The 56,607-nt window shown below is 73.4% G+C and carries 51 protein-coding genes (2 of these 51 running past the window's edge); 22 read left to right on the top strand and 29 right to left on the bottom strand.

Annotation, left to right across the window (positions count from 1 at the left end):
* The 3 genes in view from AAH991_RS10105 to AAH991_RS10095 are tightly spaced (at most 10 nt apart) and all read left to right on the top strand, a layout consistent with a single transcriptional unit that may run on beyond the window.
* Nucleotides 1-624, top strand: the 3' portion of a protein-coding gene (locus tag AAH991_RS10105) for an ABC transporter permease (protein WP_346225503.1). Its footprint begins 648 nt before the window's first position; only the last 624 of its 1,272 coding nucleotides appear in the window; its start codon lies beyond the left edge, outside the window; the stop codon is at nt 622-624.
* Entirely contained in the window at nt 621-1,010 is a 390-nt protein-coding gene (locus AAH991_RS10100) for a cytidine deaminase (RefSeq protein ID WP_346225502.1), read from the top strand. Before AAH991_RS10105 ends, AAH991_RS10100 begins: the two co-directional genes overlap by 4 nt.
* A 10-nt stretch (nt 1,011-1,020) precedes the next feature.
* The gene (locus AAH991_RS10095; RefSeq protein WP_346225501.1) at nt 1,021-2,307 is read left to right on the top strand and encodes a thymidine phosphorylase; all 1,287 of its coding nucleotides are present in this window, start codon (nt 1,021-1,023) and stop codon (nt 2,305-2,307) included.
* On the opposite strand, the gene AAH991_RS10090 is transcribed toward AAH991_RS10095, so the two are convergent.
* Nucleotides 2,297-3,301, bottom strand: coding sequence for an ArsR/SmtB family transcription factor (locus tag AAH991_RS10090; RefSeq protein ID WP_346225500.1), 1,005 nt, complete (start codon nt 3,299-3,301; stop codon nt 2,297-2,299). The two genes, AAH991_RS10095 and AAH991_RS10090, sit on opposite strands and share 11 nt — an antisense overlap.
* Nucleotides 3,302-3,359: 58 nt before the next feature.
* On the opposite strand from AAH991_RS10090, the gene AAH991_RS10085 reads away from it, so the two are divergent.
* On the top strand, nt 3,360-4,562 hold the full coding sequence (locus tag AAH991_RS10085) for an MFS transporter (protein WP_346225499.1): 1,203 nt from the start codon (nt 3,360-3,362) through the stop codon (nt 4,560-4,562).
* A 72-nt stretch (nt 4,563-4,634) separates the two neighbouring features.
* Entirely contained in the window at nt 4,635-5,453 is an 819-nt protein-coding gene (locus AAH991_RS10080) for a VOC family protein (protein WP_346225498.1), read from the top strand.
* Nucleotides 5,454-5,485: 32 nt separating this feature from the next.
* Here AAH991_RS10080 and AAH991_RS10075 read toward each other — a convergent pair whose 3' ends face one another.
* Nucleotides 5,486-5,944 (bottom strand): MarR family winged helix-turn-helix transcriptional regulator, encoded by a 459-nt coding sequence (locus AAH991_RS10075; RefSeq protein ID WP_346225497.1) that lies wholly within the window; start codon nt 5,942-5,944, stop codon nt 5,486-5,488.
* 103 nt (nt 5,945-6,047) lie between these two features.
* Here AAH991_RS10075 and AAH991_RS10070 point away from each other — a divergent pair, with 103 nt between their 5' ends.
* Nucleotides 6,048-7,466, top strand: a complete 1,419-nt coding sequence (locus AAH991_RS10070) for an MFS transporter (protein WP_346225496.1) — start codon at nt 6,048-6,050, stop codon at nt 7,464-7,466.
* Between the two features lie 103 nt (nt 7,467-7,569).
* On the opposite strand, the gene AAH991_RS10065 is transcribed toward AAH991_RS10070, so the two are convergent.
* Nucleotides 7,570-9,657, bottom strand: coding sequence for a hypothetical protein (locus AAH991_RS10065; RefSeq protein ID WP_346225495.1), 2,088 nt, complete (start codon nt 9,655-9,657; stop codon nt 7,570-7,572).
* 155 nt (nt 9,658-9,812) lie between these two features.
* On the opposite strand from AAH991_RS10065, the gene AAH991_RS10060 reads away from it, so the two are divergent.
* The 4 genes from AAH991_RS10060 (at nt 9,813) to AAH991_RS10045 (ending at nt 14,131) form a co-directional block, all read left to right on the top strand.
* Nucleotides 9,813-10,166: a cupin domain-containing protein gene (locus AAH991_RS10060; RefSeq protein ID WP_346225494.1), complete on the top strand. Its 354-nt coding sequence runs from the start codon at nt 9,813-9,815 to the stop codon at nt 10,164-10,166.
* 82 nt (nt 10,167-10,248) lie between these two features.
* Nucleotides 10,249-11,337 carry an adenosine deaminase gene (locus AAH991_RS10055; protein ID WP_346225493.1) on the top strand — a complete coding sequence of 363 codons (1,089 nt, stop codon included), beginning with the start codon at nt 10,249-10,251 and terminating at the stop codon, nt 11,335-11,337.
* Nucleotides 11,334-11,915, top strand: coding sequence for a PH domain-containing protein (locus AAH991_RS10050; protein ID WP_346225492.1), 582 nt, complete (start codon nt 11,334-11,336; stop codon nt 11,913-11,915). The genes AAH991_RS10055 and AAH991_RS10050 overlap by 4 nt, the downstream gene beginning before the upstream one ends.
* Before the next feature lie 74 nt (nt 11,916-11,989).
* Nucleotides 11,990-14,131 carry a sensor histidine kinase gene (locus tag AAH991_RS10045; protein ID WP_346225491.1) on the top strand — a complete coding sequence of 714 codons (2,142 nt, stop codon included), beginning with the start codon at nt 11,990-11,992 and terminating at the stop codon, nt 14,129-14,131.
* 46 nt (nt 14,132-14,177) lie between these two features.
* Here the strand turns inward: AAH991_RS10045 and AAH991_RS10040 are convergent, their stop codons facing one another.
* On the bottom strand, nt 14,178-14,786 hold the full coding sequence (locus tag AAH991_RS10040) for a response regulator transcription factor (protein WP_346225490.1): 609 nt from the start codon (nt 14,784-14,786) through the stop codon (nt 14,178-14,180).
* 98 nt (nt 14,787-14,884) lie between these two features.
* On the opposite strand from AAH991_RS10040, the gene AAH991_RS10035 reads away from it, so the two are divergent.
* Genes AAH991_RS10035 through AAH991_RS10025 form a run of 3 tightly spaced genes read left to right on the top strand, consistent with a single transcriptional unit; the run spans nt 14,885 to nt 19,534 of the window.
* A complete protein-coding gene (locus AAH991_RS10035; protein WP_346225489.1) occupies nt 14,885-15,619 on the top strand; it encodes an ABC transporter ATP-binding protein in 735 nt (244 codons plus the stop codon).
* Nucleotides 15,616-18,033: an FtsX-like permease family protein gene (locus AAH991_RS10030; protein ID WP_346225488.1), complete on the top strand. Its 2,418-nt coding sequence runs from the start codon at nt 15,616-15,618 to the stop codon at nt 18,031-18,033. The genes AAH991_RS10035 and AAH991_RS10030 overlap by 4 nt, the downstream gene beginning before the upstream one ends.
* Nucleotides 18,034-18,067: 34 nt before the next feature.
* Entirely contained in the window at nt 18,068-19,534 is a 1,467-nt protein-coding gene (locus AAH991_RS10025) for an alpha/beta hydrolase (RefSeq protein WP_346225487.1), read from the top strand.
* A 3-nt stretch (nt 19,535-19,537) separates the two neighbouring features.
* Here AAH991_RS10025 and AAH991_RS10020 read toward each other — a convergent pair whose 3' ends face one another.
* Genes AAH991_RS10020 through AAH991_RS10010 form a run of 3 tightly spaced genes read right to left on the bottom strand, consistent with a single transcriptional unit; the run spans nt 19,538 to nt 22,484 of the window.
* Complete coding sequence (locus tag AAH991_RS10020; protein WP_346225486.1) at nt 19,538-21,172, bottom strand: phospho-sugar mutase; 1,635 nt, start codon at nt 21,170-21,172, stop codon at nt 19,538-19,540.
* 9 nt (nt 21,173-21,181) lie between these two features.
* Entirely contained in the window at nt 21,182-21,979 is a 798-nt protein-coding gene (locus AAH991_RS10015; RefSeq protein ID WP_428833966.1) for a purine-nucleoside phosphorylase, read from the bottom strand.
* Nucleotides 21,980-22,031: 52 nt separating this feature from the next.
* A complete protein-coding gene (locus tag AAH991_RS10010) occupies nt 22,032-22,484 on the bottom strand; it encodes a gamma-glutamylcyclotransferase family protein (RefSeq protein ID WP_169985433.1) in 453 nt (150 codons plus the stop codon).
* 139 nt (nt 22,485-22,623) lie between these two features.
* On the opposite strand from AAH991_RS10010, the gene AAH991_RS10005 reads away from it, so the two are divergent.
* Nucleotides 22,624-24,018: an NAD(P)H-quinone dehydrogenase gene (locus tag AAH991_RS10005; RefSeq protein WP_346225484.1), complete on the top strand. Its 1,395-nt coding sequence runs from the start codon at nt 22,624-22,626 to the stop codon at nt 24,016-24,018.
* Nucleotides 24,019-24,024: 6 nt separating this feature from the next.
* Here the strand turns inward: AAH991_RS10005 and AAH991_RS10000 are convergent, their stop codons facing one another.
* A complete protein-coding gene (locus AAH991_RS10000) occupies nt 24,025-25,194 on the bottom strand; it encodes an MFS transporter (protein WP_346225483.1) in 1,170 nt (389 codons plus the stop codon).
* A 46-nt stretch (nt 25,195-25,240) separates the two neighbouring features.
* Here AAH991_RS10000 and AAH991_RS09995 point away from each other — a divergent pair, with 46 nt between their 5' ends.
* Nucleotides 25,241-26,269 carry an ROK family transcriptional regulator gene (locus AAH991_RS09995; RefSeq protein ID WP_346225482.1) on the top strand — a complete coding sequence of 343 codons (1,029 nt, stop codon included), beginning with the start codon at nt 25,241-25,243 and terminating at the stop codon, nt 26,267-26,269.
* Nucleotides 26,270-26,341: 72 nt separating this feature from the next.
* Here the strand turns inward: AAH991_RS09995 and AAH991_RS09990 are convergent, their stop codons facing one another.
* The 3 genes from AAH991_RS09990 to AAH991_RS09980 all read right to left on the bottom strand — a co-directional run bounded on the left by AAH991_RS09990 (nt 26,342) and on the right by AAH991_RS09980 (nt 31,448).
* Entirely contained in the window at nt 26,342-27,562 is a 1,221-nt protein-coding gene (locus AAH991_RS09990; RefSeq protein ID WP_346225481.1) for a pentapeptide repeat-containing protein, read from the bottom strand.
* Between the two features lie 556 nt (nt 27,563-28,118).
* Complete coding sequence (locus AAH991_RS09985) at nt 28,119-29,504, bottom strand: hypothetical protein (RefSeq protein WP_346225646.1); 1,386 nt, start codon at nt 29,502-29,504, stop codon at nt 28,119-28,121.
* Between the two features lie 177 nt (nt 29,505-29,681).
* On the bottom strand, nt 29,682-31,448 hold the full coding sequence (locus AAH991_RS09980) for an acetyl/propionyl/methylcrotonyl-CoA carboxylase subunit alpha (protein WP_346225480.1): 1,767 nt from the start codon (nt 31,446-31,448) through the stop codon (nt 29,682-29,684).
* Nucleotides 31,449-31,645: 197 nt separating this feature from the next.
* On the opposite strand from AAH991_RS09980, the gene AAH991_RS09975 reads away from it, so the two are divergent.
* Nucleotides 31,646-32,800, top strand: coding sequence for a S8 family serine peptidase (locus AAH991_RS09975; RefSeq protein ID WP_346225479.1), 1,155 nt, complete (start codon nt 31,646-31,648; stop codon nt 32,798-32,800).
* A gap of 118 nt (nt 32,801-32,918) precedes the next feature.
* Nucleotides 32,919-35,183: a serine/threonine protein kinase gene (locus AAH991_RS09970; RefSeq protein WP_346225478.1), complete on the top strand. Its 2,265-nt coding sequence runs from the start codon at nt 32,919-32,921 to the stop codon at nt 35,181-35,183.
* Between the two features lie 317 nt (nt 35,184-35,500).
* On the opposite strand, the gene AAH991_RS09965 is transcribed toward AAH991_RS09970, so the two are convergent.
* The 3 genes from AAH991_RS09965 to eccCa form a co-directional block, all read right to left on the bottom strand.
* Nucleotides 35,501-36,625 (bottom strand): transglycosylase SLT domain-containing protein, encoded by a 1,125-nt coding sequence (locus tag AAH991_RS09965; RefSeq protein ID WP_346225477.1) that lies wholly within the window; start codon nt 36,623-36,625, stop codon nt 35,501-35,503.
* Between the two features lie 67 nt (nt 36,626-36,692).
* A complete protein-coding gene (locus AAH991_RS09960) occupies nt 36,693-36,998 on the bottom strand; it encodes a hypothetical protein (RefSeq protein WP_346225476.1) in 306 nt (101 codons plus the stop codon).
* A 21-nt stretch (nt 36,999-37,019) separates the two neighbouring features.
* A complete protein-coding gene (gene eccCa, locus AAH991_RS09955; protein WP_346225475.1) occupies nt 37,020-41,003 on the bottom strand; it encodes a type VII secretion protein EccCa in 3,984 nt (1,327 codons plus the stop codon).
* A 73-nt stretch (nt 41,004-41,076) separates the two neighbouring features.
* Here eccCa and eccD point away from each other — a divergent pair, with 73 nt between their 5' ends.
* Entirely contained in the window at nt 41,077-42,540 is a 1,464-nt protein-coding gene (gene eccD, locus AAH991_RS09950) for a type VII secretion integral membrane protein EccD (protein WP_346225474.1), read from the top strand.
* Nucleotides 42,541-42,570: 30 nt separating this feature from the next.
* Here the strand turns inward: eccD and AAH991_RS09945 are convergent, their stop codons facing one another.
* The 6 genes from AAH991_RS09945 to AAH991_RS09920 all read right to left on the bottom strand — a co-directional run bounded on the left by AAH991_RS09945 (nt 42,571) and on the right by AAH991_RS09920 (nt 46,124).
* Nucleotides 42,571-43,350 (bottom strand): SGNH/GDSL hydrolase family protein, encoded by a 780-nt coding sequence (locus AAH991_RS09945; RefSeq protein WP_346225473.1) that lies wholly within the window; start codon nt 43,348-43,350, stop codon nt 42,571-42,573.
* Nucleotides 43,337-44,002, bottom strand: coding sequence for a PadR family transcriptional regulator (locus AAH991_RS09940; RefSeq protein WP_346225472.1), 666 nt, complete (start codon nt 44,000-44,002; stop codon nt 43,337-43,339). The genes AAH991_RS09945 and AAH991_RS09940 overlap by 14 nt, the downstream gene beginning before the upstream one ends.
* 77 nt (nt 44,003-44,079) lie before the next feature.
* Nucleotides 44,080-44,457, bottom strand: coding sequence for a YbaB/EbfC family nucleoid-associated protein (locus tag AAH991_RS09935; protein WP_346225645.1), 378 nt, complete (start codon nt 44,455-44,457; stop codon nt 44,080-44,082).
* A gap of 11 nt (nt 44,458-44,468) precedes the next feature.
* Nucleotides 44,469-44,870, bottom strand: coding sequence for a YbaB/EbfC family nucleoid-associated protein (locus AAH991_RS09930; protein ID WP_346225471.1), 402 nt, complete (start codon nt 44,868-44,870; stop codon nt 44,469-44,471).
* Nucleotides 44,867-45,739 (bottom strand): hypothetical protein, encoded by an 873-nt coding sequence (locus AAH991_RS09925; protein ID WP_346225470.1) that lies wholly within the window; start codon nt 45,737-45,739, stop codon nt 44,867-44,869. Before AAH991_RS09925 ends, AAH991_RS09930 begins: the two co-directional genes overlap by 4 nt.
* 10 nt (nt 45,740-45,749) lie before the next feature.
* On the bottom strand, nt 45,750-46,124 hold the full coding sequence (locus tag AAH991_RS09920; protein ID WP_346225469.1) for a hypothetical protein: 375 nt from the start codon (nt 46,122-46,124) through the stop codon (nt 45,750-45,752).
* Between the two features lie 347 nt (nt 46,125-46,471).
* On the opposite strand from AAH991_RS09920, the gene AAH991_RS09915 reads away from it, so the two are divergent.
* Nucleotides 46,472-46,912: a YbaB/EbfC family nucleoid-associated protein gene (locus tag AAH991_RS09915; RefSeq protein ID WP_346225468.1), complete on the top strand. Its 441-nt coding sequence runs from the start codon at nt 46,472-46,474 to the stop codon at nt 46,910-46,912.
* Between the two features lie 17 nt (nt 46,913-46,929).
* On the opposite strand, the gene AAH991_RS09910 is transcribed toward AAH991_RS09915, so the two are convergent.
* The 9 genes from AAH991_RS09910 to AAH991_RS09870 form a co-directional block, all read right to left on the bottom strand.
* A complete protein-coding gene (locus AAH991_RS09910) occupies nt 46,930-48,339 on the bottom strand; it encodes a PepSY-associated TM helix domain-containing protein (RefSeq protein ID WP_346225467.1) in 1,410 nt (469 codons plus the stop codon).
* A 154-nt stretch (nt 48,340-48,493) separates the two neighbouring features.
* On the bottom strand, nt 48,494-49,021 hold the full coding sequence (locus tag AAH991_RS09905; RefSeq protein ID WP_346225466.1) for a hypothetical protein: 528 nt from the start codon (nt 49,019-49,021) through the stop codon (nt 48,494-48,496).
* A 159-nt stretch (nt 49,022-49,180) separates the two neighbouring features.
* On the bottom strand, nt 49,181-49,594 hold the full coding sequence (locus AAH991_RS09900; RefSeq protein WP_346225465.1) for a hypothetical protein: 414 nt from the start codon (nt 49,592-49,594) through the stop codon (nt 49,181-49,183).
* 165 nt (nt 49,595-49,759) lie between these two features.
* Nucleotides 49,760-51,202, bottom strand: a complete 1,443-nt coding sequence (locus tag AAH991_RS09895; RefSeq protein WP_346225464.1) for a WXG100 family type VII secretion target — start codon at nt 51,200-51,202, stop codon at nt 49,760-49,762.
* Nucleotides 51,203-51,230: 28 nt separating this feature from the next.
* Nucleotides 51,231-51,644: a hypothetical protein gene (locus AAH991_RS09890; RefSeq protein ID WP_346225463.1), complete on the bottom strand. Its 414-nt coding sequence runs from the start codon at nt 51,642-51,644 to the stop codon at nt 51,231-51,233.
* A gap of 15 nt (nt 51,645-51,659) precedes the next feature.
* Complete coding sequence (locus AAH991_RS09885) at nt 51,660-53,096, bottom strand: WXG100 family type VII secretion target (RefSeq protein WP_346225462.1); 1,437 nt, start codon at nt 53,094-53,096, stop codon at nt 51,660-51,662.
* Nucleotides 53,097-53,124: 28 nt separating this feature from the next.
* Nucleotides 53,125-53,487 carry a hypothetical protein gene (locus AAH991_RS09880; RefSeq protein WP_346225461.1) on the bottom strand — a complete coding sequence of 121 codons (363 nt, stop codon included), beginning with the start codon at nt 53,485-53,487 and terminating at the stop codon, nt 53,125-53,127.
* A gap of 78 nt (nt 53,488-53,565) precedes the next feature.
* The gene (locus AAH991_RS09875) at nt 53,566-53,868 is read right to left on the bottom strand and encodes a WXG100 family type VII secretion target (RefSeq protein WP_142569316.1); all 303 of its coding nucleotides are present in this window, start codon (nt 53,866-53,868) and stop codon (nt 53,566-53,568) included.
* 36 nt (nt 53,869-53,904) lie between these two features.
* Nucleotides 53,905-54,255 (bottom strand): WXG100 family type VII secretion target, encoded by a 351-nt coding sequence (locus AAH991_RS09870; protein WP_346225460.1) that lies wholly within the window; start codon nt 54,253-54,255, stop codon nt 53,905-53,907.
* 234 nt (nt 54,256-54,489) lie between these two features.
* Between AAH991_RS09870 and AAH991_RS09865 the strand changes: the two genes are divergently transcribed.
* The 3 genes in view from AAH991_RS09865 to AAH991_RS09855 are tightly spaced (at most 3 nt apart) and all read left to right on the top strand, a layout consistent with a single transcriptional unit that may run on beyond the window.
* A complete protein-coding gene (locus AAH991_RS09865; protein WP_346225459.1) occupies nt 54,490-55,608 on the top strand; it encodes a hypothetical protein in 1,119 nt (372 codons plus the stop codon).
* A gap of 3 nt (nt 55,609-55,611) precedes the next feature.
* Entirely contained in the window at nt 55,612-56,397 is a 786-nt protein-coding gene (locus AAH991_RS09860) for a hypothetical protein (protein WP_346225458.1), read from the top strand.
* A protein-coding gene (locus AAH991_RS09855; RefSeq protein WP_346225457.1) for a UCP033725 family protein crosses the window boundary here: on the top strand, nt 56,397-56,607 show its start. Its footprint extends 1,052 nt past the window's final position; only the first 211 of its 1,263 coding nucleotides appear in the window; its start codon is at nt 56,397-56,399; its stop codon lies beyond the right edge, outside the window. Before AAH991_RS09860 ends, AAH991_RS09855 begins: the two co-directional genes overlap by 1 nt.

Below are 56,607 nucleotides of genomic sequence, written 5' to 3'. Positions count from 1 at the left end.
ACGATCCTGGCGATCCTGCTGATCCCGCTGTCGTTCTACATCCTGTGGCGCACGCCGTTCGGCCTGCGCCTGCGGGCGTGCGGCGAGCGTCCGGTCGCGGCGGAGTCGCTGGGTGTCAACGTCTACCTGTACAAGTGGGCCGCCGTGATCGTCTCCGGCGTGCTCGCCGGGCTCGGCGGCGCGTTCCTGTCGATCGTGGCGGCGGGCATCTACCGGGACGGGCAGACGGGCGGCCGCGGGTACATCGGCCTGGCCGCCATGATCTTCGGCAACTGGCGTCCGGGCGGGCTCGCCGGAGGCGCGGCGCTGTTCGGCTACACCGACGCCCTCCAGCTCCGTCAGGGCGGCATCTCGGTGCACGCGCTGCTGCTGGTCGTCGCGCTGCTGCTCGCCGCCGTGGCGGTCTACCAGCTCGTACGGCAGCGGCGCGGGGTCGCGGCCCTGCTCACCGGGGTCGTGGCGATCGCGGTGTACGTGGTGTTCGCGGCGACGGACACCGTGCCGGAGCAGTTCACGTCGTTCACCCCCCACCTGACCACGCTCCTGGTGCTGTCGCTGGCCTCGCAGCGGCTGCGCATGCCGGCGGCGGACGGCGTCCCGTATCGAAGGGGGCAGGCGAAATGAGCATCGACTGGGAGGCGCTGCGGGTCGCGGCCCGCGAGGCCATGACCCACGCGTACGCGCCGTACTCGAAGTTTCCCGTGGGCGCGGCGGCGCTCGTCGACGACGGCCGGGTCGTGACCGGCTGCAACGTGGAGAACGCGTCGTACGGCGTGGGGCTGTGCGCCGAGTGCGGGCTCGTCTCGGCGCTGTACGCGAGCGGCGGCGGCCGGCTGGTGGCCTTCACCTGTGTGGACGGCCACGGCGAGCTGCTGATGCCGTGCGGCCGCTGCCGCCAGCTGCTGTTCGAGCACGGCGGGCGGGACCTGCTGGTGGAGACGCCTGACGGGCCGATGCGGATGGCCGATTTCCTGCCGTTCGCCTTCGGCCCCGAGGATCTGTCGCGATAAAGGGGGAAGTGTGGGGTTCGACGCGATCGAGGTCATCATCGCCAAGCGCGACCGCGGTGAGCTGTCGACCGCCCAGATCGACTGGGTGATCGACGCGTACACGCGGGGCGAGGTGGCCGACGAGCAGATGTCGGCGCTGCTGATGGCGATCCTGCTCAACGGCATGAACCGCAGGGAGATCGCGGACTGGACCCAGGCCATGATCAGGTCGGGGGAGCGGATGGACTGGTCTTCCCTGGACCGGCCCACCGCCGACAAGCACTCCACCGGAGGGGTCGGCGACAAGATCACCCTGCCGCTGGCCCCGCTCGTCGCCGCCTGCGGCGCGTACGTGCCGCAGTTGTCCGGGCGCGGCCTCGGGCACACCGGCGGCACGCTGGACAAGCTGGAGTCGATCCCCGGCTGGCGGGCGTCCCTGTCGAACGACGAGATGCTCGATGTGATCCGCTCGGCCGGGGCGGTCGTGTGCGCGGCGGGCGCGGGCCTCGCCCCGGCCGACAAGAAGCTCTACGCGCTGCGGGACGTCACCGGCACGGTCGAGTCGATCCCTCTCATCGCGTCCTCGATCATGTCGAAGAAGATCGCCGAGGGCACCGGCTCGCTCGTGCTCGACGTGAAGGCCGGCTCGGGCGCGTTCATGAGGAACGTGGACGACGCCCGCGAGCTGGCCCGGACGATGGTCGAGCTCGGCACCGACGCCGGAGTACGCACGGTCGCCCTGCTGACCGCGATGGACCGGCCGCTCGGTCTCAAGGTCGGCAACGCGCTGGAGGTCGAGGAGTCACTCGAGGTGCTCGCCGGCGGCGGCCCCGCCGACGTGGTGGAGCTCACCGTGCGGCTGGCGCGGGAGATGCTGGAGGCCGCCGGGGTGCCGGACGCCAGGGACCCCGAGGAGGCGCTGAAGGACGGCTCGGCGATGGACGCCTGGCGGCGGATGATCGCCGCGCAGGGCGGCGACCCGGACGCGCCGCTGCCGAAGGCCGCCGAGTCGGCCGTGGTCACCGCTCCCGCCTCGGGCACGCTGCGCACGCTCGACGCGCTCAAGGTCGGCCTGGCGGCCTGGCGCCTCGGGGCCGGGCGGGCCCGCAAGGAGGACCCGGTGTCGGCGGGCGCGGGCGTCGTCCTGCACGCCAAGCCGGGCGATGCCGTACGCGAGGGCACGCCGCTGATGACCCTGTACGCCGACGAGGCCGGCCGGTTCGACCGGGCCCTCCAGGCTCTCGAGGGGGCGTACGAGATCGGTGAGGACGGTGGCGCGGACCTGCTGCCGCTGGTGATCGACCGCATCACGGCCTGAGCGTCGGCGGAGGGCGAGCAGCGCGCGCGTCCGCGTCGCTCGCCGCGAGGGCGTCGCCGAGGGGCGTGCGGTAGTACAGGACCGATCGTCCGGCCCGGCGACGCCGTACGAGACCGGCGTCGAGGAGCACCTTGAGGTGGCGGCCCACCGACCCCAGCCCCTGATCGGTCAGCGCCACGAGGTGCGTCGTGCTCTTCGGCGCGGCGAGCAGCACGAGCACCCGCGCCCGCGCCGGGCCGAGCAGCCTGCCGAGCGCCTCGGGCACCGGCGCACGGCCGGGCTCGGCCAGCGCTCCCGAGCAGGGATAGACCAGGGCGTAGTGCCGGCCCGCCGTCCAGGCGGTCCATGCCTGGCGGGGGGTGACGGGAACGAACATCAGCCTGGCCCCGCCGATCCGCCTCGGCGGGTAGTCGTAGGTGTTGATCTGCAGCCGGTTGCCGCCGAGCCAGCGCATGCCCGTGCGCATGTCGTCCAGGACGGCGGCCCAGCCGCCCTGGCTCATGCGGCCCACGCGGGCGACGATGTCGGCCTCCGCGACCCGACGGCGGCGCGGCCAGTCGGGCAGCACCGTGCGCGTCCACACCCACTCCAACAGGCCGGCCGCGCGTTCGGGCAGGTCGGGACGGCGCAGCTGCTCCGGCAGCGGGCCGCGCAGCGCCACCTCGATGTCGGCGTGCGCGGTCTCGGGCGGCGTCGCGCGGACACGGGCCAGCTCTTCGGCGAAGGCGGGCTCGCCCTCGCCGGTCGGAGCGGGCGTGAGGAAGTCGGCGGTCCAGTTGCGTCCCCGCGCGGCCTTCAGCAGCAGCGCCGTGACCGGGTCGGCGGCCAGGCGGGCCCGGTAGGCGGGCAGGTGCTCGTCGAGCCACTCCCGCTCGCCCGGATGCGCCGCCGACGCCTTCTCCAGCGTCCAGAGGCAGGCGGTGGCCTCGGCGAGCGGGGAGATGACGAACCGGCTCTCCGCGAGTGTGTCGGCGTTGACCAGCCACCAGCCCATGTTTCGCCTCCGCGCGAAACAATACCGGCGGCACATGAAGGTCGTCGAAGCTCCCGTCATGCGCACTTACCGGGACCTCTTCCGTACCCCCGAGTACACGCCGCTGTTCACCGTGACGTCAGCGCAGGTGGCGGCCTCGACCGTGAGCGGCCTGGCGCTCGGCACGCTCGTGTACGGGACGACGCGGTCGCCGCTGCTGTCGGCCCTGAGCATGTTCGGCGGGTCCTTCGCGCAGGTGCTCGGGGCGACCGTGCTGCTGTCGGCCGCCGACCGGCTGCCTCCGCGCGCCGCGCTGACGGGCCTGGCGCTGGTCTTCTCCGCCGGCACGGTCGTGCTCGCGCTACCCGGCCTGCCGCTGTGGGCGGTGTTCGCCGTCGTCCTCGGCATCGGGCTCGCCGCCTCGCTCGGCGGCGGGGTCCGGTTCGGGCTGCTCAACGAGATCCTGCCCAAGGACGGCTATCTGCTCGGCCGATCGGTGCTCGGCATGTCGGTCGGCGTGCAGCAGATCATCGGATTCGTCGCCGGGGGTGCGCTCATGACCGCGTTGTCGCCCCGCGGCACCCTGCTGACGGCGGCGGGGTTGTATCTCGTCGCGGCGATCGTGGCCCGGTGGGGACTCACCGCCCGCCCGCCCCGCGCCCAGGGGCGGCCCTCGCCCGCGCAGACCTGGAGGACCAACCGCGCCCTCTGGTCGTCGGGGGAGCGCCGCCGGCTGTACCTGGCTCTCTGGGTGCCGAACGGCCTGATCGTCGGATGTGAGTCGTTGTACGTCGCCTACGACGCCTCAAACGCGGGGCTGCTGTTCGCCTGCGCCGCCGCCGGGATGCTCACCGGTGACACGCTGATGGGGCGGTTCGTCCCGAAGCGGTGGCGCGAGCGGCTGAGCGCTCCGCTGCGGCTGCTGCTCGCCGTGCCGTACCTGGTCTTCCTCGTCCACCCGTCCCCGCCGGTCGCGGTCGCCGCCGTCGTGCTCGCCTCGGCCGGATACTCGGCCGGCCTGCTGCTCCAGGAACGTCTCATGGCCGTCACCCCGGAGGAGATGAGCGGGCAGGCGCTCGGGCTGCAGTCGTCCGGCGTGCTCACCATGCAGGGGGTCGGCGCGGCGATCGCGGGGGCGGTGGCCCAGGTCACCTCGGCCGCGGCCGCCATGGGCGTGATGGCGGTGGCCTCCGTCGCGGTCACCCTCGCGCTGGCGCCCGGGCTGCGGGCCGGCGCGGCCGTGGAGGCCCGCTCCTCCGCGCCTGCCGGCAGGGCGGCGTGATCGGTCGTACGAGGCGGTATGCCAGGGTTGTCGTGCCGTGCCGGACCGGCCGGACGCGCAGAGGGGAGAGCCATGTCCGATCAGCGGGGTATCCGGCATGTCGAGATCGGCGTCGCCGACCTGGCCCGCTCGCTCGACTTCTACCGGGATCTGCTGGATCTCACCCCCGCCGAGGGGCCGGCCGCAAGCCCGGGTGTCGCCTGGCTGCCGGCGGGGTCCGTGCTGCTCAAGCTGGTCGAGACGGGCGACGGCGATCTCGGCGGCTGGGTGAACGACGACCTCCAGCGCGGCATCCGGCACATCGGCTTCAAGGTCGGCGACGTCGACCTGCGGGCGGAGCGCGTCCGTGACGCCGGCGTGCCCTTCACGCTGCCGCCGCTCGACGCGGTCGGCGGCGTGCGCATCGCGTTCTTCCAGGACCCGGACGGCACCCATCTGGAGATCACCGACAACCACCTCCGGTATCACCGGGTCGCCTCGCCCGAACTCGCCGAGCGGGAACGGCTGGCCGCCCTGGCCAGGCCGCGTACGGCGCCGCCGGTCTTCGACCACGTGGCGGTCACGTCCGCCGATCTCGGCACGGCGCTGGCCTTCTACCGGGACACGCTCGGCTACGAGGTGATCGGCCAGATAACGCAGGACCAGGACCCCCGGGGCTTCCTGATCACCTATCTGCTGGCCGGGGACGCGGTTCTGGAGGTGTTCACGTTCACCGCCCCGACGACCGCGAGCCCGTGGACCCCCGATCCGGGCCGGCACGGCTTCCGGCACATCGCCGTCGCCGTCGAGGATCCGGAGAAGGAGGCGGCGCGGCTTGTGGCCGCCGGGGCGCGCGTCGCGGCGGACGGCCTGCTCGCCGACCCCGACGGTGTCCCCCTCCGCCCCTCCTGACCGTCCGGCGCTTCGGTCAGGAGGCGCTTCCATCAGGCGGGGCGGGGCGCGTCGTCCGGGACGGGAGGCGCGTAGCCGGCGTTCACGAGGTGCGGGAACAGGTGCGCGGACAGGACGGCCCGATGGGTGGGGATCGCCTCCGCGTGCCGCCGCCGGCCTTCCTCGGTGATGTGGACGAACACCCCGCGCCTGTCCGCCTCGCACATCGCGCGGGCGACCAGCCCTTCGCGTTCCAGCCGGGCGATGAGGCGCGACAGCGCGCTCTGGCTCAGGTGTACCTGGCCGGCGAGCTCCTGCACGCGGAACTTGGCCGCCCCCGGCTCCGCGCAGGGCGACTGCGTCTCCACCAGGCGCTCCAGCACCTCGAACTCGCTCACGCCGAGCCCGTGCCTGTCGCTCAGCTCCCGCTCCAGCGCGCACGACACCTCGGAGTACCGGGCGAGCAGTTCGCGCCAGGCCATGACCACGAAGCCGGTGTCGGTGTCGTTCACATGAGACCGCCTTTCTTCGCGCGACCATACCATGCGTACGCAATAGATGCAAACGCATTAATTGCTTGTGCATTGAATGCATGTGCATGTAACTTCCCTTGCCATGACTTCCTCCACTCAGGACGAGCGCTGGGGGGCCCGCCTGTGGGGTGCTCTCACCGTCCTCTGCGCCGTCGTGTTCCTCGACGCCCTCGACGTGTCGATGGTCGGGGTGGCGCTCCCGTCCATCCAGGCTGATCTCGGGATGTCCACCTCGTCACTCCAGTGGGTGGTGAGCGGCTACGTGCTGGGATACGGCGGTCTGCTGCTGCTCGGGGGCCGGACCGCCGATCTGCTCGGGCGCCGCCGGGTGTTCCTGTCGGCCCTGGCCGTCTTCGCGGTCGCCTCGCTGCTCGGCGGGCTGATGAGCGACGGGACGCTGCTGATCGCGGCCCGCTTCGTCAAGGGCGTCAGCGCCGCGTTCACCGCGCCCGCCGCGCTGTCCATCATCACCACGACCTTCGCCGAGGGCCCCGCCCGCAACCGGGCTCTGAGCATCTTCACCGCCTGCGGCGCCAGCGGGTTCTCGCTCGGGCTGGTTCTGTCCGGCCTGCTCACCGAGATCGGATGGCGCTGGACGTTCTTCATGCCGGTGCCTGTCGCGATCATCGCTCTGGCGGCCGGGGCGCGGCTCCTCGATCGGGGCGAGGAGCGCGGCGAGGGCGGCCATGACCTCCTCGGCGCCGCCACCATCACGGCGGCCATGCTTCTCCTGGTCTTCGCCGTGGTGGAGGCGCCCAAGGTGAGCGTGGTGCGCACCGTACTGTCGCTCGCCGGGGCCGCCGCCCTGATCGGGCTGTTCGTCTGGCTGGAGCGCCGGGTTCGGCACCCGCTGGTCCGGCTCGGCATCCTGCGCTCCGCGCCGCTCGTCCGGGCCAACATCGGCTTGGTCATCCTGTTCGGGTCGTACGTCGGCTTCCAGTTCGTGGCGATGCAGTACTTCCAGAACCTGCTGGGCTGGAGCGCCCTGGAGACCGCTCTCGCGTTCCTGCCGTCCGGGCTGCTGGTCGCGGTCAGTTCGACCAAGATGGGCGGGTTCGCCGACCGCTTCGGCACCGCGCGGCTGATCGTGGTGGGCTCGGTGGCGCTGCTCGCGGGGTACGCGATGTTCCTGCGGGTGGATCTCCACCCCGAGCTGCTCACGATGGTGCTGCCGGGCATGGTCCTGCTGGGCATCGCGTTCGCGCTGTCGTTCCCCTCGCTCAACATCCAGGCGACCGCCGGAGTGGACGACGAGGAGCAGGGGCTCGCCTCGGGCCTGCTGAACACCTCCGGCCAGGTCGGCGGAGCAGTGGTGCTGGCGATCGTCACCGCCGTCCTGACCTCGGGGGCGGACGGCGGCGACCCGATCGCCCGGTTCCGTGCCGCGATCGTGGTCTCGGCCGGGTTCGCCCTTGTCGGCCTGGCCGTCGCCCTCACCGGGCTCCGGTTCAGGCGGCAGCCGGTCGAGGCACGGGAGGAACCGGTGCTGGAGATGGTCTGACCCGTCCACCGGTCCGGAGGGGCGTCCCGGTCACCGGGGCGCCCCTTTCCCTTGTCCGCGCAGCGCGGGGGAGGAAGGCGGGCGCGGCGCGGGGACGCGGGGGTCAGCGCAGCGCGCCGGGCACCCACAGGTCGGGCACGCCGCCCGCCTCGTCCGTGTCGATGGGCCTCGCGGCCCCGGTGCGCACGTCGACGGCGTGGAGGGAGTATTCCTCCTCGTACTCGTCCTCGCCGGGCCGCTCCGCCTCGACGATGACTTCGCGGGCGCTCGCCCAGCCGCGTACGGCGACCACGTGCGCGTCCTCGGGAAGCGCCGCCTCATGCCGGGTGAGCACCCGGCCGGTGGCGGTGTCGAGAGTGGCCAGCAGGCCGTGGTCGTCCTCGCGCGGATGGGCGCGCTCGGCCGCCACGGCGACGGTGCGGCCGTCCGGGGAGACGGCGGCGCCGGCCTCGAACAGCGCCGCGTCGATCGGCACGCGGCTCAGCGTCCGCCCGTCCGGCCGCACGCGCAGCAGGACGGTGGTGCTGATCCGGCCGGGAGCCGCGTCGGTGTCCCACGTCGCCGTGCCCGTCACCGTGCCGTCGTCCCCGACCGCCAGGACGCGCATCCGGCGCGGCAGCGTCGAGACCCGGTAGTCGGTGAGGCTCTGCACACGTGGGGCGATCGCTTCGGCGGCCGGGCCGAAATCGGCGGCCATCCACCGTCCGCGGGGTGAGATGACGAGGTGGGAGGCCCCCCGCGACACCTCCTCGATGAGCGGGACCATCCCGGTCCTCTTCGCCGTGGTGTCGAGCAGGTCGAAAACGACGAAGTCGGACGACGCATCGCTGAAGTAGGCCACGCGGTTGCCGTCCCTGCTGATCGCCATGAGGGGCTGCCAGCCGTCGCTGAGATCGGGGGCCACGTCCGCCACGCGCCACTGCTCGCCCGTGGCCGTCACCACCCGCCACTGGTCACAGCCGTTGTCCGCGAACTTCTCGGTGACAGGGTCCCAGTCGTCCCTTGTGCAATATCCCCGGTAGGCGAAGCGTACGGGGCCGGGCAGGGAGGCGGGCAGCGGGCCGGGGATCGTCGCGCTCACGTCCGGGGACGCCGGGGAGCCGGGGGAGCCCGCGTCGCGTGTCGCGCGCTCGGCCAGGCCCGCCGCGGCGAAGGCGAGGGGGACGACGACCAGGGCGGCGAGCGTGACGCTCATGCCGGTGACCAGGGCGCGGCGCCGTGTCCCGCGCAGCCGGCCGGCCCGCGCGGCCTCGGCGGCGAGCGGGAGGGGGTCGAGCGCGGGCATCGCCGCGGACAGGGCGGCCAGCTCCCTGCGCAGCGCGGCTGCCCACGGGTCGTCGTCCCGTTCGTCCGCGAGGGTGCTCCCCGCCGTGGGGGCGGGCACCGACGGCGCCGTGTGCGGCAAGGGCGTGGCGTGGTACGCCGCGGTCCGGTCCGGTGCTGCCGAGCCCTGTCCCGCCTCGTACGGCGGGGCCCAGGGGCCGCGGAAGGAGGCGGCCGCATCCGACGGCGGAGCCCAGGAGGCCGGCGAGGGCCGGACGGTCTGCGACCACGAGATCCGGGCGCCGGGCGAGGAGGGGGCTGTGTCCGACGGCGCCGGCCACGGTGCCGGCCACGAGGCGGGCGAAGGGCCGGTCGCCGCGCCGCCAGCATCGCCGGTGCCGCCGGTGCCGCCGTCCGCGTCCCCGGTTCCGGGGTCCGGCGCCGTCCCGTCGACGAACGAGGCGGGAAGGCGATCGCGGAGCTCGGCGACCGCGAGCACGGTCTCGGTCTTGGCCGGTCCCGCGTCCATCCGGCACAGGCCGGCCGCCTGCCAGGTGGAGTGCCCGTCCTGGAAGCAGGCCACGACCAGGGCGCGCCGGCGCGGCGTCAGCGCGGTCAGCGCGTCCAGGAGAGCCGCCGCGTCCGCGCCGAGGGGGACGGACGGATGCGTGCCGTGCCCGCCTGCGGCCCGGCGGGCTCGCGGGCGCTTCGGGTGGGCCCGATTCAGGTAGGAGCGGTAGAGCGCCTCACGGGCGGCATGGGCGGGGAACGACCAGCGCACGGCGCTCCACCTGGCCGCGACGGCCGAGAGCGCGGTCACCACGAGCGCGCGGGCGGCCGCCGGGTCTCCCGTCAGCGACAGGGCCGTACGGGCGAGCGGCCCGGCCTGGTCGGCGGCGAAGGCGTCGAAGCCCGGCAGATCTCTCACCACGGCTCCCCGTCCACGCGGCGGCGGGCACCGCGTCGTGTCTGGTTCACGTATCACCCGGCCCTGCGGTCCCTCCCGCCCCCGCAGCCGCTCAAGCCTAGTGCGAATGCGGGCAAATGACAGGATTTCGGGGAACGACTGACAGACTGGTCGGCATGGTCAGGAGGATCGACGGCCCCACCCGCATCCCGGTGCCGGGCGGCAAGGTCATTGACGAGTACGTCGGCCGCGTCAACAGCGGCGACGAGCAGGTCTCCATCGCGCACATGGTGGCCCCGCCCGGCTGGGAGGAGCCCGCACAGACCCCGGAGTTCGGTGAGTACACGCTCGTGCTCAAGGGGTCGGTCGTGGTGGAGCACGAGGGCGGCACGACCGTGGTGGAGGCGGGCCAGGCGTTCGTCAGCGAGCCCGGCGAGAAGATCCGCTACAGCTCCGGGCCGTCCGGTGCGGAGTACGTGGCCGTCTGCCTGCCCGCGTTCTCCCCGGATACCGCCAATCGCGAGGAGTGAGAATCGGCAGGTCTCGGCGATCCGAAGCCGCTCGGGCCCTGGCTAGGATTGCCGGACGGACGACCGTGGGGAGGAGGGTGGCATGAGTAAGCTGCCCGATTTGGAGGAGATTCGCAGGGCGCCCAAGGTGCTCCTGCACGACCATCTCGACGGCGGGCTGCGCCCCGGGACGATCGTCGACCTCGCCCGCGAATGCGGCCACACCCTGCCCACGTACGACCCCGGCGAGCTGGCGGTCTGGTTCAGGGACGCCGCGGACTCGGGTTCGCTGGAGCGCTACCTGGAGACGTTCTCGCACACCGTCGGGGTGATGCAGACGCGCGAGGCGCTGGTCAGGGTGGCCGCGGAGTGCGCCGAGGACCTGGCGGACGACGGCGTGATGTACGCCGAGGTGCGGTACGCGCCGGAGCAGCACACCTCCCGGGGCCTGTCGCTGGACCAGGTCGTCGAGGCCGTGCTGGAGGGATTCCGCCTGGGCTCGGCCGGGCCGGACGGCCGGCCGCGGATCAGGGTGGGCACGCTGCTGACGGCCATGCGCCACCAGGCCCGCTCGATGGAGATCGCCGAGCTCGCCGTACGCTACCGGGACCTCGGCGTGGTGGGGTTCGACATCGCCGGCGCCGAGGCCGGCTACCCGCCCACCCGGCACCTGGACGCGTTCGAGTACCTGCAGCGGGAGAACGCCCACTTCACGATCCACGCCGGCGAGGGGTTCGGGCTGCCGTCGATCTGGCAGGCCATCCAGTGGTGCGGCGCCGACCGCCTGGGCCACGGCGTGCGGATCATCGACGACATCACGGTGTCGGACGACGGCGAGGCCAAGCTCGGCAGGCTGGCGGCGTACGTCCGCGACAAGCGGATCCCGCTGGAGATGTGCCCGACGTCGAACCTGCAGACCGGGGCCGCCCCGTCGATCGCCGAGCACCCGATCGGCCTGCTGCGCCGCCTCTACTTCCGTGTGACGGTCAACACCGACAACCGGCTGATGAGCGGGACGAGCGTGTCGCAGGAGTTCGCCAAGCTGGTGGACGCCTTCGGCTACGACTGGGACGACCTGCAGTGGTTCACGGTCAACGCGATGAAGTCGGCCTTCATCCCGTTCGACGAACGGCTCGCGCTGATCAACGGCGTGATCAAGCCGGGGTACGCGCAGATGAAGTGGCGCGCATGAAACCGCAGGTCTACCGGTCCAAGGTGGCCTGGGTCTGCGGCTGGGCCTGGATGCTGTTCGCCGCCTGGAACGTGTGGGACCTGGTCGCCCACGGCAGCATCCCCAGCGCGCTGATCGCGGGCGCGGTGCTGGGCGTCATCACGGCGCTGGTGTTCGTGATGGCGCTGCGGCCCGCCGTCGTCGCCGAGGAGGGCGGCGTCCGTGTGCGCAACGTGCTGCGGAACGCCTACGTCCCCTGGAGCGGCGTGGACGACGTGTCCGTGGCCAGCGCCATCGTGATCGAGTCGGGAGACACCACCGTACGCTGCTGGACGCCCCAGGCGACGGCCCGGGAGCGGGCCAGGGCCGCCGGGCGGGCCGCCAAGGCGGCCAAGTCGGCGAACCGGGCCGAACGGGCGGTGGCCGAGGCCGTCGGCGCCCGCACCCACGCCGATTGGGTGGCCGGCCAGCTCACCGAGATGAGCCGGTCCCGCCGGGAGAGCTCCTCCGGCGAGACCCGCGTCACCTGGTCTCCGTCCGCCCTGGCGGCCGTCGCCGCCGCGCTCGCCCTGGTCGCGGCCGCCTTCGTCGTCTCCTGACCGCGGAGAGGGACCGGCACCGCGGAGAGGGGCCGGCGGCTCCGGGGCGGTCACCGTCTCCCGAAGGGGTCTGAGTGCGTCTGGCGCGAGTGATCGTCGTCGTTGTGCTCGCCGCGCTCGCGAGCGTCTACGTGGTCGCCGGTGCGCCGATCGCGCTGGCGGTGTTCGCCGTGCAGGTCCTCTACCTGCTGAAGGTCAGGACGTGGTGGCTGCTCGCCGCGCAGGCCGTCCTCGTCTACACGGCGAGCGTCCCCGGCGGGGCCTCCACCGGGATCCTCGGCTTCCTGGCCGGTTCGCTGCTGCTGACCAGTGCCCGTCGTGATATCGCGCGCGTGCTCGCGCCGCTCGTGGTGGTGAGCGCGGCGGTGATCGACGCCGCCCGCGGCGGGGCGACGGCCGACGCGACGATCACCGTGGTGCTGGTCTCGCTGGTCGTCTTCGGTCTCACCCGGCTCGTGGAGCGCGCGGGCGAGATGCACGCCGCCCGGCTCTCGCTGGCCGCCGCGGCCGTGGCCGCCGAGCGGCTGCGCCTCGCCGGCGAGCTCAACGACGGCCTCGGGCGGAGCCTCGAAGTGATCGTCGAGGGCGGTCGCCGGGCGCTCGCGGAGCCGCACGACGCGGCCGAGGTGCTGGCCTCGGTGACCGCCACCGCGCGTACGGCGCTGACCGACGCCCGCGCCGCCTCCGCGAACTACCGCGCGACCTCCCTCGCTCCCGAGCTGGTCACGGCGCGGGCGATGCTCGACGCCGCGGGAATCGCCGTGGAGGTGCGCGGCGGCCACACCGAGCCCCTCGGCCCCGGCGGGGCGCTGCTGGCGGGGGTGCTGCGGGAGGCCGTCACCGACGTCGTACGCCGGGGCACCGCCCGGCTGTGCGTCATCGAGACGGGCGAGCAGGGAGACGCGCAGGGAGGCAGGGTGCGGCTGCGCGTCGTCGACGACGGCCACCGCACCGCCGAGGGCGCGGATTTCGACGGCCTCCGGCTGGAGGAGGCGGGCGGCACCCTCACCACCGGTCTGACCCCCGCCGGGCACTTCGTGGTGGAGGCCACCCTTCCCCGCGGCCCGTCCGAGCAGACGGCGTCCGGCGAGGCGGGCGCCGGCGCCGGTGTGCGGGAGAGCCGGGCGGGAAGACGGCGGTGGCTGCCGCCGGAGCCCGCGCACGACTCGTCGTACGCGGTGTCGGTCACGGTGCTGGCGGCCGTTCTCGTGGGCTTCAGCGTCAAGGCGCTGCTCCAGCTCCCCGGCGCACTCGTGCTCCCGGCCGCGGCGTGCCTCGCCGTGATCGTCGTCATGCAGCTCCGCTCCGTCAACGGGCGTCACATGGTGGCGCTCGGGGTGATGGCGGTGCTCACGTACGCGCCCATTCCGGTGTTCGGGCCCGTCTGGCTCGGCGTGGCGGGCTTCCTGGCCGGGCCGGTGCTGCTCGCCTTCCCCTGGCGCGTGGCGTGGCCGGCGGCGGCGGCGATCGTGGCGAGCGTCGCCGGGGCCGGGGTCCTGTTCGGCCTGCCCGCCCCCGTCCTCGCCAACAGCACGATCAGCGCGCTCGTCACCGGGCTCGTGGTCTACGCCCTGCTCCGCCTGGCCCAGATCGTGAAGGAGCTCCAGGCCGCGAGGGAGAGCCTGGCCCGCGCCGCGATCGTCGAGGAGCGTCTGCGCGCCGCCCGCGACCTGCACGACCTGCTCGGGCACTCCCTGGCCGCGATCCTCCTCACCTGTGAGCTGGCCCGCCGCCTGCGAAGCCCCCGGGAGCGGATCGAGGAGATCGTCGCCATGGCGGAGGGCGCGCGGGCGGACCTGCGGTCCGTCTCGGGCGAGCAGAGGGAGCTGTCCCTGGCGGCGGAGGTGGAGTCGGCGCGCACGGTGCTGTCGGCCGCCGGGATCCGGGTGACCGTGGAGCCGATCGAGCCGGACCTGCCCGCCGAGGTCGAGACCGTGCTGGGCACCGTGCTCAGGGAGGCCGTGACGAACGTGCTCAGGCACAGCGAGGCCCGCCACTGCGCGATCACGATGCGCGCCGACGAGAACGGGCTGCGGCTGCGGGTGCGCAACGACGGCGTCCGGCCGGGGGAGAGGCGGCGGGGGTCGTCCGGCATCGGCAACCTGACCACCCGCCTCGCCGCCCTGGACGGCCGGCTGACCTCACGCGTCGACGGCGACCGGTTCACGCTCGACGCGTGCGTGCCGCATCCCGCCCCGGTGGCCGCGCGAGCCTAGTGCCCCTCCTCTTTGCCCCGTCGCGCAGATCCTGCCGGTCGCGGCACTAGATCCAGCCGGCTTCGGTGGCGATGCGCACGGCGTCGGTCCGGTTGCGGGCGTTGAGCTTGGTGACGATCCCGGTGAGGTAGTTGCGCACGGTGCCCGCAGCCAGGTGGAGCCGCCCGGCGATGTCCGCGGCGTCCGCGCCGGAGGCTGCCAGGCGGAGCACGTCCGCCTCACGCGGGGTGAGCGGGTTGTCCGACAGGTCCCAGGCGGTGACCGCGAGCGAGGGGTCGAGCACCCGTTCGCCGGCCGCGACCTTGCGGATGGCGGCCACGAGTTCGTCCGGCGGCGCCGTCTTCAGCACGTATCCGGCGACACCGGCGCCGAGGGCGCGGCGCAGGTGCCCCGGCTTGCCGTACGCGGTCAGCATCAGGGCGCGGCAGGCGGGCAGGCGCGTGCGGAGCTCGGCCGCGGCCGCCAGGCCGTCCAGTCTGCCGGGCATGTCGATGTCGAGGACCGCGACGTCGGGGCGGTGGACCAGCGCGGCGGCCAGGGCGGCCTCTCCGGACTCCGCGGTCGCGACGACTTCCAGGTCCTCCTCCAGCCCGAGCAGGGCCGCCAGGGCGCTCCTGATCACGTGCTGGTCCTCGGCAAGGAGTACGCGAATCACGCGGATATGTCTACCAGTGTCCGGATCATGACGAGGTCATGGTCACGAGGTGAGGCCGTCTCTGGGAAGCGACACCGCTGATCAGCAGGCTTGAGCACATGACAGAGGTGCTCCGCCTTGACGCGGTGAGCAAGGTGTACGGGAAGGGACAGGGCGCGGTGGCCGCCCTGCGCGAGGTCTCGGTGAACATCCCGGGCGGGAGCTTCACCGCGGTGATGGGACCGTCGGGTTCGGGCAAGAGCACGTTCCTGCACTGTGCGGCGGGGCTGGACACGCCCTCCTCCGGCTCGGTGCGGCTGGGCGGCACGGAGCTGTCCGGCATGGACGAGACCCGGCTGACGGAGCTGCGCAGGCAGCGGATCGGCTTCGTGTTCCAGGCGTTCAACCTGGTCTCGTCCCTGACCGTGCTGGAGAACATCACGCTGCCGATGCGGCTGGCCGGGGCGCGGGCCGACCGGGCGTGGCTCGACGAGATCGTCGGGCGGGTGGGGCTGGCGGGCCGCCTCGGGCACCGCCCCGCCCAGTTGTCCGGCGGGCAGCAGCAGCGGGTCGCCATCGCCAGGGCGCTGGTGACCCGGCCGCAGGTGGTCTTCGGCGACGAGCCGACCGGCGCGCTCGACACGATGACGGCCCGTGACGTGCTCCGCCTGCTGCGGGAGGTGGTGGACGGCCTCGGCCAGACCGTGGTGATGGTCACCCACGACCCGGTGGCCGCCTCCTACGCCGACACCGTGCTGTTCCTCGCCGACGGCCGGATCGTGGACGCGATGGCCGCGCCGAGCGCGGAGAAGGTCGCCGACCGCATGACCCGGATGGGGGCGTACGCGGCATGATCACGGGACTCGCACTGAAGACCCTGCGGCACCGCGGGGCGGCGTTCGCGGGGGCGTTCGTGGCGCTGGTGTGCGCCGCCGCGCTGGTCTGCGCGTGCCTGATGCTGCTGGAGACCGGCCTGCGGGGCGACATCGCGCCGGAGCGCTACGCGGGCGCGCCGCTGATCGTCGCGGGCGACCAGAACGTCCACGAGACCGTGGCCAAGTCCTCCGGGAAGGTCAAGACGAAGGCCAAGCCGCTGTCGGAGCGGGTCTGGATTCCCGAGGCGACGGCGGCGCGGCTGCGCGGCCTGCCGGGCGTCTCCGAGGTGCTGACCGAGGTGACGTTCCCCGTGGACGGGCACGCTCTGGGGCACGGGTGGGAGTCGGCCGGGCTCACGCCGTTCACCATCGGGCGGGGCCGCCCGCCGCGCGGGGACGGCGAGGTGGTCGTGGACGCCCGCTCCGGCCTGTCCGTGGGCGCCGCTCTCGACCTCCGGGGGAAGGCCTACCGGGTCGTGGGCGTCACCGCGCAGGCCCTGCCGAGCCAGGACACGGTGTTCTTCTCGACCGCCGAGGCCCGCCGGCTGGCCGGGCGCCCGGGTCTGGTGACCGCGATCGGCGTGTTCCCCAGGATGGGAATGCACGTGGACGTCTCGCCGGCGCTGACCGATCGTCTCCTGGCCTACACCGGGGACGAGCGCGGCACTGTGGAGTTCCTCGACGCGGAGCAGGCGCGGGTGCGGCTGATCAGCCTGGGCGGCGCGCTCGGTGGCACGTCCCTGCTGGTGGCGATCCTGGTCGTGACCGGCACCTCCGCCCTCGCGGTCCAGCAGCGGCGGCGCGAAATCGCCCTCCTCCGCGCGGTCGCCGCCACGCCCGGGCAGGTACGCCGGCTGCTGGGCGGCGAGGCGTTGCTGGTCGGCCTGGTCGCCGGCGTCGTCGGGTCGGCGGCCGGCATCGGCCTCGGGTTCTGGCTGCGCGGCCGGTTCGTCGAGCTGGGCGCCATGCCGGCGAACCTGCGCCTGGTGGTCAGCCCGTTCCCGGCGGCGGCCGCCCTGCTCGCCGCCGTGGTGGCGGCCTGGGCCGCGACCCGTCTGTCGGTCCGCCGCACCGCGCGGATCCGGCCCGTCGAGGCGCTCGGCGAGGCCGCCATGGGCGGGAGCCGCCTGCCCCTCGGCCGGTCGATCGCGGGCGTCCTGTGCGTCGCCGGTGGGATCGCGCTGACGCTGGTGCTGTCGGGACTCGAGACCGAGGCGGCGTCGAGCCCGGTGACGATGCTGACCGCGCTCGTCTGGACGGTGGCCGTCACCCTGCTCGGCCCGGTGCTCGCCCGCGTCGCGACCGCCCTGCTCGGTGTCGCGCTGCGCGCCTCCCGCGCCGGATACCTGGCGGCGCGCAACCTGCGGACGGGCCCGGGACGGATGGCCTCCGTGATGGCGCCGCTGACCCTTCTGGTGGCCATGACCTGCACCATCCTGTTCAGCCAGACCACGATGGGGCACGCGTCGGCCGCGCAGGCCGCCGCCGGCACCCACGCCGACTACGTGGTGAGCGGCGCGACGGCCGACGGCGCCCTGATCGAGGCCGTGCGCCGCGTGCCGGGCGTGCGGGCCGTCACCTCGGTGGTGCGCACCTCCGTGCGCGTCGGGCTGGACAAGTACGGCGCGCAGGGCGTCGACGGCGGCGGGCGGCCGATCGGGCAGGCCGTGGACCTCGGGGTCGTGTCCGGCTCGCTCGACGGCTTCGGCGCCCGGTCGGCCGCGCTGAGCGAGTCGGCCGCCTCCAGGCTCGGGCTGTCGGCCGGCGAGACCCTCACGCTCACCCTGGGCGACGGCACCCCGGCGGAGCTGAAGGTCGTGGCGATCTACTCCCGCGGTCTCGGCTTCGGCGACCTGACCCTGCCGTACGCGCTGGTCGCCGCCCATGTCGACGACCCCTCGGGCACCCTGCTCGTCGAGGCCCCCTCGGTCCCGCGTGCGGCCCTGGCCGCCGTGGCTCCGGTGGTGTCGCCGACGGAGGGGACCGGGACGCAGGCCCCGAACGCCGAGGTCAACTACGTGGCCATGGGATTGATCATCGCGTTCAGCGCGATCGCCGTGGTCAACACGCTGGCCATGTCCACCACGGACCGGTCGCGGGAGCTGGCCCTGCTCCGCCTGGTCGGCGCGACCCGGCGGCAGGTGCTGCGCATGCTCCGCCTGGAGACCCTGAGCGCGCTGGTCGTCTCCGTGCTCGCCGGGACCGGCATCGCGTTCGTCACGCTGTCGGCCTTCGGCCGGGGGATGACCGGGTCGGCCCTGCCGTACATCCCCCCGGCCGGCTACGCGCTGGTGATCGCCGCCGTGGCCGCGCTCGCCCTGGTCGCCACGAGCCTCCCCGCGCGTCTCGCCCTGCGCGCCCGCCCGGCCGAGACCATCGGCGCCCGCCAGTAGACCCTCTTCCCCCCCACGCTCGAAGGACGAAATCGTGAACCGCATCGCATCGGCAGCCGCCGTGATCTCCCTGTCCACCGCCCTCGTCGCGACCGGGGCCCCGGCCGCCGCCCACGCCGCCCCGGCGTGGACCTCCTGCGGCACCGCCGCCGGGCTCGACCCCCGCCAGGAGTGCACCACGCTCCAGGTCCCTCTCACGTACGGCAGGCCGGGCGGGGGCACGATCTCCCTGGCCGTCTCCCGGATCCGTACGGCGCGGCCGGGACTGCGCAGGGGCGTGCTGCTGCTCATCCCGGGAGGCCCGGGCAGCCCGGGCCTGAGCAGGCCGAGCGCGATGGCGCAGCGCCTGCCGGGCGCCGTGCTCGACCGCTACGACCTGGTCGGCTTCGACCCGCGGGGCGTCGGCCGGAGCTCGCCCGTCTCCTGCGGGCTCGCGCACGACGACCTGGCGCCCACCCTGCTCAAGCCCTACCCGTCCGCCGACGGGGGAATCGAGCGGAACGCCGCGTGGTCACGCAGGATCGCCGACGCCTGCGCCCGCAACGGCGGCCCCGTGCTGCGCAGCATCAGCACCCGCACCGAGGCCAGGGACATCGACGCAATCCGCCGGGCCCTCGGCGAGCAGCGCCTGTCCTACTGGGGCGTCTCCTACGGCACGTACGCCGGAGCCGTCTACGCCACGATGTTCCCCGGCCGGACCGACAGGGTGGTCCTGGACAGCAACGACGATCCCGACCCGGACAAGGTCGCCCGCGCCTGGCTGGCCAACTACTCGGTGGGCGTCGACGACCGCTTCCCCGACTTCGCGGCCTGGGCCGCCGCCCGTGACGGCGAGTTCGGCCTGGGCGCGGACGCCGCGGCGGTCCGCCGCACCTTCCTGGACCTCGCCGAGCGCCTGGACCGCGCCCCGATCCCCTGGCCGGGCGCGAACCCGGCGCGGCTCGACGGCGCGGTCCTGCGAGAGACCATGCTGAACGCGCTGTACTCCGACGCCGGGTTCCCCGCCCTGGCCGGGCTCATGCGGGCGGCGCTCGGTCCGGGTCCCCTCCCGGCGCCCTCCACCGCCCCGGACGAGGCGATGCAGAACGCCGCGGCCTCGGCGGCCGCGACCCTCTGCAACGACGTCGAGTGGCCGAGCTCGCTCGACGCGCACCGGCGGCTGGTGGCCCGTGACCGGGCGGCCCACCCGCTGACCGCCGGCATGCCGGTCAACATAGGCCCCTGCGCCTACTGGCCCTACCGGCCGGCCGAGGCGCCGGTGCGGGTCACGGCGAAGGGACCGTCCAACGTCCTGCTCGTGCAGAACCTGCGCGATCCGGCGACGCCGTACAGCGGCGCCCTGCGGATGCGCGAGGCCTTCGGGAGCCGGGCGCGCATGGTCGCCGTCGACTCGGGCGGGCACGGGTCCTACCTGGTCAACGGCAACGCCTGCGGTGACGACGCCGTCACCGCGTTCCTGGTCGCCGGTGAGCGGCCGGCGCGGGACATCGTCTGCGGATAGGGGTCACAGGCCGAGGGCGACGGAGAGGTCCTTCTTCAGGGCCTCCAGGTCCTGCGCGGCCCTGGCCCGGGCGGGCGCGACGTCCTCGCCCTCGACCGGTACGACGACCTCCAGGTAGCACTTGAGCTTGGGCTCGGTGCCGCTGGGCCGGACGACGACCCGGGCGCCGCCGGACAGGCGGTAGCGCAGGCCCTCGGTCGGCGGCAGCCCCGCCACCCCCCGGGACAGGTCCTCGGCGGACTCCACCGTCCGGCCCGCCAGCTCCATCGGCGGGTGCGTGCGCAGGCGCTCCATGGCCTGCGCGATCAGCGACAGGTCCTCGACCCGGACCGACAGCTGGGCGGTCGCGTGCAGGCCGTACCGGCGGGCCTGGTCGTCCAGCAGGTCGAGCAGCGACCTGCCGTCCCGCTTGGCGGCGGCGGCCATCCCGGCGACGACGAGGGCGGCCCCCACGCCGTCCTTGTCGTGGACCGGCAGGCCGGCGTCCGACCCGACGCTGTAGCCCAGGGCCTCCTCGTAGCCGAAGACCAGCCCGGGGCCCGACTTCATGATCCATTTGAATCCGGTCAGCGTCTCGGCGTGCCGCACGCCGTGCTCGGCGGCGATCCTGGCGAGCAGCGACGACGACACGATCGAGGTGGCGACCAGCCGGTCGTCCCCCGAGGTGTGCCGCAGCACGTGCTCGGCCAGCAGGCCGCCCACCTCGTCGCCGGTGAGCATGCGGTAGCCGCCGCCGGGCAGCGGGACGCCGGCCGCGCACCGGTCCGCGTCGGGGTCGTTGGCGATCACCAGGTCGGCGCGGGTCGCGGCGGCGAGTTCGAGCGCGAGGTCCATCGCGCCCGGCTCCTCCGGGTTGGGGAACGCCACGGTGGGGAAGTCCGGGTCGGGCATCGCCTGCCGGCTCACCATGACCGGCACCTCGAAGCCCGCCGCGCGGAACGCCTCGGAGACGGTCGTGCCGCCGACGCCGTGCAAGGGCGTGTACGCCACCGCGATGTCGCGGGCGTCGCCGATCGGGAGCGCGGCCAGTGCCCGCAGGTACGGCACGACGATGTCGTCGTGGCCGAGGGTCCGCCAGCCCTCGCCCAGCGGCAGCGCGTCCACCCGGCCGACCGCGTCGATGGCGGCGGAGATCTCCTCGTCGATCGGCGGCACGATCTGCGCGCCGTCGCCCCAGTAGACCTTGTAGCCGTTGTCCTGGGGCGGGTTGTGCGAGGCGGTGACCATGACGCCCGCGTCCGCGCCCAGGTGGCGCACGGCGAACGCCAGGACCGGGGTCGGCCATTTGGCGGCCATGACCGAGGCGCGCAGACCCGCCCCGGTCAGCACGCGGGCCGTGTCGGCGGCGAACACGTCGGACTTGTGCCGCCCGTCGTAGCCGATCACCACGTGGCGTCCGGGGCCGAGGACGCGGGCCAGCCCGGCGGCCGCCCGCATCACCGTGACCCGGTTCATCCGGTTCGGCCCGGCCCCCAGCGCGCCGCGCAGGCCCGCCGTGCCGAACTCCAGCTTGGCGCCGAAGCGGTCCTCAAGCGCGGCGAGATCGTCGCGCTCCAGGACCGCGTCGAGCTCCGCCCGCGTCTCGGGGTCGGGGTCCTGGTCACGCCACTGTCCGGCGAGCCGTACGAGATCGGTCATGGGTGCCCCCTACAGCTTGTCGACGACCTGGGCGAGCAGGACGCCCATGCGGGCGGCCGTGGCCCGGCCGACCTCCAGGACCTCCTCGTGGTTGAGCGGCTCGCCCACCAGGCCCGCGCCGGGGTTGGTGACCAGGGAGATCCCGAGCACCTCGGCCCCGGCCTCCCGCGCGGCGATCGCCTCCAGCACGGTGGACATGCCCACCAGGTCGCCGCCGAGCGTGCGCAGCATGCGGATCTCCGCCGGCGTCTCGTACGTCGGGCCGCGGAAGGCGACGTACACCCCCTCGGCCAGCGTGGGGTCCACCGCACGCGCGAGGTCGCGCAGGCGCTTCGAATACACCTCGGTGAGGTCGATGAACGTCGCGCCGGTGATCGGGTTGTCGCCGGTGAGGTTGATGTGATCGCTGATCAGAACCGGGTCGCCCACATTCTGGGTCTCCGGGCGCAGCCCGCCCGCCGCGTTGGTCAGCACGACCGTGCGCACCCCGGCCGCGACGGCCGTGCGCACCCCGTGGACCACCGGCTCCACCCCGCGGCCCTCGTAGAGGTGCGTACGGCCGAGGAAGATCAGGGCGTTGAGCCCGGCCGAGGTGCGCACCGCCCGCACCGTGCCCGCGTGACCGGCGACCGCGGGCGGGGAGAACCCGGGCAGTTTCGTCACCGCGAGTTCGGCGACCGTCTCGCCGATCGCGTCCGCGGCCGGGACCCAGCCCGAGCCCATGACGAGGGCGACGTCGAAGGAAGAGATGCCGGTGAGGTTCCTCAGCGTGGTCGCGGCCTCGGCCGCCAGGTCATATGGGGTCACTTTGCTGAGGGTACAGAAGCGCATGAACCCGGCCGATAAGTGCCGGGCCGTGTCAGTCGCCGAGCTTCTTGCAGGGCCGGGTGCGCAGCCACGTGACGTAGTCGTCGGGCGCGCCCGCCTTCTCCGCGGACTCGGCCAGGATGCCGATGTACCGCGCCGACGGCAGCCCGCCCTCGTAGGAGTCCAGCACGTACGACCAGGCGAGCACGTCACCCTCCAGCGTCGCGACGCGGAGCCGGACCTTGCGGTAGAGGCCGAGGTCGGTGCCCATCCAGCGGTCGAGGGACGCCTCGTCCCACTCCGGGACGTCGTACAGGACGACGAATACCTGCTCGTCGGCGTCCTCGACTATCGTGGCGAGAGCGCCCTCCCAGCTGACGTCCTCGCCGCCGAAGGTGAGCCGCCAGCCCGGGAGCCAGCCCGTTCCTCGCATGGGCGAGTGGGGAGCCCACTCCGCCATCTGCTTGGGGTCCATGTTGCTGCCGTAGGCCGCGTAAACAGGCACGGCACACAAGCCTAATCCAAGATCCCGGAAGTTGGACGGGTAGCGCGCGCACGGGGTGTGGCGAGAGAAATCCGCGTAGTCGGCCCGTTACGCGGCCCTCGCCGGGAATACGAAGCCAGGATGCGTGACAATGGAGCATGTGACAAGGATCGTGATCATCGGTGGTGGCCCCGGCGGATACGAGGCGGCCCTGGTCGCCGCGCAACTGGGCGCCCAGGTCACCGTCGTCGAGGAGGAGGGTCCCGGCGGGGCGTGCGTGCTGACCGACTGCGTGCCGTCCAAGACCCTGATCGCCTCGTCCGTCCGTAAGCAGGCGCTTCTCGACGCGTCGTCCCTCGGGGTCCGCTTCGACGGCGGTCTCGACGGCGACGCCGGCGGAGTGGCCGTGGACATGATCGACGTGAACAAGCGCGTCAAGGAACTCGCGCTGGCGCAGTCGAACGACATCGCCGCCCGGCTGGCCGCCGAGGGCGTCGAGGTCATCCGCGCCCGGGGCCGTCTGGTCGATCCCCAGGTGGTGCGGGCGGGGGACCGGACGATCCGGGCCGACGTGGTCATCGTGGCGACCGGCGCCCACCCGCGCGTGCTGCCCGGGGCCGAGCCCGACGGCGAGCGCATCCTCAGCTGGCGGCAGCTGTACGACCTGGAGGAGCTGCCCGAGCACCTGATCGTGGTCGGCTCCGGCGTCACCGGCGCCGAGTTCGCCGGCGCCTACCGGTCGCTCGGGTCGCAGGTCACGCTGGTCTCCTCGCGGGACCGGATGATGCCCAACGAGGACGCCGACGCGGCCGAGGTGCTGGAGGAGGTCTACCGGCGGCGTGGCATGAACGTCATGGGCCGCTCGCGCGCCGCCTCCGTGAAGCGCACCGCGCACGGCGTCGTCGTGACGCTGGAGGACGGCCGCACCGCCGAGGGCAGCCACTGCCTCATGACCGTCGGCATGGTCCCCAACACCTCCGGGCTCGGGCTGGAGGACAACGGCGTGCGGCTCGACCGCAACGGCTTCATCGAGGTCGACAAGGTGTCGCGGACCTCCGCGCCCGGCGTGTACGCCGCGGGAGACTGCACCGGCGTCCTGATGCTCGCCTCGGTCGCCGCCATGCAGGGCAGGATCGCGGTCTGGCACGCGCTCGGCGAGGCCGTGCAGCCGATCCGGCTGGCCACGGTCGCGGCCAACATCTTCACCGACCCCGAGATCGCCGCCGTGGGCGTGTCGCAGCGGCAGATCGAGTCGGGCGAAATCGAGGCGAACGTCGTCAAGCTGCCGCTCGCCACCAACGCCCGGGCGAAGATGCAGGGCTTCAACGACGGTTTCGTGAAGCTGTTCTGCCGTCCGAACACCGGCATCGTGCTCGGCGGCGTCGTGGTCGCCCCGCGGGCCTCGGAGCTGATCCTGGCCGTGTCGCTGGCCGTCCAGCACCGGCTGACCGTGGACCAGATCGCCCACACCTTCGCCGTCTACCCGTCGCTGTCGGGCTCGATCACCGAGGCGGCCCGCCGCCTCATGTCCCCGCTGACCGCCGGGGGCATCTGACCCCCGTCAGTCCGCGCACGCCGCGCCGACGGGGACGCGGGCGGCCGCCGGACGCGGCCGCAGTGCCCGCGCCGGCCAGATCATCGCCGCGAGCATGCACGTCACCAGGGCGAACGCGAACGGGAAGGCGAACGTGCCGGCCAGCCAGCCGGTGACGGGAGGCGCCACGAGCCCCGACATCCAGGTGATCGTCGCGACCCCCGCGACGCCCTCGGCGGGGGTCCGGGCGACCCGGCCCGCCGCCGCGAACACCAGGGGCACGACGACGGCGACGCCCGCGCCGAACAACGCGAACCCGGCGATCACCGGCGCGGGAGTGCGGAAGGCGACCACGATCACGCCGCCGAGCACGGCGGTGACGGCCCCGGCGCGCACGGTCGCGACCGGCCCGAGCCTGCGCACCACGAAGTCCCCGGCGAGCCGCATCGCGACCATGCACGCGGTGAACACGGCGTAGCCGGCCGCGGCGACGCCCGCTCCGGCCCCGGCGACGTTCGTGAGGTAGATCGCCGCCCACTGGCCGCTGGCCCGCTCGGCGAAGGTGGCGAAGAAGCCGATCAGTCCGATCAGCAGGACGGCCCTCGGCGGCAGCGTGAACCGCGACGGCGGCTTCTCGTCCGGCGCGGGCCCGTCGTCGAGGAGCGCACGGCTTGCCGCGGCGCCCGCGGCCACCAGCGACACCGCCACGAGGAGGAGATGCGCACGGGCGTCCAGGCCCGCCTGCGCGGCCATCGCTCCGACGCCCGCGCCGCAGAGGTTGCCGACGCTCCACATGCCGTGCAGGCCGGACATGACCGGACGGCCGAGCCTTCGCTCGACGAGCACCCCCTGGGCGTTCATCGCCAGGTCGCACATCCCGGCGGCGGCGCCGGACAGGAGGAACCCGGGCACCAGCCACAGGGGCCCCGGCGCCAGCACGGGCAGGGCCAGGGACGCGCACCACAGGGCAAGGAGGGTCCGGGTCGTCACCCTGGCCCCGAACCGGTAGGCCAGCCGGGCGGTCAGCGGCATCGTGAGGAAGGAGCCGATCGGCGGGCAGAGCAGGATCAGCCCGAGGGCCGCGGTGGTGATGCCGTGGTGCTCCTGAAGCCACGGCATCCGGGTGGCGAGGGTGCCCGCCACCGCTCCGTGTACGGCGAAGACGAGGGCTGTGGCCCGTTGATGTCTGTCTCGCATACGGCTAAATTAACAGGCAGGGTTCCTGATAAAAAGTGGGTTTCTCATGAAGACCGCGACGCCCCAGCTCGCGCGGGCCATCAACGACCGGCTCGCCCTCGATCTGCTGCTGGAACGTGGCCCGCTGACCGCGCCGCAACTGCGCGCGCTCACCGGCCTGTCCCGCCCGACCGTGTCGGACCTGATCGAACGCCTCCAGGTCAACGGACTGATCCGGGTCACCGGGGAGAGCGGCGGCGACCGTCGCGGCCCCAACGCCAGGCTCTACGGCATCGTCGCCGACCGGGCCTTCGTGGGTGGTGTGGACGTGCGGCGTGACGTGGTCAACGTGACGGTCGCCGACATCACCGGCGCGACCGTGGGCTCGGCGACGCGGCCTCTCGGCGACAACCTTCCCGCACTGGTCGCGGAGGCGCTCACCGAGGCGGCCGGCGCACGTGCCATGCACGCGGTCGTGATCGGCGCGCCCGGCATGGTCGACCCGCAGACCGGAGACCTGTCGGCGGGCAACGTCGAGCCCGCCTGGCGGCCCGGGCTCCTCCCGGCCCTGCGTACTCTGGTCGACGCACCGGTCACCGTGGAGAACGAGGTCAATCTGGCCGCCGTCGCCGAGCACGCCACCGGGGCGGCCGCCGGGCGGGACGATTTCGCGCTGCTGTGGCTCGACGACGGCGTCGGCGCGGCCGTCGTGCTGGACGGCACGCTCCGCCGGGGCGCCTCCGGCGGCGCCGGCGAGATCGGCTTCCTCGGCCGGCTGGACATCAAGGTGTGCGACCTGCTGGGCGCACAGGCCGTCTGCGGACTGGACCTCCCGGCTCTGGCGGACAGGGTCGCGACGGCGGCGTTCACGCTCGTCGCCGTGCTCGATCCGGGCCTCGTCGTCCTCGGCGGCGCCACCAGCCTGGCGGGCGGCGACCCGCTGGCGGCCCTGGTCGCCGAGCGCCTGACGGAGGTCTCGCCCGTCCCCGTGCACGTACGCGTGAGCGGCATCCCCGACAATCCCGTCCTGAGGGGCGCCGTCTCCACCGCTCTGTCGATCGCCCGCGACGCCGTCTTCGGGCAGGGCCGCCGCTGACCGGCGGACGCCGGCCCGCCCGGTGGCCCGCGGGGGGCCGCCGGGGCGGGCCTGCCCGCGGCCGGGGGACGGTCAGCGGTTGCCGGCGCCGGGCAGCCGTGATCTGACGGCGTGCAGCGCCTGCCGCCCCCGCGCCACCGCCACGGCCGCCCCCTGCAGGTCGTACGGCGTCTGGGCGACGTGCAGCGCCTGCTTGGCCGCCTCGTACGCGTCGAGCGCCGCGCGCCACTCATAGGTCGGGCCGCTGACCTGGTTGATCTTCATCTCGAAGTCGAGGGCGTCGATCTCCTCGCCGAAGCGGGTCACGTCCTCCTCGGCGGCGTGCCTGGCCACCGCCATCTCGGCCACGAACCGCTCCTTGCGCCGGTGCGCCACCCCCCACAGGATCAGCGTCAGGCTCAGGCCGAGTCCGGACACGATGACGAGAATGAGCGCGGGCGACGGGCCCTTCGGGCGGACGACCTTCCCGGGCACGTCCTGCGCGGGGGCGGTCGTCTCGTCCGCGGCCGTGTCCTCCTCGGCGGTCGCGCCGGGCGCGACGGCGTCGTCGGGAAGGCCGGTGGGCGTGCCCCGGGCGCCGGTGAGGTCCGCGTCGTCGGCCTGGATGAAGGAGGCCTTGTCGACGTTCGCCCCGTGGAAGTCCGCGCCGTCCAGCTCAGCCTGGGTGAACTCCGCCTCCGACAGGTCGGCGTCCCTGAGCACGGCGTGCTCCAGGTGGGCCTGGCCGAGCTTGGCCTCGCCGAGCTTGGCCCGGGTGAAGTCGGCCGTACGGCCCTTGATCTGCCCGAGCGTGGCGTCCTTGAGATCGGCGTCCACGAGTGTGGCGTCGGTGAGGTCGGCCTGGGTGAGCACGGCCCGGGTGAGGACCGCGCCGGTCAGGTCGGCGTGCGGGAACTCGGCCTGTACGGCGTCCACGTCGGCGAGGTTCGCCCCGCGCAGGTTCGCCTGCTTGGCCCGCGTCTGACCCAGATCGGCCTCGCTGAGGTCGGCGCCGCGCAGGTCGGCGTAGTCGAGATGCGCCTGGCCGAGGTCGGCCTCCTTCAGTGAGGCTTTGCGCAGGACGGCCCCGGTGAGGTCCTTGCCCGTGAGATCCACGGCGTCCAGCTTCGCTCCCGTGAGGTCGGCACACCGCATGCTGTACGGCAGCGTGGCGCCGGTGAGGTCCTTGCCACGCAGTTTGGCGCCGCTGCCCGGTTTGCAGGGAGCCGACGCCGCGTGAGCGGCGGTCGCGGGGAGCGAGAAGAGGAACGCGAGCGACAGAGCGGCGACGAGGGCAGGGACGAGACGACGCACGGGGGGCCTCCTGAGGGGAACGCCCCGAGTGTCCCACGCGATCTTTGACCGCCACTTGCAATCCGCTGACCGGCCCCCGGCGATCGGCCGACGGCGTCCTCGCCGGGCGAACAGACGGAGCGGCCCGGGTGGCGATCCGGGAAGCCGCGGCTGGTTCTCACGCGGCGATCCGGGAACCGGCGGGTGGTGTGGCGATCCGGGAAGCCTCGGCTGTGTTCCGTGTGGTGATCCGGGAACCGGCGGCTGCTTCTCACGCGGCGATCCGGGAACCCCCGGCAGGCTCGTGCACGGCGATCCGGGGACCCGGCCGGGTGGTGCGTGGCGATCCGGAGACGCCCGGCGGTTGCTCCGTGGCGATCCGGGCACCCCTAGCGGGCATTTGCACGGGATCCGGCGACCTCCAACCCCGCGGCGGGTTCTCGCGTAGCGGTCCGGGAACCCCCGGCCGGTCGCCGGACATGACGGAGGGGCGGGCCGTCGGGCCCGCCCCTCGTCGATGCCGCGCCGCAGCGCTCGGGCGTTACCAGTCGCCTCCGCGCGCGGAAGCGCTCGGGCGTTACCAGTCGCCTCCGCCGAAGTCCCCTCCGCCGAAGTCGCCGCCACCCCAGTCGCCGCCTCCGCCGAAGTCTCCTCCGCCGCCGCCGAAGTCGCCGCCCCAGTCACCGCCGCCGGCGTCCACACCCGCGGCGTAGCCGGAGTCGTACCCGGCGCCGTAGCCGCCGTGGCCCCAGCCGCCGAAGGCGCCGCCGAGCATCGTGCCGACCATCATTCCGGTGAGCAGGTCGCCGCCGAAGCCGCCGTAGTAGCCGTAGGCGTAGGGCTGGTAGGCGGGACCGGCGTCCCAGTAGGGCCGGCGCTGGCCGTTGACCATGACCTCGCGCATCTGCGGGTCGAAGCCGCGCTCGACCGCCTCGGCGTCGGCCGCGCAGGCGGGGACGTCGCGCACCGCGCCGCCGGGCGGCGCCCAGCGCACGTTGCGCACCGACGGGCCGTGCTGGGGGTTGAAGAAGCACGGGGGCAGCCGCTCGGGCAGCGGCTGGTTGTTCACCCGCGCCTTCACACAGGCCAGCGCGTAGCGGCCGTCCTCCAGGGTGGAGGTCACCGTGCGCAGCTCGTCCGCCCGCCGGACCGCGGCCAGCTCGTTCTTGGCCCGTTCGTAGGAGTCGAGCGCCCGCTGCCAGTCCGTCGTCGTCTCGGACTGCGGCAGCATCTTGACGTCCATGTCGAGCGCGGTGATCTCCTCACCGAACTTCGTGACGTCCTCCTCGACCGTCTGCTTGACGGCGGCGAGCTCGGCGGCCTCACGCTCTTCGCGCTTGCGCTTGTTACGACGTCCGACGATCCACAAACCGGCACCTCCCACCACGGCGATGCCCAGGATCCCGACGAGCACACCCGAACCGCCGCCGCCGCCGACCGTGGTGCCCCTGGCGCGGGCGCCCTTGATGTCGCCCTCGCGCACCAGGTTCACCCGGTTGACGAAGTCCTTCATGCCGGTGACCACGTCGCTGTTGGAGTTCGTGGACAGCCGGGCCAGCACGCCCGGGGCGTTCCTCGGCAGTTCGGTCGACCCCGCGAACAGGCTCGTACCGTCGAGGAGCGCCACGGTCGCGCTCGACTTGCCGGCCTTGTCGAGTTCGGTCAGGAGCTGCGGGATGTAGGTGCTCACCTGGCTCGTGCTCACGGTGCCGTCGGGCATCGCGACCACGTAGATCTTGGACTTCGAGTCCTTCAGCGCTTGGCGGATCTCGTCCTGCTGGCTGGACGACAACGGGGTGCCGCTCATGGCGTACAGCGGGTTGCCGCTCTTCCAGGACGACAGGACCGTGGCCGGGTCCGGGGGAGCCGCCGCCATCGCGGCCGGGGCGAGTGCGAGCAGTGTGATGAGCCCGGCGAGCAGCGCCGCCAGGGCGGCCCCCACCCGGCCGAGCGGTGTCTTCATGGTCACGGCTTCAAGCCTCCTTCGCCCTACTGGACGAACGGCAGGGCGTGATGGTTCCTCCACAAACACCTATCGTTCCGCATCGGCGACGAGGCATGCGTCCTTCCGTCCGGCATGTGGCCCTCGCTCCGGTCGCCGAAGTGTCCGTCCCGATCCGCCGCCGGGCGTACGCCCTGCTCAGGCGTCCTTGATCTCGCACAGGACGGCCCCGGCGGTGACCGTCTGGCCGACGGCGGCGGCCAGGCCGGTGACCGTGCCGCCCTTGTGGGCGGTGAGCGGCTGCTCCATCTTCATCGCCTCCAGGACGACGATGGTGTCGCCGGACTCGACGGTGTCGCCGTCGGCGACGACGACCTTGACGATCGTGCCCTGCATCGGGCTCACCAGGGAGTCACCGCTCGCCGCGGCCTTCTTGGCGCCGCTCGCGCCGGACCGTCGCGGCGCGGCCTTCCTGGACGCGCCGGAGCCCCCCGTCGAGCCCGGATTCGACGACCCCAGCCCGGCGGGCAGGACGACCTCCAGGCGCTTGCCGCCGACCTCGACCGTGATGCGTTCCCGCTCGGCGGGCTCCGCGGCGCCCACCTCGCCCTCGTACGGCGCGATCGTGTTGGCGAACTCGGTCTCGATCCACCGGGTGTGCACGGTGAACGGCTCGCCGGTGAAGGCGGGGTCGTCCACCACGGCCCGGTGGAAGGGCAGCACGGTCGGCATGCCGCCGATCTCGTACTCGGCCAGCGCCCGGCGCGCACGCTCCAGCGCCTGCTTGCGGGTCGCGCCGGTGACGATCAGCTTGGCCACCAGCGAGTCGAACGCCTGCGGCACGCTCATTCCGGTCTCGTATCCGCCGTCCAGCCGCACCCCGGGCCCGGACGGCACCCGCATCGAGGTGATCGTCCCCGGCGCGGGCAGGAAGCCCCGGCCCGCGTCCTCGGCGTTGATCCGGAACTCGATCGAGTGTCCCCGCAGCACCGGGTCGTCGTAGCCCAGCGGTTCGCCGTCGGCGATGCGGAACATCTCGCGGACCAGGTCGATGCCGGCGACCTCCTCGCTGACCGGGTGCTCGACCTGCAGCCGGGTGTTGACCTCCAGGAAGGAGATGGTGCCGTCCTGGCCGACCAGGAACTCGCACGTGCCGGCGCCGACGTAGCCCGCCTCGCGCAGGATCGCCTTGGAGGAGGAGTAGAGGAGTCCGAGCTGCTCATCGCTCAGGAACGGCGCCGGGGCCTCCTCCACCAGTTTCTGGTGGCGGCGCTGCAGCGAGCAGTCGCGGGTGGACACGACGACCACGTTGCCGTGGGCGTCGGCCAGGCACTGGGTCTCCACGTGCCGGGGCCGGTCCAGGTAACGCTCGACGAAGCACTCGCCGCGGCCGAAGGCGGTGACGGCCTCGCGCACCGCGGATTCGTACAGGTCGGGGATCTCCTCCAGGGTGCGGGCCACCTTCAGCCCGCGGCCGCCGCCGCCGAACGCCGCCTTGATCGCGATCGGCAGGCCGTGCTGCTGCGCGAAGGCGACGACCTCCTCCACCCCGGAGACCGGGTCGGGGGTGCCGGCGACCAGGGGAGCGCCGACGCGCTGGGCGATGTGGCGGGCCTGGACCTTGTCTCCCAGGGCGGTGATGGCCGCGGGCGGCGGGCCGATCCAGATCAGCCCGGCGTCGATGACGGCCTGGGCGAAGCCGGCGTTCTCGGCGAGGAAACCGTAGCCGGGGTGGACCGCGTCGGCACCGGTCTGCTTGGCCACCGCGAGGATCTTGTCGATGGACAGGTAGGTCTCGGCCGGGCTCTGCCCGCCGAGCGCGTGGGCCTCGTCGGCGACCCGCACGTGCAGGGCGTCCAGGTCCTGGTCGGCGTAGACCGCGACGCTGGTCAGACCGGCGTCCCTGCACGCCCGGGCGATCCGTACGGCGATCTCACCACGATTGGCGATCAGGACCTTGTGCACCGTGTCCATCCTTCCCTCGGGCCCCTGGTTACGAGCCTTGCTGGATTTTAAGCATCTGCCACGGCCCGACGGCGTCCGCCCCCTTGCTGAGTGGGACTGTTGTCGGAACTGTTTTCGCCGCCTCCGGTTCTCATCGCCGGTATGCCTGTTTCGAACCGGCATCGTCGGTCAAGTCCGACAGGTTAGGCTGATCACTCATGCGGGGACCCGGCCTTCTGGCGACCGTGCTGGCGCTGCTTCTCGTGGCACCGCCCGCGCCTCCCGCACAGGCGCACGCCGCGCCCGTGCGGTGCGCGCCGCGCAAGGGCAGCATGCAGGTGGCCGAGCCGTGGGGGCAGCGCAGGCTCGACCCGAAGCGCGTGTGGCCGCTCACCACGGGTGAGGGGGTCACCGTCGCGATCATCGACAGCGGAGTGGACCTGACGCATCCGCAGATCCACGTGGCCAAGTCGGTGGACTACACCGGGACGGGGCACCGCGACTGCGTCGGGCACGGCACGGCGGGCGCCGGAATCATCGCCGCCCAGTATCTGAAGGGCGTCCCCTTCCACGGCGTCGCGCCCGGCGTACGGCTGATCTCCCTCAAGCAGACGAACGAGGAGAACGGCGACCCGGACACGCTGTCCAAGGCGATCGTGGACGCCGCCGACTACGGCGCCGACGTGATCAACATCTCGATCCAGACCCAGGACAACCCCAAACTGCGGCAGGCGGTGGCGTACGCGCTCGGCAAGGACGTGGTGATCGTGGCGGCGGCCGGCAACATGACCGCGGAGGACGGCACGCCGGAGCCCGCCTACCCCGCGGCGTATCCGGGGGTGCTCGCCGTCGGGTCGGCCACCCCGGACGGCAGGCGCGCCGACTTCTCCAACACGGCCACCCCCGTGGCGGTGCTGGGGCCGGGGCAGGACATCACCTCCACCTGGCCCGGACGCTCGTACATGGGCGGGCTCGAAGGCACCAGCTTCGCCGCGCCGTACGTCGCGGGGGTGGCGGCGCTGGTGCGTGCCCGCCATCCGAAGCTGAACCAGGAGCGGGTGCGGTGGCGCATCACCGCCACGGCGGACGGCGGCGTGGGGGCGGGCACGGGCGCCGGGATGGTGAACCCGCTGCTCGCCGTCACCGCGATCCTGCCGCTCGAGGCCGTCGACGCCCCGGTCATCGCGCCGCCGGCGCCGGCTCCGCTGCCGCCGGGCGCCGTGAGCAAGGCGGCTCCGGTCGACCAGGGGGCGATCGACCTGGCGCTCACCATCGCGGTGGCGGCGCTGTGCGCCGCGGGCCTGATCGTGGCCGTGCGGGTGTTCGTGCCGATGGGCCGGCGCAGGGGGTGGCGTCCCGGCCGCGAGAGTTGACACGCCGGCATTGGGTAATTGACGCTTCAATGTTTTGGGCTGGCGAAAACTGCTGCTTTGCGTCGGGTGCTCTTGGTTGAATGATCCTGATCAGGTCGCTTTTTCAGAAAGGACTGAGATGCACCCTTTACGGCCGGGTGATCCCGAGCAGATAGGCGAGTACGCCATCCTGGGACGGCTGGACGAGGGGCCCCGCGGCGACGTCTATGTCGGCAAGGAGTCCGGCGACGACGCCCCTGTGCGGGTGATCAAGCTGTTGGCCGCCGAGCCGGGTTCGGGGCAGGCCGTCCTCGACCGGCTCACTGTGGCCACACGTGTGTCCAGCTCATATGTGGCCCGCACGATCGCGGCGGGCCTGCTCGGCGATCGGCCCTACGTCGCCAGGGAACACGTCGAGGGGCGCAGTCTGGCCGCCGCCGTCGCGGCCGGGGGCCCGCTCTCCGGCGAGGCGCTCGAACGGGTCGCGGTGGGCCTGCTCACCGCGCTGACCGCGGTGCACCTCGCCGACCTCGCACACGGCGCGCTCACCCCGCACAACGTCATCGTCTCCGACGACGGGGTCAAGCTCACCGACGTCGCCGTCGGGCCGCCGGTGGGTGAGCCGGCCTACCGCGCGCCCGAGCAGATCAGGGGCGGGCGGTTCGACGCGTACGCGGACATGTTCGCCTGGGCCGCCACGGTGGTCTTCGCCGCGACCGGGCGGCCGCCGTTCCCGCAGGATCCGCAGGCGGTGCTGAACGCGCCGCCCGACCTCGGCGGCCTGGAGGAGCGGCTGCGCCAGGTCGTGCTGCCCGCGCTGGCCAAGGAACCGGGGCAGCGCCCCACCGCCTACGCCGCGATGCTGCGGCTGCTCGGCGGCGACGCCGGGGCGCAACCGGCGGCGGGCCCGGCCTCGGGAGTGGTGCTGCCTCCACAGGCGCCGCAGCCTCCACAGCTCGCGCAGCCGCCGGTCGGGGGAGTCCCCGTTCCGCCGGCTCCGCAGCAGACGTGGGGCCCGCCCGTGCCACAGCAGCCCCAGCAGGCGCCGGCCGCCTCCTGGCAGCCGCCCGCCATGCCGCAGGAGCAGCCCCCGCAGCAGACGTGGGGGCCGCCGACCGCCCAGGGCCAGGTCGAGCCTGCCAGGCGCAGGCCCTTCCCCGTCGGCCTCGCGGCGGCGGTCGGCGCCGTGGTCCTGCTCTCCGGAGTCGGCCTGTGGGGCGCGGGCCGGTACGCCGAGGTCCAGCTGTCGCCGGCGGCCGCGGAGCGCGCCGCGGGGCAGAACGGCTCCGGCGGCAAGGTGGCCGCGGACCTCACGGACGCCGGTGGCGGGGCCACGGGCGGCGGGGCCGGAGGCGGCGGGGCCGGAGGCGGCGGGCAGAACCCGACGGCGGCGCCGCAGGTGACGGTGCCATGGGCGCTGTCGTCCGACGACCCGGACTCCCCGGTGCAGCCGCTGGTGTTGCCGAGCGAGTGGCCGACCGACGGCCCGGTGACGCCGGAGCTCACCTCGGTCCCGACCCCGGGCCCGATCGTGCCGGTGCCGACCCAGCCGGTGGTCCCGCCACCGCCGCAGCCGACCGGCCAGACGCAGCCGACGGTCCGGGTCACGACCACCGCCACGGTCATCGCGACGCCCAGCCCGGTGGCGACCGAGCCGACTCCGGAGCCCCCGCCCACGCAGTCGCCGAGCCCGGCGGCCACCGAGACGCAGGAGCCGGTGCCGAGCCCGGACGAGCCGAGATGGCCCGGCCGGCACAGCCGGAACGCGACGCCGTCGCCGACCACCGCCGAGCCGTCTCCGAGCCCGGTCGCGCCTTCGCCGAGCACGACGGCCGCGCCGACGCGGACGGCGACGCAACCGGCGACACCGCGCCCGACCGCCACGGCGCCGCGTCCGACCGCGACCTCCCGGCCGACCGTGCGGCCGACCGTGCAGCCGACTGTGCGGCCGACGGTCACGAGGACGACGACCCCGCCGAAGCCGACGGTCACGGCGAAGCCGACGGTCACGGCGAGACCGACGCTTACGGTGAAGCCGACGACCGAGGCGCCTAAGCCGACCCGCACCGCCGCTCCGGTCAGGAACCCCTACACCCCCGAGCAGGTCTGCGGGGCGGGCTTCTCCGTGCAGCGCAGCAGCACGCTGACGGGTGGCGCCATCTACCAGCTCTACAACGCGAGCACGGGAGAGAACTGCGTCGTCACGATCAAGACGGCCGACGTCGGCAAGGCGACGCCCGTCTCCGCGACCCTGGAGGTCCAGGGCGGCGTGACCAAGACCGACAGCGGTAGCTACGAGTACTACGCCGGCCCGGTGAAGCTGCAGGCCAAGGGCAAGTGCGTCCGGTACCTCGGCCGCGTCGGCGGGGCCGGCGCGAGCGCCGACTGGGGCAACTGCGGCTGACGAAGCCGGGAGGCGGACCGGAAGGTCCGGGTCCGGACAGCCGCTGATCAGGAAGGCCGGGCGGGCAACCGCCCGGCCTTCCGCGTGCCGCGCCCGAGCTCTCGCTGCCGTGCCCGGCCTTTCGTTTGCCAGGACCGGGGCGTGACCTGCTAGGACCGCCCTGGATAAGCCCTCGGGCGGCCCCCGATCTGCCACGGCCGGCCACGACTGGGCCTCGGGGGCCCATCGCCCGCCGTTCTGCGTGCCGTGCTCGGCTTTCCGAGTGCCCTGCCCGGCCGCGCGCCGGCCGCCGCCCGGCGCGAGCCCGCGCGGGTGGCTCAGTATCCCCGGTAGCCGGTGCCGGTCTTCATGCCCACCACGCCGGGCACGGCCGAGACCGAGCCGTAGCGCTCGATGGCGTACCGGACGCCCGCGACGATGTTGTCCACGGGGTTCCAGATGTCCTTGTGTCCCGGCAGCGACCAGCGGTTGAACGTCGGGTCGATGGTCTGCATCAGCCCCTTCGACGGGGTTCCCGCGGCGGCGTTCGAGTCCCAGTTGTTGATCGCGTGCGGGTTCCCGCCCGACTCGTGCCTGATGATCATCCAGATGTCGTCCCGGTTCATCTTCTCGGCCGGGTAGCCCTGGGCCCTGAGAATCGCGACGGCCTGGTCGATCCACTCCTTGACCTGGCCCGTGGGCGCGGGCCCGCCGCCGGGCGGAGGCGGGCCGCTGGGGCCGTAGCCGCCACCCGTGCCGCCCGCGCCGCCGCTCAGGCTCGTCTGGCCGTACGACGCGTACGTCGGGTGCGCCTTGTCGCCGGGGGCCCCTGTATGGCCCGTGTAGCCCGGGTCGCGGCGCCAGTCGACCTTGTGCCCCTGGCGAGGTACGAAGTCCTGTTTGCCTGGATCCGGGATCTTGGCGAAGGTGAGCGCGCCGTCGCGGTAGTCGGCGCCCAGCCGGGTGCCCAGCGTCTTCGCGGCGTCGCCGACGGCCGTGGTCACCTGCTCCAGATGCGGCCGGGCGTCCTCGACGCCTCGGGAGACGATGGCCCGCAGTCCCTTGTCCAGCTCCTCGTCCGTGACGTCCTTGTTGCGGGTGCGGTAGGCCGCCGCGTCCGCGACCACGCCGGCGCAGATGCCGTCGATCTTCGACTTGGCGCTCTCCAGCGCGGTGGCGACCTTCTCCAGCGCGCCCGCGCACGTGACCAGAGCGTCGTGGAGGCCGTCCGCCGCCTTGCCGTACCTGTTCATGTAGCCCACGAAGGCGTCGGCGGACAGGCCCTGCCAGGCGGCGTCCACCGTGCGTACGGCCCGGCCCACGCCGCCCGCGTAGTCCTGCGCGTCGACGGCCGCGCCGCGCCACTTCTTGGCGATGTCGCGGATCCCGCCGGGATCGCCGCTCACCTTCTCCGCCATGGCGGCCAGCTCGGCGCCGCCCGGCAGATCCCCGACCCCACTCATGTCTCCCCCTCGCCTGGCGGCTCGGGGTCGCCTGAGCGAGGCGCGCTGTGCTTACTGATTCGCTCGCTCATGCCCGCATCGACCCGGATGTGGCCTTGTGGGCGGTCCGGACGTTGTCCTGGACCGCCTCCAGTGCCCGCTCCACGCCCTTCAGCTTGGTCCTCGCGTCGGACGCCTCCGCGGTCAGCGCGGCGTAGGCGGTGTCGACCGCCTCCGCCAGCGCCGCGGCGCCGTCCACGTGCCCGAAGGCGGCCGCCCGGGTGCCGGGCGTCTCGGGAAGACCGCCGTGCAGGCTCTCGTACTGGCCCCAGGCCTTGCTCACCGCCGTACGGCAGCTCTCGAGCGCCTGGAAGTGGATGTCGAAACCGGCCACGTACCGCTCCTTTCCAGCCCGTCACTCGCTGTCCGCCGGAGGCAGGAACGCGGTCTGGGCGAGCCGCGCGCCGAACCTCCTGTCGACGTGGTAGCCCCGGCCGGGCGGCAGGGGATGCGCCCGGACGTTGCCGAACAGGTAGCCCTCGTCCTTGTTGCCCGACAGGATGACGGCGGGGCTGGCCATGTCCTTCAGCTTCTGGATGACCGGGTCGTACATGGCCCGGCCGGCGCCGCCCATCTGACGCGACAACACCAGGTGGAGCCCGATGTCCCGCGCCTGCGGCAACAGGTCCACCAGGGGCAGCAGCGGATTGGACGAGGTGGCGACCAGGTCGTAGTCGTCCACGACGATGTAGACGTCCGAACCCTGCCACCAGCTCCTCGTCCGCAGCTGCTCGGGGGTGAGGTCGGCCGGCGGCAGCCGCTTGAGCAGGGCCCCGCGCACGTCGTTGACCAGCTCCTGGGCGGCGGTGCTCGACGCCGCGTAGCCGATGCGGTGGGCGGTCGCGGCCGAGTCGAGCAGCGACCTGCGATAGTCGACGACGATCATCATCGCCTCGTGCGGCTGCCGCCTGGCCACCAGTCCCTCCGCGACGAGCCGCAGCAGGTTCGACTTGCCGCTCTCGGTGTCGCCCAGGACGACGAAGTGCGGGTCGGCGTCGAAGTCGAGCAGCACGGGCGAGAGCGTCGCCTCGTCGATGCCGATCGGGATCTTCGGTCCCGTCTCCTCGGGGCTCGGCAGCGAGGCCGCGGGCAGCACCGGAGGCAGCAGCCGGATCGCCGGCGCGGGCGGGCCCTGCCAGGCGTCCCTGACGGCGTGCACCAGCCCGCGGACGCCCGCGGCGAGGTCCTCGGAGCTCTGCACGCCGTCGATCCGCGGCAGCGCGGACAGGAAGTGCAGCCCCTCCTTGGTGAGGCCGCGTCCCGGCACGCCCTCGGGGACCGCCAGCGACGCCTTCCTGTTGACCTCGGACTCGTAGGCGTCGCCGAGCTTGAGCTCGACCCTGGTGCCGAACAGGTCGCGGATGCTCGCCCGGAACTCCGACCACTTGTTGGTGGCCGCGACCACGTGGATGCCGTACCCGAGGCCACGGGCGGCGATGTCGGTGATGACCGGTTCGAGCGACTCGAACTCCTGCCTCAGCGTGAGCCAGCCGTCCACGACCAGGAACACGTCGCCCCAGCCGTCGCCGTCGCGGCCGGACTCGGCGCGCATCCGCCGGTAGGCCGCGACCGACTCGATGCCGTGCTCGGCGAAGTCCGCCTCACGCCGCTCCAGAATCGTGGAGATCTCGGCGACCGTGCGGCGGACGCGGTCGGCGTCGAGACGGCTCGCGACGCCGCCCACGTGCGGCAGCGCCTCCAGCGAGGCAAGGGAGCCGCCGCCGAAGTCGAGGCAGTAGAACTGCACCTCGCGCGGCGTGTGCATCAGGGCCATGCTCGTGACCAGGGTCCGCAGCACCGTGCTCTTGCCGCTCTGCGTGCCGCCCGCGACGCCGACGTGGCCCGCGCCTCCCGACAGGTCGAGCCAGTAGGGGTCGCGGCGCTGCTCGAACGGCCGGTCGACGATGCCGACGACCGCGTGGAGCATCCCCCGGCCGCCCCAGCCCGCGGTGGTCAGGCCGTACTCGGGGGTGACGGACAGCGGCGGCAGCAGGTGGGCCAGCGTCGGCGGCTCGGCCAGCGGGGGCAGCCAGATCCGGTGCGCGGGCGGACCGTGGCCGGTGAGCCGGCCGACCACGACGTCGAGCAGGCTGTGCCGCGGGCCGCCGGGCTCCTCCGTGGGCGCCAGCTCCTTGGACGGCTCGGTCACCTCCACCACGGGAGCGAAGGCCGGGCCGTACTCCACCACGTCGCGCATCGGCCGCCCGGCCTCGCCGGGGGCCGCCCGCCCGGGGTCGGCGTGGTGGGGGCCGGACACGTAGGCGGCCTTGAACCGGGTCATCCCCGTGGTGTCGTACTTCAGGTAGCCGTTGCCCGGCGCGGGCGGCAGCTCGTAGGCGTCGGCGACGCCGAGGACGACCCGGCTCTCCATCGCCGAGAACGTGCGCAGGCCGATCCGGTACGACAGGTGGGTGTCGAGGCCGCGCAGCCGGCCCTCCTCCAGGCGCTGGGAGGCCAGCAGGAGGTGCACGCCGAGGGAGCGGCCGAGCCGTCCGATCATCACGAACAGGTCGATGAACTCCGGCTTGGCGGTGAGCAACTCGCTGAACTCGTCGATCACGACGAACAGGGTCGGCATCGGCTTGAGGTCCGCGCCCTGCTCCCTGGCCCGCTCGTAGTCGCGCAGCGAGGCGTAGTTGCCGGCGGCGCGCAGCAGCTCCTGGCGGCGCACCATCTCGCCGTGCAGCGCGTCGTGCATGCGGTCGACGAGCGGCAGCTCGTCCTCCAGGTTCGTGATGACCGCCGACACGTGGGACAGGGAGTCGAGGCCGAGGAACGTGGCGCCGCCCTTGAAGTCCACCAGCACGAAGTTGAGGATCTCGGAGGAGTGCGTGATGGCCAGGCCGAGCACCAGGGTGCGCAGCAGCTCGCTCTTGCCGGAGCCGGTCGCGCCGATGACCAGGCCGTGCGGCCCCATGCCGCCCTGCGCGGACTCCTTGATGTCGAGCTCGACGACCCGTCCGTCCGCGCCCAGGCCGATCGGCACCCGCAGCCGGTTGCGCCCGGCGCGGGGCTGCCAGATGACCGCGGGGTCGAGGTGGACGGGGTCGCCCACGCCGAGCAGGTCGGTGAGCGAGGTGTTGACGCCGAGCACGTCCTGCGCCTCGCCCTGGGCCCCGGCGGAGGCGCGCAGCGGCGCGAGCTGCCGGGCCAGCCCCTCCGCCTGGGGATAGCCGAGGCGGTCGGGGTCGCCGAGCCGGTTGCCCGACCGCCGCCCCGCGTGGTCGATCTTGACCATGTGGAAGCCGTCGGGCTGCACGTCCAGCCGGAGCGTGATCGCCTCGGGCACCGGCCCGGTCGAACCGGACAGGTCGATCACCGTCACGCCCTGGATGGCGTCCGAGCCGAGCTGGCTGTCGTGCGGCACGTGCCCGCCGTCCACGATCACCACGTGGTACGGCAGGGCGTCGGCGGAGGCGCCGGGACGGAACCGGGCCCGTTCCCTGAGCTCCTCCCCGACCAGCGTGTCGAGGTGGGCGAGGTTCTCCGCCATGAGCCTGACCTGGCCCGCCGCGTCGGTCTGGTCGGGGTGCAGGGCGTGCGGCAGCCACTTGGCCCACTCCCAGTGGGGCATCCACTCCTTGCTCGCGCAGATCATGATCCGCATGTCGTCGGGAGAGTGGAAGACGACGAGCTGCGCGATCATCGCCCGCACCAGGTCGTGCATCGCCGCGGAGTCGCCGGTGAGGTGGATGCGGGCGAACGAGTGCAGGGCGACCGCCACGGGCAGCCCCGACACCGTGGCGTGCGCCCGGACGAACCGGCGCAGCGCGCCCGCCGACAGCGCGTCGAGGTCCTCCACCGGCTTGGTGTCCGGCGGGACGAGCTGGATGGCCAGCTTCTGCACGCCGGTGCCGAGCCGTACGGTCGCGAAGTCGTCGTCGCGCGGCCTGCGCTCCCACAGGCGCGGCCCCATCGCGATCCACCACAGCGACTCGGGCGGCGGCCCGCTCCACTCCAGCGCCTCCCGCTGCTGCACGGCCGCCCTGCGGACCTTCCTGCGGATCTGCGACAGGTAGCGGAAGTAGTCGCGGCGCAGCCCGTTGAGGCGGTTCCTGCGCTCTCCGGCGTTGCGCCCGAGCTGGCCCATGCTCATGCCGACCATCGAGACGGCGAACAGGCCGCTGGCCACGTACATCAGCGGGTTGCCGGTGCCGCCCGCCGTGAACATCAGCGCCATCGCGGCGCCGCCGGCCAGCATCGGCACGTACGTGAGCACGGACATCAGGCCCTGCGGCTGGACCTCGGGAATCTCCGGTGGGGATTCCAGGAGAATCTCACCGCGGGGCGGTTTGGGGCCCGGGCGGCGCTCGGGGCGCGAGACGACGACAATGCTCATCTGACTGACTTTTCTACCAGGTTTGCCGATATTTTCGGGCTGTCAGAGAGATCTTCGGGAGAGGATTCCCGCCGTGTCATCGCCGGCCCCCATTCAGGTTCAGCACGGCCAGATCCAGCAGGGTCATGTCCAGCAGGGCGCACTGCCGCAGGCGGCCGCGCCGCTGCCGCCCCTGTGCCACGTCACCGTGGTCGCTCCACGCAGGAAGGCGGACCTCGCGCTGCCGGCCGACATCCCGCTGCCCCACGTCCTCCCCGGGCTGCTGCGGGCGGTCGGCGAGGTGGGCGGCGACGCGGCCGCGGCCCCCGGCTGGGTGCTGCAGCGTCTCGGCGGCCCGCCGCTCGACCTCGGCCAGAGCCTGGGCGCGCTGGGCGTCCTGGACGGGGAGATCCTGTACCTGCGCCCGCGCGACGCCGTGCTGCCCCCGGCCGTGTACGACGACGTGGCCGACGTCGTCGCCACCGGCACCAAGGAGGGCGGCGGCAGGTGGGAGCCGCGGCACACGCGGCTGCTCGGCATGGGCGTGGCGGCAGGGCTGCTCGCGCTCGGCGCCGTCGTCCTCGCGCTGGCGGCGGCCCCGCCGAGGCTGACCGCCGGAGTGGCCGGCGCCGTCGCGGTGCTGCTGCTCGCCGCCGGGACCGTGGTGTCCAGGGCCGTCGGCCAGCCCACCGCCGGCGCCCTCATCGGCTACGCGGCCCTGCCGCACGGCTTCCTCGCCGGGCTGTTCACACCCGGCGCCTCAGGGGCCGTACTGGTGCTCGGCGCGCCGAACCTGCTGGCCGCGCTGGCGTACACCGCGCTGGTGGCGACCGTGGGCGGCGTGCTGATCGCCGACGGCGTGGCGGGTTTCCTCGGCGTCGCGGTCGCGTCCGTCGCCGGGGCCGCGGGCGCCGCGTGCGTGATGGTGTTCGGGGGACCGGGCGCAGGGGCGGCGGCCGTGGTCGCGACGGTCCTGCTGGCGCTGAGCCCGCTGATCCCCACGCTGTCGTTCCGGATGGCCCGGGTGCCGCTGCCGCCGCTGCCCACCAGCGCCGAGGAACTGCGCAGCGACAACCAGCGGATCGACGGCCCGCTGGTGCTCCAGCGGACCGCGCAGGCCCACCGGTACGCCACCGGCATGGTGATCGCGATCGCGCTCGCCGGCGGCGCGGCCGAGCTGCTGCTCGTCCAGCAGGGCGGCTGGGTCGCCCGCGCGACGGCGGCGACGCTGGCGCTGGCGCTCGCGATGCGGGCGCGCGTCTTCGCGGGGGTCGCCCAGCGGCTGTGGATGGTCCTCGCGGCCGTGGCCGGGGCCGTCGCGCTGGCGTTCGCGCTGGGCACGGGCGCCGACGCGGTCGCCGAGGTGGCCGTGACGATCGGGGTGCTGTGGACGGCCCTGCTCGTGCTCGGCCTCGGTCTCTGGCTGCCCACGGGCAGGCCGTCGCCGTTCTGGGGACGGGCGGCCGACATCCTCGACGCACTGCTGGTCGTCGCGCTGATCCCGCTCACGCTGGGCGTGCTCGACCTGTACGCCTGGGTGCGGGGCCTTTCGGGCTGACCCTCGGGGCGCGGCACGGGCGTCCCGCGGTCACGTCGCGGGCCCTACGGGCAGCAGCGCGGGGCGCTTGGCGGTGCGGCCGTCGCCGGACGACCTGCCGAGGAGGCGCCGCACCAGCCACGGGCCGAGGAACGTGCCCGCCCAGCGCAGCTCGGCGCCCACGGCCCGCCACCCGGCCGGATCCACCGGGGGATGCAGGGGCAGCGTCCAGCCGTCGTCGCTGCCGGGCACCCCGAGGGCGTGGGCCACGGCCGCGGCGATGCGCTCGTGGCCGAGCGGACTCGCGTGGAGCCGGTCGGCGCTCCACAGCCGGGGATCGGTGCAGACGGCGTGCGGCGCCGTCTCCGCCACCACCACCCCGTGACGGGCCGCCGCCGCCCGGATCCGGTCGTTGAGGTCGAACACCCGTGACCGGAGCGGCCGGGCGATCGGCGCGATCTTCCCCACGTCCGGGAACGTGAGGGTCGCGACGCGGGCCCCGGCGGCCGTGAGAGCGGCGAACATCACCTCCAGGTGCCCGGCCACCTCGGCGGCCTCGAAGCGGGGCCTGATCAGGTCGTTGACGCCCGCGACGACGGTGACCAGATGGGGGCGCAAGGCCAGGGCCGGCGCGAGCTGCTCCGCCCGCACCTCTCCGGCGAGCCGCCCGCGCACCGCGAGGTTGGCGTACGTGACCTCCGGGTCCACCGTCGTGAGCCGCTCGGCGAGCCGGTCGGCCCAGCCGCGCGGGCAGGCGGGGTCGCCGTCGCCGAGCCCTTCGGTCTGGCTGTCGCCGAGGGCGACGTAACGCAGGGGCTCACCGTCCGGCACGGGCCACCTCCGGGTCTCGGGGGGCCGGCGCGGTCCCCTCTCCTGGCACGGCCGCCGTCCCTCCGCCCGGCACTGCTGAAGTTCCCTCGCCCGGCACGGCCGCCCTCCTCTCCCGCAGGATCGCCGCGGTCCGCAGGCACCAGTCGCGGTTGCCCTCCTCGAAGGCCAGACCGCGCAGGCAGGTCAGGTACGGCCCCACGCGCCGGCCCACGCGGAGGAACTCCTCCTCGCCCAGGTCGCCGCGCATCTTGCGCAGGATCCGCCGGAACAGATCGATCTTGGCCTCGGCCGCGGCGGCCCTCTCCTCGACCTGCCGGATCAGCGGCCCGGCGTCGACGTGGTCGGCCGCCTGCACCTTGACGAGCAGGTCGTCGCGGATGAACGACGGCTTCGACGCGGCCGCCGCGAACCGCTCCAGCTCGGCGAGCCCGGCGTCCGTGACGTGGAAGAGGCGCTTGGCGGGCCGGGTCTCCTGGACCACCCGCCGCCCCGCGACCAGCCCTTCCCGCTCCAGCTTGGCCAGCTCGGCGTACAGCTGCTGGGGCAGGGCGTGCCAGAAGTTCGCCACACCGACGTCGAACGCCTTGGCCAGCTGGTAGCCGCTGAGCTCACCGTCGAGCAGCGCCGCGAGGACGGCGTGCCGTAGGGCCATCGATCCGCTCCCTTCGCTTCTCCGTAGTCAACAATATGACTATTCAAGGAAGTGAGCATCAGGGGGACTGTCGTCGGTCAGGGCCGATGGACGCTTTCCGGCGACGCCCGCTCGTCGAAGTCGCGGCGGGCCTCGTCGAGGAGACCGGCCACGTGGGGCAGGCCCGCGGCGTCGAGCCCGCCGCGCAGCACCTCCTCCTTCGCGGCCTCCGCGGCCGCCTCGGCCCGGCGTACGGCCTTCAGGACGGCCTCGGCCAGCGAGCGGCTGTCGAGCCCGCGCATGCTGAGCGGGTGGATGTCGAGGGCGCGCAGCGTGCCGACGGCGTCGACGGTCGCGGTGATCCGGCCCCCGTCGGCGCTCCCGGCGTACTCGCGCGTGCTCCACTCGGCCGCGAGTTCGTCCATCCACGCGGCCGCCGCCGACAGCCGTTCCATGCGCGCCCGGAGCTCACGCATCTCGTCCACGCTCACTCCTCCCGCAACAGCGCCCGGACGTACGGGGCGAGCGGGTCGCCGCGCGGAGGCTCGTCGCCGGAGCCCGCCGTGAAGTCCCCCGTGAAGTCCGCCATGGCCTTTCCCAGCCGCTCGCCCACCTCGCTCCGCGCGGCGCCGATCGCGCCCCGGATCGCGGCGGACATCGCGACGTGGTCGAGGTCGCGCATCGCGCGCGGATCGACGGTCAGCCCCAGCAGGCGGCCGGCTCCGGAGACCCGGGCCACCACGGAGCCCGTGGCGTCGGTCCCCTCGATCACCTCGTCGCTCAGCCCGTGGAGCAGGTCGGCGAGCGCGCCGACGCGGCCCTGGACCTCCCGCACCAGCCCGGCGACGTCGCCGTCCCTGCCCTCGTTGAACGCGGCCGTGTTCCTCACCGGGGCTCCTCGCTCGCGGGCTGCCAGTAGTCGTGGATGTGCGCGCGGTCCGCCACGGCGGGGGTGAGCGTGAGGTCACGGCGGCCCCGCGCCGGGTCGCCCTCCTCGAAGAAGGCGGCCCGTACGTCGTTGAGCTTCTGCTCCACCTTGTTGAGGTCGCCCTCGCAGGCCATGTAGATGTCGGCGAACTGCTTGACGAGGTTGCCCAGCGCGCTTGCGAAGACGCCCACCTGCGAGATCAGCGCGACCCGCCCGGCCGGGTGCGCGCTCATCGCCGCCAGCGTGCGGAGGATCGGCGCCGAGGCCGCGTAGAGGCCGAACACCGACAGGTCGTACTCCAGGACCTCCTTGAACTGGCTGTGCATCGCGCCGCTCATCTCGCCGGTGACCCCGTGGAGCTTCTCGTACAGGACCGTCGTGTTGAAGCGGACCCGCCGCCCGAGCAAGTCGGCCGCGTGGCCCTTCCAGTTCGGGCTGACGTCCTGGAAGTAGGAGAACCAGATGTCGGACCTGCCGCTCTCCAGCCGGCTCCCCATCTCCTTCCACAGCTCCCGCCGGTCGTAGAACAGGAAGGGATTGCCGAGGTTCAGCGTGGCCGCCACGTCCAGGGCGAGGGCCGCGCCGCCCAGCCCGGACATGGCCATCGCCGTACGCGTCTGCTGCCGCAGCGGGTTCAGCCCTTTGACGAGGTTGCGGAAGAAACCCGGATCGGTGCGGGTGGCGGAGGAAGCCGCGGCTCCGTCGGCCGGCGCCACGTGTACGGCTCGCCGGACGTTGCCGCTCGAGTCCGTGATGTAGAGCTTCTGGGGGCCCTGGGCGGGCCGGCCCGGGACGAACAACTCGCCGGGCTCGCCGGGTGGGGTCGGCATGCGGATCCTCTCAGGGACGCGTGTTCCGGGCGGCCGCCGCGCCGGCCTTCTCCGCGGCCACGTAGTTGTCGGCGGCCCTGACCAACGTCTCGCCGTCCCTGCGCAGGGCGTCGCCGAGGATGCCGGCCGCGCCCGACCAGGTGTCGGAGACGGTGTTGAACCGGTGGACGAAGGCCAGCCCGACGATGGGGACCCCGGCGAGCGGAGCGAGGTTCCAGCCCTCGAAACGGGGCGTGGCGTCCTGCATCCGCCGGACGCCCTCCGCGGAGCCGCTCACCGTGCCGGCGAACTTCCTGATGAAGCCCGCGGCCACCTCGTAGCCGGGCAGGCCGGACGAGCCGCCGGACGAGCCGCCGTCCGGCGCCGGCGCCCGCACCGGGACCACGGAAGCCCCTCCCGGCAACTGCCCGCGGATCGAGTCCGGCAGGCACGGGCCGGCCGGGCACGCAGGCGTGTGCGGGCAGGGGCTCACCATCGCGGAGACGGAGGAGGCCGGGAGGGCGGACGTCCCGGATGGCCCGTTGGAGGAGGATGCGCCGTACGACACGTGATCTTCCCTATCACCGGGCTCCGGGCCCCCGCCATGTGCGGGAGTGACGTTTCCGCAGGTGGAAAGCGGAAATTCGGGGCTTGTTCACTGGCGTGTAACGGCGGGCCCGCAAACCCCGTACGCCCGCCTTTGATGCGTTAGCGTGCCGGTGTTCCGGAAATCGCGGCAAAAAGGGGGCTCGTATGGCCGGCAGCGCATTCGACGACTTCGACGTGGAGCGGTTCGGCCAGCGCGCCGACGCCAGGATCGCGGCCGTCGAACGGCTTCAGGACACCCTTTCCTCACTCGTCGGCCGGGCCCGGGACGAGGACGGCCTGGTCGAGGTGGAGTTCACCGGCCGGGGGCTGAGCGAGCTGGAGCTTCACCCCAAGGCGATGCGGCTGAGCTCCGGCGAACTGGCCGAGCGGATCAAGGAGACCGTGCGCGCCGCGTCCGACGACCTGTACCGGCAGATGAACCGGGCCATGGCCGAGGTCCTCGGGGAGGAAGGAGACCAGACGAGGTTCCTGAACGACCCCGAGGCCGTGCTCAGCCAGGTCAGAGAGGCGGAGTCCGCCTTCGACCGCACCGCGGAGGACGTGCTGGGCGAGCTCGACCGGATCAGCCGCAGGCTGAACCTCTGAGGCGGCCCGGCCCGGTGCTAGCCGGCGACCCTGGATCGGAGCCCGAGCAGGATGTCGATCACCAGGAACGCGGCCAAAGAGATGCCCATCAGGGGCAGGAAGTACCCCACGACGAGGGCGAACAGGGCCAACGGTGCCAGGACTCCCCAGTGCGCATCCCGCCAACCACCTCGCGGGTAGGGCCTGCCGAACCCGCGGGTCGGACGGCGCCGCCACCACATCCGGTAGCCCAGCACGATCAGCGTGATGAGCCCGGCCGCGATGGCGGCCAGGACGATCTGGTTGGCCGGGCCGAACAGCAGCCCCATGTGCGCGTCGATGCCCCACTCGGTGAGCTTGGCGGCCAGCGGGTAGTCGGCGAACCGCAACTCGCCCACGATCTGCCCGCTCGCCGGGTCGAACGCCAGCTGGTCCAGTCGTGTGGGAGCGGTCTTGCGGATCTCCTTGACCACGTAGGCGGCCCCGGGCTCGGCCGGCGGGACGATCTCCAGCGGGCCGGACAGCCGCCAGCTGGCCGCCGCCTGCGTGATTTTGTCGATTCCCACGTCCGTGGTCGCGCCGGCCCGGCCGCCGCCCGCGACGTGCCCGGCGTGCCCCGTGTGCCCGGCGTGCTCACCGAGGTCGGTGCTGATCGACGGAGTCGCCCAGCCGAACCTCGTGCGCAGCTCGCCGATGTTCTCTCCGGCGTACTTCGACCAGGTCAGGCCGGTGGCGGACAGGAACAGCACGCCCAGCGCGGCCCACAGGCCCACCGAGCCGTGCCAGGACAGTGTGCGGCGCAGTCCGGTGGCGGCGCGGTCGGGAGCGAACAGGCCGCGCAGACGGCGGCCGTCGCGGCGCCGCCTGCTCAGCCACAGCGCCAGCCCGCCGAGGGCGACGACCCACAGCCAGCTGGCGGCCAGCTCGCTGTAGATCCGGCCGGGCTCTCCCAGGTGGAGGTGACGGTGCAGGTCGGAGATCCAGGCGCGTACGGGCAGCGCGCCGGAGCCGCCGTAGCTTTCCAGCGTGCCGCGCACCTGACCGGTCCCGGGGTCGACGAAGACCGCCATCTGAGTGCTTTCTGGCAGGTTCGGCACATCCATCAGTACCCGGGTGGTCAGGCCGGGCTCGGCCGCGGGTCGTACCGCGGTGACCTTCCCTTCGGGGAGCGCCTGGCGAGCCGCGGTGACCTGCTCGCTCAGAGGAACGCTGGTCCGGCTCACCGGTGCGGTCAGCTCGTGCCGGTAGACGACGTTCTCGATCTGGAAAGAGGCGGCGTACAGCAGGCCCGTGGCCGCGGCGACGAGCAGGAAGGGGGCGATGAGGATTCCGGCGTAGAAGTGCAGGCGCAGCACCAGCGGGCGCAGCGCCGTCCAGGTCGCACGCCTGGGACGGGGAGGCCGGGCCGGATCGACGGCACGCTGAACGCCGGCGTCGGTAGAAGTCATGGGGGTTCTCCGTTCATGGCGAGCGCCACCGACAGGTACGCGTCACCTGAGTAGGGGGGGTCGAGCCGCGGACCGCGTTCAGCGCGGTTCAGCACGGCGAAACGGGCGTACGGCATGGCGAGCCGATGCCGCCGACGGCAGGCGGCAGCCCGTATCAGAGAACGGAGACGGCCAGAGGCGGACCGCGCCGGGCGACCACCACGACGAAGTCGGAGCGACGAGGGACCGGGAAGGGAGGTTCCCCCACCGGACCGGGAGACAGGGGGGCGATGTCGGCCAGCGCACCCGCGAGGACGCGCAACACGGCCCGCAGCCCGCGCACGGGCGTGACGGCCAGATGCACGATCATCGCCAGGGCCGACTCACCGTGTTCCAGCACCCAGGCGGACAGGACCGCTATCGCGGCGTGGATCAGCACCATGCCCAGACCGGTGCCGTGCTCACCCGTCCACGGCGACGGCGACGCGTGCGCGGCGCCGACGGTGAACAGGTGGTGCATCCCGTACTGCGCGCCGAAGGAGGCGCTCAGCAGGACTTCCATGCCCCGCTGACGGCCTGCGAGCAGGAACGCGCCCAGCCAGGTCAGCACCATCGCGGCGACCAGGGTTTCCCCGCGTACGGGAGCCCCTCCGGCCAGCACGTGCAGAGCGGCCGAGACCAGCACGCATGCTGCCGCGAACACCGCGGCACGTAACGCACGCAGGGACGATCCGCCGACATGCACAGCGCAATCGTCGCAGAGCGCCCATGCGCCTGCCATTCTTGACTTGCGCGATTCGTATCGGCTATGTGCACCCAGGTGCCCGGATGGGCCAACAGGGTTCACACCCCGTCATGTCCATCACCTGTCAGCGTGGTCCACGTGGGCGGCGGCGCGGCCTTGGTGGGATAGGGGGGTCGTAGCGCCCGCGCCGTCGCCGGTGACGGACGACGGAGCCTGCCGTACCGGGCGCAGCCGGTACGCGACGGCGGCGATGACGACGACCAGCAGGGCGAGCCCCACCCATACCTGTACCTGGGTGACGTTCAGCGGGGCGCCCTTGACGCCGGGGGTGCGGCCTCCGTCCCGGCCGGTGACCGTGACCGCGAGCAGGACGACGATGGTGGCCGCGACGGCGATCCGGCCCGATAGACGAGCCGCCGCGGACAGCGGGCCGGGCCGCTTGTCCCCGTCCCGCAGGCGCATGCGCTCGCTGCGCCGAGCGGGAGCCAGTAGACGGACGAGGAACAGTGCCGCGATGGGCAGTTGAAGCACCGTCGGTGATTTCGTGGGGCAGGCAGTGGGCACACCGGGAGCGGCGCCGTGCGGTCCACCCCACTGGTGGGCCAGCAGAACGCGAGCCGTACCGGGACCTACTGCTTGTCGGCGGGCGCCTGACCCGAGCCGAATAGCGCGGAGAGAAGTCGCTCGGTACGACGGCTAGCCGATGCGGTCGGGGCTGGTCGTGCTCGTCACCCGCCAGACGTCCGGCTCGGGGTCGTAGATCTCCCGCTCGCGCTCGTCCTGGTTGCCCGTCCCGGCGCCGCCCGCCGCGGGCGCGTAGGGGAGGAAGGACGAGCCCGGGCCGCCCTGGCCGGTCCGGTAGCCGCCCAGGAGGCCGCCGGCCTCTCCGGCGACTCCCGCGCCGTAGCCGGTGCGCGCCCCGCCGTACACGCCGATCACGCCGCCGGGCGGCAGCGTGCCGGTCGGTCCGGCCGTCGGAACGGGGATCCGCGGGTCCGGGTAGCCGGTGAGCCCGTTGGGCGTGGTGCCCGCGGGGGCCGTGGCGCCGGGCAGGGGATGGGTGGTCGCCAGGTCCGTCGAGCCGCCGCCGATCACGGCCGGAGCCGTGCCCGAGCCGTCACCGGAACCGCCCGGCTGTCCCGTGCCGGGCTGTCCCGCACCCGGTGCGCCGCCGGCGCCGGGGAGGCCGCCCGTGCCGGGGTCGCCCGTGCCGCCGGACCCGTCCGCGCCGCCGCCCCCGGAGCCGGTGCCGCCGCTGCCGGTGCCGCCGGAGCCCGAACCGTCCGTGCCCCCGGAACCGCCGCCCGAGTGGCCGCCCCCGCCGGATCCCGCGCCGGATCCCGAGCCGCCGGACCCGGACCCCGTGGAGCCCGAGCCGGTTGTGCCGTCACCGTGCGAGCCGCCGTGCCACACGCCGTCGGAGGTCGTGGTGGGCGCACCCGTCCCGCCCACGCGGATGCGCGGGGAATCCGTGAGGTCGATGTGCAGCGGCTCGACGGCGGGCAGCTCGAAGGCCAGCCCCTCGGCGAAGGCGTTGTTCGCCTCCTGGATCTGCTGGTTGAGCTTGCGGAAGTGGGCCCTCGCCGCCTCGTCCCCGGTGAGGTAGGGCGAGGGGCCGGGAGAGGGGGAGGGCGTGGGGAAGCTCCGGGGCGAGGCGGAGGGGGAAGCCGAGGGGGAAGGGGTGGGCGAGGGGGTCCCGCCCGTGCCGCCGCCCGCGCCCTGGTCCGAACCGCCCGGGGCGGCCGGGAAGTTCGTCTTCGCGTCGCTGACCACGTCCGCGTACCAGGACATCGCCGCTCCGCTCGCGGTCATGGCGTCGCCGAGCGCGCCCGCCGTGGCGTAGAGCGCGCGGAGGGCGGACTGCACCTGCTCGGCGGCGGGACCGCGCCAGACGGAGGCCAGTTCCTTGGCGGTCCTGCTCAGGGCCGCCTGGATGCCCGTCTCGGACGGCCCGTTGCCGCCGACCTTCCCGCCCACCAGGTCGGCGGCGTCGATGAACGCCCGACCGGCCCGGCGGACCGCGTCGGGACTGGCGGCGTCCAGCTTCTGCTTGATCTGCTCCCGGGAGAGGTTCTCCGGGTCGAGCCCGTCGAGGCTCGCGTACACCTTGATCGGCTCCCAGCCGGCTTCGGCCCCCATCGCGATCTTTCCCCTTGCCCTCGGCGGCTCACGCGCTGCTGCTCGTGTGGCCCTTCTCGTAGTTCACGACAGCTTGCTCCACCGCGCTCACCATCGCCTCGATGCGGTCGATGAGCAGCTGATACTTGCCGCTGAGCACCTCGTGGGCCTGCTCGGCGTTCAGCCCGAAATACTTCGCCGCCTCCCACGGGCCGGTCTCCGCGGGGCCGACGTTGGTCAGTCCCTGGACCTCGCCCGCGGTTCCCGGGCCGCTCCAGGTGGCGCTCATGCTGGCGGGCGCGCGTCCGCGCAGCGTGCCGAGCTCGTCCCGCAGCCCCTTGAGGATCTGGCGGACCCGCGTGTGGTCGATGTACACGTCGGCCGGACCGCCGTCGAGACCCGGCCAGCTCTCCGGCATCCTCAGCTTCGGCGGCGGGGATCCACCGTCGGGCGCGTAGCTCACTTCGCCTCCCTCGACTTATGCCTTGTCGATGCGCGCGGACGTGGTCGGCTGGTCGCTGACGAAGAAGTCCTCGTCTTCGAGCAGCCAGGTGGTGCGCTCGCGCTCCTGGCGCTCGCCGCCCCCGCCCGCGCCGTGCGGGGCCATCGGGACCATGCCGCTGCCCGCGGCGCGTGACGCCGCTCCGCCCCCGCCCACGCCCCCGGCGCCGATCCCCGGGCCCGCGCCGGAACCGCCGCCCGCGCCGTACCCGCCACCGCCGTACCCGGTGCCGGGGCCCGAGCCGGCGGCGCCGGTCAGGCCGTTGGGGACGCCGGTCTGCGGGGTGTGGCCGGAGAGGCTGGTGCCGCCGAGGCCGGCGTCGTCCAGCCGCGTGCCGTTCGCGCCCGCGCCGTTCGATCCTGAGCCGTTCAGTCCGGGGGCGCCGACGCCGCCGTTCAGCCCGCCGCCCGGCCCAGTGCCGTCCAATCCAGTGCCGTCCAGTCCTGTGCCGTCCGGTCCCGTGCCGATCCCGCCGCCCGGGCCGCCCGGTCCGTACGGGTCGCCCGTGCCGTTCCAGCCGGGGAAGCCGCCGTCGCCGAGGCCGTCCGGGCCGGAGCCCGTGCCGAGGTCGCCGAGCGAGGCGGGGTTCTGCCAGCCACGCACGTCCGTGGGGACCGATCCGCTCGGGAGGGTCGTCCCCGGACCGGACAGCGGGTCGTACGTCGGGGGCGTCATGTCGAACTTCGGCACGTCGGTGTCGAGCGACTCGGGGAAGAGGGCGTTGGCGGCCTGCGTCGCCTGCGTGAGCTTCTTGAGGTGCTCCTCGGCCGCCTTCATGTCCTTCTCCTCCTTCGACTCCCCGAAGAGGTTGAGGAAGGGGCCGTCGCCGAAGGCCGAGCCGATCGCGCCGGCCAGGCCGCCGACGATGAACCCGCCCACGCCGCCGATGACCGCGCCGGGGATGGCTCCGACGCCCGCGAAGGGGGAGCCGGCGATGGCGCCGCCGGCCGCGCCGACCGCTCCCGCCTCCACGGCCGCGTCGTACCAGTCGATGTCGCTCTTCGTGGGCTCGGGGACGTTCTCGCCCCGGAACTGGTTGAGGGAACTGGCGTAGACGTCCAGCGCGGGCACCACGCCGCGAGCCGAGGGCGACCCCGACTGCCCCGCGGCGGCGGAGGTGTCCACGATCGCGGTCATCACCGCGACCGTGGAGGCCCTGAGCCGGCGGAGCTGCTCCTTGACCTGCTTGGCGTCCTCACCGGTCGTCCAGTGCTTGTCGAGCGAGTCCAGGTGCCTGTCGAGCGTCTCGACCACGGACTTGAGCTTGTCGTGCACGCCCTTGAACTCGCCCGAGGCCGCCCTGATGAGCTCGGGGTCGGTCTTCTCGAGCGAGGTGCGCAGCGTCTCCAGCATGACGACGCCCGGATCGGACGCGTCGATCGCCGCCCTGATCGGCATCTTCCGCTCCGCCACGGCGCCTCCTCAACCACTCCGCGTACGACTAGACGTCCGCCACGCCGACGTGCCGCGCGCCCGCCTGCTCTCCGGCGTCGAGGTTCCTGACCGCCAGTTCCAGGCGTTCGGCGGCGATGCCGAGAGTCGAGGCGATCTCCGCGTAGATGGCGGTGACCGCCACCTCCGCGCTGGTCAGGCTCGAGTGGAACCCCGTGGCGGCCTCCCAGAAGCCGCCGATCGCCTCACGCCGCATGATCAGGCGCTTCACCGCGCCGCTCTCGTGGAAGGCGGCCGGTGTCACCGTGCCCTTGGACGCGCCCGGCGCCAGCACTTCGAGCACCTCCTCGAAGTCCTTGCGCGCGTTCCTGAGCGCGGTCCGGCTGACCTGCACGCCACCGTCGCGACCCATGCGTCACCCTTCGTCAACGCCGTGACGGGCACCGGCGAAGGAGCGCCGGAGCCTCCGGCCCCACCGTCGGACGTCCGCTCACTTGCCGTCGAACATGGCCGCGTTGATCCGCTCCACGTCCTGCATGTTCATGTTGGTGATGTTGATGTTCTTCGCCAGCAGCGAGACGATGTCCGCCAGGCCCTTGGCCTCCTGCTGCCAGATCCGCCGGGTCTGGTCGTAGGCGTCCTTGGCGCCGCCCTGCCAGATGGCGGTCTTGGTGTTGAGCTTGTTCTCCAGGTTCTCCAGCTCGGTGACCAGCCGGTTGAAGGCGTTCTGGAACTCGGTCTCGCCTGAGTCGAGACCACTGAAGTTGACCTTGGTGATGTCGAAGTCCACCATCGCGCTCTCCGTCCGTTCCTGGTGGTCGTCTCGGGCTCAGCGGCTGTACGAGGCGGGCGGGGCCTGGTTGATGAGCGCCTCGATCTTGTTGATCTCGGCGGTCGCCTGCGCGTTGAACTCGGCGTAGTTCTTGTTGTTCGCCCTGATGCTCTCCGCGAGGGTCTGCAGGCTGCCCAGGATGACGTCCATGCGCTCGTGCCACAGCAGGTGCACCTTGTTGAACGCGTGGTGCGACTCGCCCTGCCAGTGGGTCTTGAGGTTCTCGCCGGCACTGTCCAGGTAACGCTGGATGCCGCGGATGTTCTCGGCCGCGTCGCCGATCCAGGTGATCGCCTCGTCCAGGTCGTGCCGGCTGACTTGAGCCTGGCTTGCGCCAGAGTGCGACATGGCCACCTCCACTGATCCTGTCAATTACCCCCGACCAGGAGGGTCGGGTGGTCGACCCAAAAGTCACAGTAATGGATCAGTGGACGCCTTGCCGGGACTGTCCGAGATTAAGATTCTGTCACGTCTCTTGTGGTTTTGTCAGACAGCCGGTTAGGGGATTTGTACGTTTTGCGAGCTTTGGGGTGACTCGCGCCGTATTTAGGTGAAACCGAAATCAATCGGCCGGAGGGTGATGTGACGGATACGAGCGGGGGCGCGACGAATCCTTTCGCCGGCCTCGCGACCACGATGGGGTCGGGCGGCGCGGTGGACCCGCGCCTGACGGACCCCGAGTTCAAGATGAACTACGGCGAGGTCGCGAAGTTCGGCAACGATGTGGCCGGCCGTGGGCAGGTCCTGGCGGACACGAGCGGCCGCATCAAGCAGATCCACCTTCCGCCGCTGACCTTCGGTGTGATCGGAGGCGCGCTGAACGGCGTGCACAGCCAGGTGCGGAACCAGGCGGCCGACGCCGTGGCGAAGGGCAAGGACGTCCTGGAGTCCTGGAAGGCGGCCCTCGACCAGGCGGTCAAGAACGCCAAGGAAGCCGAGAAGCAGAGCTCGGGCGACACCGGGAAAGGCGGCCCGAACGGCCTGACGGGCGGCCCGAAGGGGGCCGGGCTCCCCAAGGGCCTGGGGCTCGGCGGCGGCGGCCTCCCCAAGGGCGCCGGCCTCGGCGACGGCTGGAGGCTGCCCAAGGACACGCCGGGCGCCGACCTCGACACCGGCCTGAAGCATCCGGACCTGCCCGGCACGGGCGACCTGCCCGGTCCCGGCGGGAACGGCGGCCTGCCCGGCGCCGGTGGCCCGGACGGCGGCGGCCTCGGCGGCAGCGGCCTCGACCCCGACGGCCTCGGCCGTACGAGCCTCGACGGGCTCGGCCAGAACGGGGTGAACCCGCTGGAGACGCCCAAGCTGAACGCCCCGGGCGACACCTCCCTCTCGGCGCACAACCCGAACCTGCCGTCCGTGCCGACCCTGCCGACGACGCCGGCGACCCCCGGCCTCGGCCCGGCGGGCTACGGCCCGGGCGACTACCCCGCGGGGACGCGGACCGGCACCGGCGGCTACGGCGCGGGCTACGGCCCGGCGGTGTACGGCCCGGGCGGGGGCCTGGGCGCCGGGGGCGCCGGGCGTCCCGGCGCCATGGCCGGCGGGATACCCGCCATGCCGTACGCGCCGATGGGCGGCGCGGGGAGCGGCGACCAGGACAAGGAACGTGAGCGGGGCACCGCGGTGCCGGAGGACGAGAGCACCTGGTTCGGCGACGAGGACGTGGCGCCTCCCGTCCTCGGGATGCAGGAGGACGTCTAGCCCATGGTGAGCATCGGGAACGTCGAGATCTGGGACGCGCGCAACAACTTCGTCACCGGCGCCGGCCTGGCCGCCATGGCGTCGTACCTGGAGCCGAGCGCGCTGCCGCTGGCGGGACTGCTGGCCACGATGATCGCCGACCCCGACGCCATGTCGCGCGGCGCGCGCGAGTGGCACAACAAGGGAGGTGAAAAAGGACAGACGCCCGCCGACATCGGGCGGCTCAGGGAGGATCTCAGGGCGCAGGTCACCGCGCTCGAGTCGGACGGGCATCTCAAGGGGCGGATGCTGACCACGGTCAAGGAGAAGTTCCTCGAGCTGGACCACCAGCTCGCCGGGCTGGACCAGGGCATCAAGGGCGTCGGCGACAGCCTCGACTCCGCGTGCCTGCTCTACACGGCGGCGAGCTACATCTCGCTGGCGATGGGCACGACGGCGTTGACGCTGGCGAACATCAGCGTCGCGGCCAAGGCCAACCCCGTCTCGATGGCAGCGATCCAGCCCACCGTCACCGGCATCATGGCCACCATGTCGAGGACCGCGCAGAAGGTGTTCACGGTCCTGGCGAAGCTGAACTGGAAGGTCGCCGCCATCTTCACGGGGGTCGCCTACCTCGCCGGCGGCGTCCAGCAGAAGTTCCCCGGCATGCAGGCCGTCACGATGCAGGCGCCCGACTTCACCAAGGCCAAGGTGGCCTTCGACCCGGCGAGCGGAGGCCTCACCGAACCCCTGCCGGACCCCGGCGACATACCGAAGACGCCGTCGTTCATGCCGCCGATCGGCATCTGATGGAGTGGGCGGCAGGCGCGTTCGAGCGGCGGCTCGGGGCGGCGCACGACGCGGGCGACCTCGCGGTCTGCCTGAGCATGCTCAGGGACACCGAGCTGGCGCTGCCCCTGCCGCCGGACGGCGAGCCCACCTGGGTGAAGATCGCCGCGCCCGATCGGGTGTGGCTGCCCGCCTACACCTCCGTCGAGGCCATGACGGCGGCCACGGGCC

This window comes from Microbispora sp. ZYX-F-249, from assembly GCF_039649665.1.
GTDB classification, from domain to species: Bacteria; Actinomycetota; Actinomycetes; order Streptosporangiales; family Streptosporangiaceae; genus Microbispora; species Microbispora maris.
This window is presented reverse-complemented; position numbering and strand designations above follow the sequence as displayed.

What these genes read in the sequence shown, in the direction of transcription:
- AAH991_RS10100 (WP_346225502.1), top strand. Translation starts at nt 621, where the DNA reads ATGAGCATCGACTGGGAGGCGCTGCGGGTCGCGGCCCGCGAGGCCATG.
- AAH991_RS10090 (WP_346225500.1), bottom strand. Translation starts at nt 3,301, where the DNA reads ATGGGCTGGTGGCTGGTCAACGCCGACACACTCGCGGAGAGCCGGTTC.
- AAH991_RS10085 (WP_346225499.1), top strand. Translation starts at nt 3,360, where the DNA reads ATGCGCACTTACCGGGACCTCTTCCGTACCCCCGAGTACACGCCGCTG.
- AAH991_RS10080 (WP_346225498.1), top strand. Translation starts at nt 4,635, where the DNA reads ATGTCCGATCAGCGGGGTATCCGGCATGTCGAGATCGGCGTCGCCGAC.
- AAH991_RS10070 (WP_346225496.1), top strand. Translation starts at nt 6,048, where the DNA reads ATGACTTCCTCCACTCAGGACGAGCGCTGGGGGGCCCGCCTGTGGGGT.
- AAH991_RS10060 (WP_346225494.1), top strand. Translation starts at nt 9,813, where the DNA reads ATGGTCAGGAGGATCGACGGCCCCACCCGCATCCCGGTGCCGGGCGGC.
- AAH991_RS10055 (WP_346225493.1), top strand. Translation starts at nt 10,249, where the DNA reads ATGAGTAAGCTGCCCGATTTGGAGGAGATTCGCAGGGCGCCCAAGGTG.
- AAH991_RS10050 (WP_346225492.1), top strand. Translation starts at nt 11,334, where the DNA reads ATGAAACCGCAGGTCTACCGGTCCAAGGTGGCCTGGGTCTGCGGCTGG.
- AAH991_RS10035 (WP_346225489.1), top strand. Translation starts at nt 14,885, where the DNA reads ATGACAGAGGTGCTCCGCCTTGACGCGGTGAGCAAGGTGTACGGGAAG.
- AAH991_RS10030 (WP_346225488.1), top strand. Translation starts at nt 15,616, where the DNA reads ATGATCACGGGACTCGCACTGAAGACCCTGCGGCACCGCGGGGCGGCG.
- AAH991_RS10020 (WP_346225486.1), bottom strand. Translation starts at nt 21,172, where the DNA reads ATGACCGATCTCGTACGGCTCGCCGGACAGTGGCGTGACCAGGACCCC.
- AAH991_RS10000 (WP_346225483.1), bottom strand. Translation starts at nt 25,194, where the DNA reads ATGCGAGACAGACATCAACGGGCCACAGCCCTCGTCTTCGCCGTACAC.
- AAH991_RS09995 (WP_346225482.1), top strand. Translation starts at nt 25,241, where the DNA reads ATGAAGACCGCGACGCCCCAGCTCGCGCGGGCCATCAACGACCGGCTC.
- AAH991_RS09985 (WP_346225646.1), bottom strand. Translation starts at nt 29,504, where the DNA reads ATGAAGACACCGCTCGGCCGGGTGGGGGCCGCCCTGGCGGCGCTGCTC.
- AAH991_RS09975 (WP_346225479.1), top strand. Translation starts at nt 31,646, where the DNA reads ATGCGGGGACCCGGCCTTCTGGCGACCGTGCTGGCGCTGCTTCTCGTG.
- AAH991_RS09970 (WP_346225478.1), top strand. Translation starts at nt 32,919, where the DNA reads ATGCACCCTTTACGGCCGGGTGATCCCGAGCAGATAGGCGAGTACGCC.
- AAH991_RS09965 (WP_346225477.1), bottom strand. Translation starts at nt 36,625, where the DNA reads ATGAGTGGGGTCGGGGATCTGCCGGGCGGCGCCGAGCTGGCCGCCATG.
- eccCa (WP_346225475.1), bottom strand. Translation starts at nt 41,003, where the DNA reads ATGAGCATTGTCGTCGTCTCGCGCCCCGAGCGCCGCCCGGGCCCCAAA.
- AAH991_RS09940 (WP_346225472.1), bottom strand. Translation starts at nt 44,002, where the DNA reads ATGGCCCTACGGCACGCCGTCCTCGCGGCGCTGCTCGACGGTGAGCTC.
- AAH991_RS09935 (WP_346225645.1), bottom strand. Translation starts at nt 44,457, where the DNA reads ATGCGTGAGCTCCGGGCGCGCATGGAACGGCTGTCGGCGGCGGCCGCG.
- AAH991_RS09925 (WP_346225470.1), bottom strand. Translation starts at nt 45,739, where the DNA reads ATGCCGACCCCACCCGGCGAGCCCGGCGAGTTGTTCGTCCCGGGCCGG.
- AAH991_RS09915 (WP_346225468.1), top strand. Translation starts at nt 46,472, where the DNA reads ATGGCCGGCAGCGCATTCGACGACTTCGACGTGGAGCGGTTCGGCCAG.
- AAH991_RS09910 (WP_346225467.1), bottom strand. Translation starts at nt 48,339, where the DNA reads ATGACTTCTACCGACGCCGGCGTTCAGCGTGCCGTCGATCCGGCCCGG.
- AAH991_RS09895 (WP_346225464.1), bottom strand. Translation starts at nt 51,202, where the DNA reads ATGGGGGCCGAAGCCGGCTGGGAGCCGATCAAGGTGTACGCGAGCCTC.
- AAH991_RS09880 (WP_346225461.1), bottom strand. Translation starts at nt 53,487, where the DNA reads ATGGGTCGCGACGGTGGCGTGCAGGTCAGCCGGACCGCGCTCAGGAAC.
- AAH991_RS09875 (WP_142569316.1), bottom strand. Translation starts at nt 53,868, where the DNA reads ATGGTGGACTTCGACATCACCAAGGTCAACTTCAGTGGTCTCGACTCA.
- AAH991_RS09870 (WP_346225460.1), bottom strand. Translation starts at nt 54,255, where the DNA reads ATGTCGCACTCTGGCGCAAGCCAGGCTCAAGTCAGCCGGCACGACCTG.
- AAH991_RS09860 (WP_346225458.1), top strand. Translation starts at nt 55,612, where the DNA reads ATGGTGAGCATCGGGAACGTCGAGATCTGGGACGCGCGCAACAACTTC.